Origin of the sequence: Achromobacter pulmonis (assembly GCF_902859765.1) — a bacterium.
Classification (GTDB): Bacteria; Pseudomonadota; Gammaproteobacteria; order Burkholderiales; family Burkholderiaceae_B; genus Achromobacter; species Achromobacter pulmonis.
In genome coordinates this window covers 1-44,227 of the sequence record NZ_CADIJV010000038.1, presented here as the reverse complement: position 1 = coordinate 44,227, position 44,227 = coordinate 1, and the positions used below count along the sequence as shown (strand labels likewise).

Sequence of the window (44,227 nt, the reverse complement as noted above, 5' to 3'; positions counted from 1 at the left end):
CATGATGTCCAAGCTCCGTTCCCTGATCGTGTGGTCCGTGGTCTTCACGCAGGTCTGGTCGCCGGTGCTGGCGCAGACGCTGCCGATCGCGGTGGACCGAAGCGTGCCGGGTGCCAAGCCCTTCGTGGGCGTCAGCAATGGCGTGCCCGTCATCAACATCGCGCCGCCTTCGGCCGGCGGCGTCTCGAACAACCGCTACACGCAATTCAACGTCGGCCCGTCCGGCGTGGTGCTCAACAACAGCGGCGGCGCCAGCCAGACGCAACTGGCCGGGCAAGTGGCGGGCAACCCGATGTTGGGCAATCGGCATGCGGGCACCATCCTCAACCAGGTGACCGCGCCGAATCCGTCGCAACTGCTCGGCACGCTGGAAGTGGCTGGTAATCGGGCGAACGTCATTGTCGCCAACCCGGCGGGCATTACGTGCAATGGCTGCGGGTTTCTGAACGCGGACCGCGCCACCCTGACCACCGGCACGCCGCGCGTCGGGCCAGATGGGGGCATCGGCTTTGATGTGGCGGGGGGCAGGCTTGGCATCGAAGGTCTAGGCCTGAACGGCATGAACCTGAGCCAGTTGGACCTGATCGCGCGCACGCTGGAGATCAACGCGGGCATCTGGGCGAACCGTCTGAGCGTGACGGCCGGCGCATCGCGGGTCGACTACGGCACGGGCGCCGTATCCGCGCAGGCGGGTGATGACCCTGCACCCGCCGTGGCGCTGGATACGGCCGCGCTGGGCGGCATGTACGCCAACAGCATCCGCCTGATCGGCACCGAGGCCGGCGTGGGGGTGAACATCGGCGGCAATCTTGCCGCGCTGACAGGCGACCTGCAAGTCAATGCCGCCGGCGATGTGCGCATTGCGCCACGCGCCACCGTGCAGGCGGCCGGCGATCTGCGGGTGGAGAGCGGCGGCGATCTGGCCGTGCAGGGCGCGGCGCAGGCGACAGGCGCGGCTGCGCTCGTCGCCACGCGCAACGTGACGATCCCGGGCGCGGTCGGCGCGGGCTCGTCGCTGAGTATCGCGGCGGGCGGCGATGCGGCGGTGGGCGCACAAGGCAGCCTGCGCACCCAGGGCGCCTTGCGCGTGGCCGCAGGCCGGGATCTTTCGCTGTCGGGAGGCCTGCTAACGTCCGGTCAGGACGCGCGCGCGCAATCGGGCCGCAATCTGACGGTGGCCGCTCAGGCGGCAATGCCGCCACCCGCCCGCGGCGGAGCCACCGAAAGCGGCGCTGGCGCGGACGCGGAGGCACGTGCGCAGCCGGGCAAGCCATCCGGCCCAGCCGCGCCCGGCGAGCCGCCCGGCGGCGTATCCACGGTGGACGGCGTGGTGTCCGCGCAAGATGGCGTCACGCTGCAAGCGGGCCGCGACCTGGTGCTGCCGCAACAGGTGCTGGTGTCGGGAACGCTGCTCACCGAGGCAGACGGGCGCGTGGCCTTGGCGGCCGGCACGCAATTGCAGTCGGCCGGCAACGTGACGATACGAGCGGGCCAGGACATGGCCCTGGGCGGAGCGGTCCTGACCGACGCGGCGCTGAGCCTGATCAGTGGCGGCGATCTGGTGCAGGGCGCGGCGGGCAGGCTGCAAGGCAAGCAGGTGCAGGCCAGTGCCGGCCGCGACCTGGCCTTGGGCGGCGCATGGGTGTCCGCAGCCGATGCTCAGGCGCGGGCCAAGCGCGATGTGCGCGTGGACGGAAAACTCAGCGCCGGTGGATCGTTGGATCTGGATGCGGGGCGTCATCTGCGGGTTGGCGCCGACGGGCAAGCAGACGCGTCGGGCCAGGCGCGCATGCACGCGGCCGGCGACCTCTCGCTGGCTGGCCTCGCGCAAAGCAATGCTGGCCTGATCTTGTCATCCGGCCGTGATCTGCAGGTCGATGGCGGCGCGTTGGCCGATGGCGGCTCCGTGTCCATGACCGCGGGCCAGGCGTTGACGCTAGGCGCCGCGAGCCGCGTGCAAGGTTGGGACCTCATCGCGCGCGCGGGCAGCGATGTGGACGCCCGAGGCGAAATGGGCGCACGGGGTGATATCGGGCTCCTGTCCGGCCGCGATCTGCGGCTTTCGGGCAAGAGCGCGGCCTCGGGCAATCTCGGCCTGCAGGCCAGGCGCGACCTGTTCACCGACGCCAATGGGCTTTGGGAGGCGAACGGCGGCGCAACGATCGCGGCCGGGCGCGATGCGGCATGGGCAGGCGCCCTGCGCGCCAATCGCGGCATCGCGCTGGATGCCGCGCGCCGACTGTCCGTCGACGGCCTCGTCACCACGGCCGAAGGCGGGCTGCTGAGCGCGGCGGGAGACGCGTTGTCCATCGGCGTGACGGGCCGCCTGGTTTCCAGGGATCGCATGGGGGTGACGGCGGGCGCGGACCTGGTGATCGATGGCGAACTCAGTTCGTTGGACGAACTGTCTGTGCAGGCGGCGCGCGATGCGCGGGCTGGCGGCAAGCTGCATGCCGCAACCTCGTTGCGCATGGCGGCCGGCGGCGACCTTGCCCTGCTGCGCGGCGCCAGCGCCCGCAGCGATGGCGAATTGGCGCTGCACGGCAGCCAGGATCTGGCGCTGGCCGGCATGGCGGCGGCGGACGGTGGCATGGTCTTGAACGCGGCGCGTGACCTGACGATGGCGGGCGAGGCATTCGCTTTCGGCGGGCGGTTACGCCTGGAGGTCGGCCAGAATGCGCGGTTGGAAGCGGGCAGCCACCTGCAAGGCCTGGGCGTGGACGCACGCGCTGGTGGCGACTTGAGCCAGGATGGCCAACTGGTGTCCTTCGCGGACGTCAATCTGGCTGCCGGCCATGACCTGAGCGCAGACGGCGCAGTCGTTGCCGATGGCAAGCTGGATCTGTCCGCTCAGGGCGACGCGCGGATTGGCGAGGCGGGGCGTCTGCAATCGGCAGGTCTGGCCACGCTGCGCGCGGACGGTGAAGTCGCCGTCGCCGGCGAGCTGCGTGGCGATGGCGGCGCGGCGGTCAATGCGGGCGGCACGCTGAATGTGCAGGGCTTGATCGCGTCGGCGCAAGGTGCGCTGACCATGAATGCCGAACAGGACCTGACGTTGGGCGCGAACGGCAGCGCCTTGGCGAGCGGCCCATTGAAGGCGCAGGCCGGCGGAGCGTTGGCCAGCGCGGGAATGTTGTCATCGCTAGCCGACCTGGCATTGGCGGCAAGCAGGAACCTGACCTTGCAGGGCCAGAGTCTCGCCACCGGCGACGTGCGCCTGAATGCGGGTGGCAGGCTCGTCAGCGCCTCCAGCGCGCAGACGCAGGCCAACGGCGCGTTGAGCGCGAACGGCGATTCGGCGATGCTGGCCGGCCAAGTCGTCGCTGGGGGCGTGGCCAATCTGCGCACGAACGGCGAACTGCTTCTGGACGGTAGCTTGCTGGCACCCGGAAGCGCGCTCTCGCTGGCCAGCGGCGGCGATCTGAAACTGGCCGCATCCAGCGCCATGAAGGCGGGCGGACTGCTGACCGCGCGAGCTGGCGGCGCGTTGCTTGCCGACGGCGCGATACAGGGCGACAGCGACATTCACCTGTCCGCCACGTCGGACGCGGTGCTGAACGGCAACACGGCCGCCAACGGCCTGTTGAACGTCACGGCGGGCAAGGGCCTGGGCGACCTGCGGGTCGGGCAAGACGCGCACCTGCGGGCGGCCACCACGTTGGACATGCGCGCAGGTCGCGACCTGACCGTCGCGGGGACGCTGGCTTCGGTCGCGGATCTGACGCTGGCCGCTGCGCGCGACATACGCGTGGATGGCGTGGCGGCCAGCGACGCGGGTTTGACGTTGACCGGGCGCGACATCACGGTGGGCGATCCGGGCCTGATCCAGGCGGCTGCCACCATGGCTGGCGTGGCCGACCGCTCGATGACGATCGCGGGCCGCGCGGTGGCGGGCCGCACGCAATCGCTGGGCGCGGGCGAGCGCCTGTCGGTCGCGGGCACGGTCGCGGCCTTGCAGGGCGATCTGTCTCTGGCCGCCACGCGCGGCGATGCCATCTTCGGCGCGGCATCGCGCCAACAGGCGGGCGGCTCGCTCATGTTGACGGCGGGCGGCGCATTGCAGATGTCGGGCAGCAGCAGCGCCGGCCAGGATCTGTCCTTGCGCGCCGGCACCGATGCCCTGCTCGATGGCGTGATCGCCACGCGACAAGGCATGCTCGCGGCCACCGCCGCACGCGACCTGCGGATAGCGGCGGGCGGCCGCCTGCAAGCAGGCGCCGGACTGGCCCTGGCGGCCGGCGACGTCCTGACGCATGAGGGTCTCGCCGTTGCGGGCGCACAGGCAGACCTGAGCGCCAATACCGCATTGGGCAATACCGGCTCGGTGCTCGCCGCCGGTGATCTGCGCGTTCGCGTTCCGGGTCTGCTGCACAACGCCGGCCGCCTTGTGGCCGGTGTCGACGCCGATGGCCGCTTGCGCCTGCCAGGCAGCCTTCAGGCCAACGCGGGCACGATCCAGCATCCCGGCGCCAGCCTGGCGGGCAAGGCCATGACGTTGTCCGCCAACGGATTGCAGTTGGAGGGAGGTGTGCTGTCGGCGGCGGGCCAGATGACGCTGGCATCCACGGGCGACATCGACACGGCGGGGGCCGCCCTGCACGCCGGGGCGCTGGATCTGTCGGCGATTCACCTGCGCAACCAGAACGGCAGGCTCACCGCCGAGGGCGAAGCCCGCGTCACACTGAGTGCAAGTCTGGACAACACCCACGGCACGCTCGCCGGCGGCGATCTGACCATCGCCACCCCGGGCGCGGTCGACAACCGCAGTGGCCTGATCCAGGCGGACGGCACGCTGGCGCTGTCAGCCGCAAGCCTGGACAACCGCGCAGCCACCGCGCCGGCCGCGCCGGCTCGTGGCTTGCTGGGCCGGGTGGTCGCCGTCGAGGCTGAAGGCATCAACAATCAGGGCGGCGCGATCAACGCCATCGAAGGCCTGTCGCTCAAGGCCCGTGACATTGACAACACCGCGGGCCGGATCGTCTCGCAAGGCGATGCCAGCATAGCGACCGACGTTCTGCAAAACGGCCAAGGCGAGCTGGCGGCGGGCCGGAACCTGGCGCTCGGCATCAAGGCCTCGCGGACTCTGGGCGCGCTGCGCGCGGGCGGCGATCTGTTGCTGGATTACGCCGGCTCGCTGAACCTGGATAGCGATATCACCGCGGGCCGTGACCTGACACTGAAGCTGGGCGGCGCGCTTGATAACCGGGCGCGCGTCAGTGCCGGACGCGACCTCGGCATCCGCGCCGAGTCGTTCGTGAACCATGAAACGGGCGAATGGATTGCCGGCCGTGGCAACACGATCGATGTCGCCAACGGGCTGGTCAATGACGGCCTGATCGATGGCAAGACCACCCGCATTGCGGCCGGCTTTGTAAATAACCGGGGCCGCATTTACGGCGATCAGGTATCGATCGGCGCCGGCAAACTGATCAACACGGTTGGAACCACGGGCGCGGCGGTGATCGCCTCGCGAGCGGACATGGATCTGGGCGTCGGCTCGCTCGTCAACGAGCAGGGCGCCCTGATCTACTCGGCGGCGGACGTGCGAGTGGGCGGCGCGCTGGACGCGGCGGGAGCCGCCACGGGCCAGGCCGCGCGGGTGCGCAACAGCGCGGCGACGATCGAGGCGGCAGGCCAGGCCAGCATCGCCGCGGCGCTGATCGAGAACTTGAACCCAAGCTATGCGAGCCGCACGGAGCAGGTCTCGTCCGAGCCGAAGTTCTATTTCCGGCAGGTCAATCAGGACCGGCAGGAGTTCGGGCCGTTGATGGACGGCAGCGAGTTCTTCTGGGTGTGCCATGAGTACCGGGGAATCTGCTCGCAGAATCCCGCGCAGGGCGTGGGCAAGCAGAACTGGCTGCTGCTATTGCCACCCAGCGAGAAGTACCCGGCCGCGCGCTATGGGCCACCCTTCGACTATGGCGTGCCGAACTGGTATGGAGACTGGGGCCTGGATCCGACGGCGACCACCTGGCCGATCGCGCCCTCCTACACCCCGGCGGAGCCGGGCTGCGCGGGCATAACCGACGATGACTGCGAGATCTCGCAAGACATCTTCGCGTATGCCCCGGATGCACGGATCTGGTCGGTCTTCGGGGTCACCCCGCCCGACGGCCCGCTGCCGCAATGGGACGAAACCGAACCGGCGGCATGCCGTAACGGCAACTCATCGGTTTGCGAAGCCTATGCCGCGCGCCGCGGCGCGTATGAGCAAGCCTACGCCGACTACAAGGCGCGGCACCTCGAACTGGACGCGCGCATCAAGGAATTCAATCGCGACGTGAACAGCCGCTGGCAACACGCGTTCATGTACTACCGCGTCAATGAGACGGTCGTCGAGACCCGGACGGTGTCGTCCGATCCCGGGCAGATCCTGTCTGGCGCCGCGATGACCTTGACCGGGACGGTCACCAACGACAAGAGCCGCATCGCCGCCGGCGGCGCGCTGTCCGTGGTCGGACCCGCCATCGACAACATCGGCGCCAGCGGCACGCGTACCGTGACGCGCGAAGGCGTCATGACCTTGAGCTTCGAGAAGCAGCGGCACGCGCGCAAATCCACGCGCTGGGAAAGCAGCAGCCCCTACGCCAGCACCTTGGCGGCCGAAGCGATTGACGTGCCGGTCGCCACCGCGACGGGCGGCGCCGCCCTGACGCTGTCGGGCGCCGCGCCGGCCGCGACCCCCATAGGCGCGCCGGAGCCGGTGCAGGTCGTCAGTGTCGATCTGCCGGGCGGCAAGGCCGTCCGCACCGTTTCCCATCCGGCCGGTATTCCCGACAACCAGCTCTTCGTGGTCAACAGGCAGCCGCAGGCGCCCTACCTGGTGGCGACCGACCCGCGCTTCACTGCCGGCCACGCCCACGTCTCCAGCGACTACCTGCTCGATCTGCTGCGGCAGCCCGGCACGCTGCCTGGGGTCTTGGCCGGCGAAACCGCGGGCGGTGGCGATCGCCGCGCCGGCGATCCCGTCCTGGTATCGCCACCCGCGCGCCAGAACGGCGATATGGCAGGCGCGGGGGACGCCTTGCCGGTGGCGCGCCTGGGCGGCTGGGACGACCTGATCCCGCCGGGCGCCAAGTTCCTCACGCCGGCGGGCCAGCCCCGGCGCCTGGGCGACGGATTCCATGAGCAAAAGGTGGTATCCGACCAGATTCTCGCCACCAGCGGCCAGCGCTTCCTGGAGAACTACAGCAATCAGGATGCGCAGTACAAGGCCTTGCTCGCGGCCGGCGCCCGCTTCGCGCAGGCGCACGGCATCAAGCTGGGCGCCAGGCTGACCGAAGCCCAGCAGCAGTTGCTCCTCACCGATCTGGTATGGCTGGTGGAACAGCCCGTGACCCTGGCCGATGGCAGCGTCCAGTCGGTGCTGGTGCCGCAGGTGTATCTCCTGGTCCGGAAAGACGACCTGAAGGGGGACGGCACGTTGATCGCCGGGCGCGACGTCGACATCACCGCCGAGGGCGATTTCGTCAACAGTGGCGCCGTCGCGGCGCGTCAAGCCACCGTGATTCGCGCCGGCAACATCGTCAACCAGGCCGGCGGCACCCTCCAGGCGGGCGGCACCATCGACCTGATCGCGCGCGAAGACCTGACCAATCTGGCATCGCTGATCAAGGGCGACAAGATTGGCCTGAGCGCCGGACGCGACATTGCGCTGACCTCGACTTCGGCGTCCGAACGCGCCAGCAATACCTGGGGCACCTATCTCACGGGCATGGCGCGGATCGACGCGGGCAGCCTGGATGTGCGGGCGGGGCGCGACCTGCGCCTGACCACGGCCCAAATCGCCGCCCGGGACCACGCGCGCCTGCAAGCCGGCCGCGACGTCAACATGGCCACCCTGACCGAGCGCAAGGGCGAGCGCCTCGAGCGCGACCCGCGCAACCGCTACGAACTGAGCACGGGCCGCGAGATCGGCGCGGCGCTTGCCGCCGGCGGCAGCCTGACCCTGGCGGCGGGCCGGGACATCAACGCGCGCGCGGCCGATGTCACCGCGGGCAAGCATCTGGCGGTGCAAGCCGGGCGCGACATCAACGCGACGGCCGGCGTGCGGACGCAGCACTCCTACATCGAGTCCTACAGCAAGCAGCACGGCTTCCTGTCCAGCCGTTCCAATCACATGGTCAACGCCATCACGACCGAGCGGGCGCAGGCCACGACTTTCACGGGCGACACGGCAACGCTGACGGCCGGCCGGGACGTAGTGGTCAGCGGCTCGAATCTGGGCGCGCAGCATGACCTGGCGGTGTCGGGCGCGCGGGATGTGAAGATCGCCGCCGGCGCCAACACCATGGACATCCGCCACTACGAGCAGGACAAGCAGTCCGGCATGGGCGCCATGGGCGGGCTGAGCTACGGCAGCCGCAAGCAAACCGACTCGCTCGATGGCAAGAACGTGTTCCATACCGCGAGCATGGTGGGCAGCGTTGAGGGCGACACGCTGATTCGCGCGAACCGCGCGCTGAACCTGACGGGCAGCAACATCGTGGCGCGCCAGGGCGATGTGGCGCTGATCGGGCGCGGCGTCAATATCGCCGCGGCGATCGACACCACGCGCGACAAGGAATACCACGAGGTCAAGCAGTCCGGCTTCAGCATCAACGCCAGGACACCCGTGATCGATGCGATGCAGACGGCGGGAAAAATGCACCAGGCCGCCGGCAAGACCGACAACAAGGTCATGCAGGGCCTGGCGCTGGCGACCACGGGCATGGCCGCGCTCAATGCCTACGACTCGGTGATGGCGGATCCCAAGAGCGCCGGCGGCGCAAGCCTGAGCATCGACCTGGGCGCCAGCAAGAGCCAGAGCGCCACGGACCGCGCGTCTGCATCGACGGCCGGCTCGACCGTGGCTGCCGGCAGGGATATCACGCTCCTGGCCCGGGGCGCTGGGGCCGCATCGGACATTGCGGTCGCGGGATCGCGCTTGTCGGCGGGCGGCAATGCCTTGCTTGAGGCCGAGGGAAGCATCCTGCTGCGGGCCGCGCAAAACACATACGAGCAGCGCACAAAGAACAAGAGTTCCAGCGCAAGCGTGGGTATCGGCGTGTCGGCTGATAGCGAGAACGGGGCTGGCGTCATGGTCAGCATCGGCGTCAGCGGCGCTCGCGGCCATGCCGATGGCCGGGATGCGAGTTGGGCCTACAGCAACGTGAGCGCTGGCAATGTGCTTGCGCTGCACTCCGGCGGCGACACGTCCTTGATCGGCGCGGCGGCACAGGCCGACCGGATCATGGCGTCGGTAGGCGGTGGCTTGCGCATCGAGACCTTGCAGGATGTCAGCACGTACGCCTCCAAGCAGCAGAGCGCCGGTGTCCAAGCCAAGATCTGCGTTTATGGCTACTGCAAGAGTTCCGTATCCGGCAACGTGGCGCAAGGCCGGATGGACAGCAACTTCAAGTCCGCCAGCGAACAGGCGGGACTGAAGGCCGGTGACGGCGGGTTCCAGTTGGATGTCGCGCGAAACACAACCTTGGTCGGCGCGGTGATATCCAGCAGCGAGCGTGCGGCGCTGGAAGGCCGAAACGCGCTCGCTACCGGCACGCTGGTGGTTCAGGACGTCAAGAACACGGCGCGGTACAAGGCCGATCAGATTGCGCTCAGCGGGGGCTATAGCTGGGGCGGCGACGGCGGGGGCGCACCCAAGAAAGACGACGCAGGCAAAACGGACGTAGGCGCGAACACCAACGGCCAGGCGGCGGGCGGCGCCGACAAGGCGCGGGACCCGGGCGACAAGAGCGGCGCGTCGGCAGGCCTGCCTGCTGTCCTAGGGGCGTCCGGCAATGCCAGCTCGACCACGCAAAGCGCGATCAGCGGCGGCAACGTCGTGATTCGCGATGAGGCCGCGCAGCAGGATCTGACGGGGATGACGGCGACGGAAACGGTCGCGGCCCTGAATCGCGCCACTTCGTCCGATACGTTGAACGCGCTTAAGCCGATCTTCGACAAGGAAAAGATCGAGGCGGGATTCGAGATTGCGTCGGAGGCGCAGAAGCAGGTCGGGCAGTTCCTGGAGACTCGGGCCAGGGAAGCCAAGGCGCTTGAAGATGCGCTGAAGAATGAGCCCGAAGGCCCGCGCCGAGATCAATTAAAGCAAGCTTTTGAGGATGCGAAGACGTGGGGGCCGGGTGGAGAAAGTCGTCGCTGGCTGACTGCGATCTTGGGGGCTGTGAGTGGCAATGTGACCGGCGCGGCGGGTGACGCGGTGACGGCCGTCGCGGTCAATTATCTGCAAGGGTTGGCCGCGTCCGAGGTGAAGAAGATTGTCTCGGCATTGGGCGAAGGTCCAAAGGCGGAGACGGCTCGCGCGGCCATGCACGCGATTGTGGGTTGCGCGGGCGCGGCGGGCAAAGGCGGCGATTGTGGTGCGGGTGCGCTGGGAGCTGGGTTGGGTTCTGTGCTCAACGCGCTACTAGATGAGGGTGGCGAGAAGCACGATCCGGTAGAAAAGGAACAACGCAGCAATCTGGTGCAGTCGTTGGTGGCAGGGATCTCGACGGCAGTGGGCGCCGATGCGGCGGTCGCCACCCATTCGGCGTTGTTGGAGACGGAGAACAACCATCTGACGGTCTTGCAGCACGAGGCGCGAATCCGCGAGTGGATGCAGTGCAAGGACGCTGCTTGCTGGGATGAGGTGAGGGCTCGATACGCCGACCTCAGCAAAAAGCAGCGTGCCGAACTAGTGAATTGTGAAGGCACTGAGTGCACGAAGAATGCGCAGAAGTTGGCAGACCTGGCCGCCAGCTACGACGCGCGAGCGAGCGAGCTGCTGGAGAAAGGCCGACTAGAAGGTAGCCTGAGTGCGGCGGATCGTGAGGAACTGAAGGCCGTCAAGGGCATGAGCCTGCTCATCCTGAGCGACCGTAATGAGGTTTTGCAGCGGGCGATCTTATCGGGCTCGGAAGAGGCGAAGAAAGAAGCGTGGCATAGCATTGCCACAGAAGGTGCGCTTGGCGCCGCTGCGGCAGCGGGAGCTATCCGGTCCAATAAGATATCCGGCAATACGAAAGCGCCAATTGGACAGAAGGAGAAAGGCAGTGCGTTGCCTGCCCCTGAGACCGTAACTGCTTCCAATGGATTGGTTTATAAATCCGGGCCAAAGCACACGCCAGGTCAAACAGCAAGCAGGCCCAACGCGGGATTAGAGCCAAGGAATTCTCTGGACTTGTTTGCCAATTCGGTGCAGGGAAAGAAGGGGCAGCGATTTGCAAAGGATGCGGAAGGGAATATTCATCGATTCTTTGATTCAAATGATGGAACTTGGCACTGGTCTGGCAGTACGGGAGATAAAAGGAATGGTCTAGGAAAAGATTACATTCCAATCGAAATAAGAAGGTTGTTCAATGTTCCTGGAAAGGGGAAGTAAATGATTTTTGGTAATCCCTATGAATTTGCTGTGTTGATTGAATATATCCCGGAATGGAGCACTGAAACCTTTAGGTACGGGTTATTCCATTTCATGCTGGATGGAAAAATGTTTCCGGAAGAGCTGGTTACTTCAACGCTAGGCGTCGATCTTCGTGATTTTTTGGAGGGCAGTGCGTTAGTTTCGCCGCCGGAAAATTGCGAAATCTTCAACATGAGTAAAGAAGAAGCCTTCAATTTAATGTTCGAGTTGGCATATCCGGACTATCATGACGATGTCGAAAATCTGGATGACATTGATAATATATTTCTATATAAGGCGTCAACGGTAAATATTGAAGATTTCAGGAGCAATGTTTTTTGTGTGGCATGCAACGATACTGTTCGAATAATCGGTGCGAAAATGGAGAGACTGCTGCCTGGCTCGGATGACCAAAATTTCTGGGAAAGGATTCCAAATCCCGAGGTGGTTGAGGTGTTTATGAGCGTTGATGCCGTTAAGGAGATTGTGAGGAAAGTCAGGGAATATGATTGGGCAATGCGAAAAAAGGGTTTGAAATTGATTTCTTCAACGATCCCGGGCGGGGCGGATTCTGCCTGATTTTTCTTAAATTAAGGATTTTCGTCCTATTCTGGGTAGGCCGCCTATGTGATCCCATATAGCCCAAGCCGAGTGCAGGGGCGAACGCATCGAGCAGGACACGCGCAACCGCTACGAACTCGTCCGCCAGATCAAGCAATTCAATCGACAAAGCGGGTGGTGTCAGCATCAAGCTCAGCCTGGGCGCCAGCAAGAGCCGCAGCACGACTGATCGCAATGCGTCCACGGCCTTCGGTTCGACGGCGGCCGCCGGGCATAATCTGACGATCATTGCCACGGGCGCGGGCCGGGATTCCGACATCAACCTGACCGGCTCAAACTTGTCCGCGGGCAACAGCGCACTGCTCAAGGCCGAAGACGGCATTCTGCTGCAGGCCGCGCGCAACACCACCGAGCAGAAGACGGTCAGCAAGAGCAGCAACGCCAGCATCGGCATCGGCTACACGACCGGCGGGCAACAGAATGGCTTCATGCTCGAACTGGGCGCGTCGCTCGGCCGTGGCAAGGCGCAAGGCGAGGACGAGAGCTGGACCCACAGCCGCGTCACGGCCGGCAACGTGCTGGCCATCCAGTCGGGCGGCGGCACCACGCTCAAGGGAGCGACGGGCCAGGCGCGTCAGGTCATCGCGTCGGTGGGCGGCGATCTGCTGCTCGAAAGCCTGCAGGACAGCAGCCAGTACGCCTCCAGCAACAAGAGCGCCGGCTTCGGCGTGAGCCTGTGCATCCCGCCCTACTGCGCGGGGTCGAGCAGCGTCTCGGCCAACGCCAGCACGGGCAAACTCAACAGCAACTTCTGGTCGATCACGGAACAGACAGGCTTGCGCGCGGGCGATGGCGGCTTCCAGATCGATGTCCAGAACAACACCAAGCTGATCGGCAGCGTCATCGCCAGCAGCGACCGTGCGATCGCCGGCGGCCTGAACCATCTTGGCACCGGCACGCTGGTCACCGAGGACATCGGCAACCGTGCCAAGTACAGCGGCAGCCAGTCGATAGGCGGGGGATTCGGCTTTGGCGGCGGCAAGGGCGCGGACACCGGGTTGGGGACCAGCAAGGACGGCGACGTGGCCGGCGGCGCGGGCAAGCAGCATGGCTCGTCCATCGCGACGGACGGCAACGGCTTCGGCATGGGCACGCCGGTGGTTGTGGCGGCCCGCGGCAGCGGCGGCTCGACGACGCAGAGCGCCATCAGCGCGGGCGCGATTGTGATCCGCGATGAGGCCGCGCAGCAGGACCTGACGGGGATGACGGCGGTCCAGACGGTTGCAGCGCTGAACCGGGATACGTCGTCGGATACGTTGAATGCGCTCCAGCCGATCTTCGACAAGGAGAAGATCGAGGCGGGGTTCGAGATTGCGTCGGAGGCTCAGAAGCAGGTCGGGCAGTTCCTGGAGACTCGGGCCAGGGAAGCGAAGGCGCTCGAGGAGGCGTTGAAGGGGGCGCCAGCGGGGCCGCGTAAAGACCAATTGCGTAGCCAATACGAAGCAGCGCAGAGATGGGGGCCGGGAGGCAGATACCGTGAAGCGCTGATGGCTGTGAGCTTGGCCACTGGCGCGAACGTGACGGGTAGCGCAAGCGGGTTCGTGCAAGCGGCGACCGTGAATTACTTGCAGAGCTTGAGCGCGACCAAGATCAAGGAAATCGCGCCGTTACTTGGCGGCGAAGGTTCTGCCGGACATGGCGCTGCATGCCTTGCTGGGATGCGCGGGGGCTGCGGCAAAAAGCACTGGATGCGGCGCCGCCGCCACCGGCGCTTCTGCGGGAATCGTCATCAGCCAGCTCATGGAGCAGGTGTCCGGCAAGCCATCAAGCAAGCTCGACCCCGTGGAGCGCGAGGCGCGCATCAACCTGGTGACCAGCGTGCTTGGCGGGCTGACGGCGGCGTTGGACCCGAATGCTGTGGCGGCGGTGAACGACGCAGCGCGGCTGGAGTTGGAGAACAACCTACTTGGATTGCCGTTGTCGGCAATAGGTGCAGGCTCGGCCGGCGGCGCGCTTGGGGGCTTGGGGCAGCGCGACTCCAATGGCGTGGCAAGCGCGAATGCAAACATTGCGCGGCATCTGACTCGAGCGTGGAACTGGCTATTCAAGAAGGACAGCGGACCGGAAGAGGCCAATGGGCCACTGGAGACACCGGCTGTGCCGCCGGGTGGCGATACGCGGTTGCCTGGCTATGCGGAAGATGGGCGGCATGCGCGGGGTACGCCGGGATATGAGGCGGATCAGGGGAGTCTGGGTACGCCGAGCTATGACGCGGATGGGAATGCGTATCTAGGTGGCAGCGTCACGCCGATGCCGGAGCCCCAGGGGCCGCAGATTATTTTGAATGAGGCTCAAAATAGTTCGTCTGCATTGCAAGGTGCGAAGGATCTGTTTTCGTCGAACACGCGAGGAACAGTTCGGAGTGGTAAATCCGTGTTCACGGAATTGCCAAACACGGGGAACGCCGCGATATTCTCAGGCGCAACGGACGCGCAAGTAAAACAGTATTTTATAGACCTTTCCGGTGTCTCGGAGATACCCGTTGCACGGATTATTCCGGGTAGAGGGAGAATTTATGTGGTAAAGACCCCGCAGGGCAACTTCACTCTTCGAGATTTCGGTACTTCATCCGAGTAAACGGGGCGTGCCTGGACTATTGATATTCCGGGTGAGGCCGTCGGCAAGACATATAATCCGGAAATCAAGTTTCTGAGGTAAAAATAATGGAGCATGAGAACGAAATCGTTCGGGATGCATTTGGACTGTGGATTTCGGGATTGTTTAGTGCCGTCTGCGGGTGGAATCCTAGTCGGTCTTTTCTAGAGCAAAAAGAAATTTTCTTTGTGCTTCTAGAAAAATTGCTTCGCGAGGGCGCGGTGATGTTCATCGCCCCAGATGTCGATTGCTATTTCTCAACCTCTAATCCTAGTTCGAGATATACCGTGGAGGATCCGGAAGCTCGATGGAATGCTCCTGTTCACGAAATCATGAGCTATGTACGCGGCAGATGGCCCAAAGAGGCTAAACAAAAAAATGACGTTGAGTTGACATATTATTTTTATGAATTGCCAGGTTTGATATGGGTAAGGGCTGATGGGGGGCTTTTCGCATCTTAAGTCCAAGGAAGGTGCTGAATGCACCTGCATTTCAGCAAGCGTCCTGCTGCAACCTATTGATTTGGTTGGTGTCGATTTTTCTGAAATAAAGAGCAGTAACCCAAGCTTGCCATCAGGAGTTAAGGTGCAAAAAAATTAGTTTAAATCTCCACTCCGGCGGGCTCTTCCTTTTTTATGCAAAAACACAGAAAAGCGATGTTCTCGTTTGGGGGGGGCACGGGGGCGGAAGATGTTAAAGGCAAGAGCTTTCCGTTGGGGACGATCGCGTCAGTGCTCCAAGAATTGCCTGGTGATATTTAGATTATGGCCGTGGCCGGGCGCGAATGGGCGTCGGATCAGCAATCCGAGGCGTATTTAGATCTGGCGTGGCGGAAAGAGCCGCTAGCGCAAACCGGGGAAGTACCATCACGGCAAAAGGCACGGTCATGCTGCCACGGGCGCGGGCTTGAAACTTGACCTCCAAACAACGCAGGCAGCCAATGAAGCTGCTGACGGCCTAAAGGCTACATGGTCAGCTGCCAAGCAATTACGTGACTAAGGGGCAGGCGTATTAGCAGGGCTGGCGGGTAGCGAAGGTGCGTCGGGCCTGGGCGCCGCGCCACCTAGAGTAACGAGGTGGAGGGTGGCGGCAGCAAGGAAGCCGGTAATGCGGTTCCATTGAGCAAGGCGGGGCGTTCCTTGTAATACCGTCCAAAAGGATGGTATTCCAGCTGCTTAGCCATTCGGTGCGATAACGGACCGGAATATCTGAGCGCGGCAATTGTCGAGTGGGCCGGGGCATGGAGCATAAAGCTCGAATACATCCAGCCGGGCAAGTCACAACAGAATGCCTACGTCGAACGGTTCAACAGGACCGTGCGCTACGAATGGCTGTCCCAATATCACTGGGACGATCTGCACCACGTACAGCGCGTCGCCACGCAGTGGATGTGGTCCTACTATCACGAGCGCCCAAATATGGCTCTGAGCGGATTTACCCTAAAACAGCGGTTAGCCATGGCCGCGTAGCGTTCCTACTTCTGGCAATAGCTAAAAATGGGGGATTACCTGCAACCGCCCCTTTTATTGCATGTCATTTAGAAAATTTTCAAAATGAATTGTCAATTTATCAAGATCTCGGTACGCCACGGGCCCAAAGAGCGGATACTCTTTCGAGAAAAACTCATAAACCGTAATGGAATCATTTTCCAGGGCTGTTCTCATCCTAATAACGTTCTCCGGCGCGATCAGCCAATTAGTTCCAGATAAACTCTCTCGAAAATGCGGCTCCAACCCCCATCGTACGTCTCCTTCATAAGTGGAAATCAGTTTCTTCAAAATCTCTATGACTTCTGGCCGTTCGCTTTGAAACCTAAAGGACAAATAAGGAGGAAAACTGGACCTATCTTCTATCTCAGCATGGTCCCTCACCCACACACGAGGATATCTTTGCTGATATTTTCGCCATACCAAAGGCCCAATTTTTTCGATGACATTTAGAAGCGCCCCTTCCCTATCGGATATTTCACTTGAATTCACTGAAGCCCCACTAGATTAGTCGTTATCGAAACGCCTGTCGGATTTATACCTCGCATGTGCATCTCCCAATCCCCCCCCCTTTGGGAATAAGGAGTAGTCGATAGCCTCGGGTCGCACACACATCGTGCGTCAGTGTAAACCTGATGGTAGAAATTATTAAATGTAAGGTCGTTATTTTCTTAGATATTTGATCTGCTCTGAGAAATCCGTACCAGTGAGTAATTGAGAAAGTAGCTTCCAACGCGAGAAGGAAGCGAGATGAAGAAGGCAAGGTACAGCGAAGAGCAGATCGTTCGGATACTACGCGAGGCGGATCGAGATCCTGTGGCCGAAGTGGCCAAGCGGCAAGGCGTGAGCGAGCAGAGCATCTATGGCTGGCGCAAGCGGTTCGGCGACTTTGGCGTGGATGAGGTGCGCCGGCTCAAGGAAGTCGAGTCCGAGAACGCGCGGCTGTGCAAGTTGCTGGTCGAGCGGGATTTGGAGATCGAGGCGATGAAGGAGGTCAATCGCCGAAAGTGATGAGCGTACAGGCTCGGCAAGAGCAGGCCCGCCTGGTCTGCTCGCTGGGAGTTTCTCCGCGGCGGGCCTGTACGCTGTATGAAGCGTCCCGCTCGGGGTTGCGTCACGCGCCGAGCAAGGCGAGCAGGGACGCGCCACTGGTGGCGAGGATGAAGGCACTTTCGGCCCAGTATCCCCGGTATGGTTATCGTCGGATCAGCATATTTCTGGCCCGGGAAGGGTACACGATGAGTATGTCCCGAGCGGGGCGATTGTGGAACGTGGAATTTTAACGGTAAGCTGCGCGACGAATGCCTGAACATGGAATGGTTCCGACACCGGACCGAGGCACGCATCGTGATCGAAGACTGGCGCCAGCATTACAACACCGTCAGGCCGTATTCCAGTCTGGGCTATTTGACACCACAGCGGGCCGCCCAGGTCGCTGCATCAGGATTACTAACCGAAGCTAAATTCCAAATCCCGGTGGTGTGAAAAATCCGAGCAGGTCAATGGCCGCGTAACGTTCCTAATTCTGGTAATCGCCTAAAAGGGGGGGATTACCGGGCGCGCCAATTGTGGCGGCTACTGCTTAGGGTAGTGGGGCGAACGGGGACCGTACAGAATGCCGCCGGGGGTACCGGCGCTGAGCAGCATGTTGTTCGCCATGCCCGCCACACCATAGCTGCGGTCCGAGAGCGTATTGACGACCTGGTCCACCACCGCCTGCACCAGCATGCCGATCAGGCCGCCGCTGCTGTTGCTGGCCTGCACCACCTCTTTGCTGCCATCCCACAGCTTGGCGCCCGTGCGCAGGTCCACCAGCGCGGCCTCGATCGAGACCGTGATCGAGCTGGACAGCACAGCATAGCTCGATCCGTATTTTTTGACGGTCATGTACAGCGCGGCATCCGCGCCGAAGATCTCGCGCAGGCGCGCAGCCGGCAATTCGTGGATTTCATCCGCATTGGTCAGGCCGTTCTGCTTGAAGGTCTCTTCCATGACGGCCACGGGGACAACGTAGTAGCCCGATTCCGCCAACGGCATAGTGGCCTGCGCCAGCACCGCCGCGCTCGCCGCGACATCCACCGAAGTGTTCAGCGGCGGCAGCACCAGGATTGATGCCGGCTGGCTTTCGCGGAAGGCGGCATAGTCCACATTGCGCTGCGGCCCGGCGCAACCCGCCAGCACCGCCACCAGCGCCAATACGACGATACGCATGATCTTGTTCATGTCAGGCTCCCTGCTTGGCGGCTTGTGCATCGGTGGACGTGGGCGCGGGCGCTGTGGACGGTTCGTGCGCGGGCGGCGCGGCCGGCGCGACGCCGTCCGCCGTTTTACTGGCATTGCGCAGCAGGAAATCCATGAACGGCTTGGATTCCGGGAAAGCCGCCTTTTCGCCTTCCAATTGTTCCAGGCCCTTGGCGCCTTCGCCCATCTTCAGGTACAGCATGCCCAGATGCGCGCGAAAGCCCGGCGGCAATTGCGCGTTGGTCGCCCGCACCGTCTCGATGTTCTTTTCCATCGCCAGGCTTTGCGCTGCGTAGTCGGCGCCATCCTCCTTGAGATAGGCGTAGACCGAGGGTTGATACGACTGCCAGCTGTACATGCTCTTGGGTTGCTGCGCGCACGCGCCCAGCAGTGTCGCCAGAGCGGCCACCGCCAAGATGCGGCCCGCGCGCACGCGCGCCTGCGGGCGAGCCTTCGCCAGATTGTTTGACATGGGGAGACCTATCAGGGTTGGGTGGGCTGCCAAGCACCTTGTTCGATGCCTTCGACCAGCCGATCGACGGCCTCGCGGATCGCCAGGTCCAGCACCTTGCCGTTCAGCGTGGAGTCGTAGCCGGCGGTGCCGCCAAAGCCGATCACCTCGCGGTTGGACAGGCTGTATTCGCCCGCGCCCGACGCCGAATAGACCACTTCGGAGGTCGTCACGTCGACCACATTGAGGTCGACCTTGGCGTAGGCCACCTGCTCCTTGCCGCGGCCGAGGATGCCGAACAGTTGCTGGTCGCCCGTCACCTTGCGGCCGAACGCCGTCACGTCGCCCGTGATGACGTACCGTGCTCCCTTGATCTGGCTGGCCTTCTTGTTGAACGCCGCTTCCTGGGCGATTTCCGACAGGTTGTCGCGGTCCATCACCTGGAACCGGCCGCTGCGCTGCAGGTGGCTGACCAGGATGGTCTTGGCCTGGCCGCCGAGGCGATCCACGCCGTCGGAGAACACGCCGCGCAGATAGTTGGTGCGGTTATCGAACTTGCCTACCGAAATCGGGCTGCGCACGCCCTGGTAGGGCTTGCTGGCGGCCGCGACTGCCGGCACCGCAACCGACTGGGAACGTTCCGTGGCGCAACCGGCAAGTATCAACGACAAGAGCGTTGCCGCACCGACTCGTATTTTGCTTTTCATCATGACCTATTCCAAGTGATCACAGCTTCGCCGAAGTCAATCAACTTTTTTAGCTTCGTGAGTGCTCCACGACAATAGGAACATTCCGAAAATTATCGCTAGCTGGGTACTACCTTGGATCGGTGGCACAAACTCTAGATTCATGCCGCAGGCGGCTGAAGCCTGGATCGGCGCGACTGCAATGGCGTGTCGAGCGCGGATGAAAACATTGCGCGGCATCTGACTCGAGCTTGGAACAGGCTATTCGAGAAGGACAGCGGACCGGAAGAGGCCAATGGGCCGCTGGAGACACCGGCTGTGCCGCCGGGCCCCTAGCCAAGCAACTCCAGCTCCTCACTCACTCGCCCGTCTGAAAACTCACCCGCCCCGGCCGCCCCGGCAGATTCAACGTCGCCGTCGCCGGCGGCGTCGTCGCCACGACCTGCCCGGCGCGCAGCACCATCAGGCGCGTGGCGCGCAGGCGCAGCGCTTCGACCGGGTCGCGGGCCTGCAGCAGCACCATGTCGGCGCGCTTGCCCACTTCCAGCCCGGTCTCGTCCAGGCCAAGAATCTTCGCCGGCGTGGCCGTGACGGCCTGGAAACAGGCGCGCATCGCATCCTGGCCGGTCATCTGCGCCACGTGCAGGCCCATGTGCGCCACTTCCAGCATGTCGCCTGAACCCAGGCTGTACCAGGGGTCCATCACGCAGTCGTGGCCGAACGCCACCGGCACGCCGGCGGCCAGCAGCTCGGGCACGCGCGTCATGCCGCGGCGCTTCGGATAGGTGTCGTGGCGGCCCTGCAGCGTGATGTTGATGAGCGGGTTGGCGATGGCGGACACGCCGGCCTCGCGCATCAGCGGGATCAGCTTGGACACGTAGTAGTTGTCCATCGAATGCATCGAGGTCAGGTGCGAACCCGTGACACGGCCTTGCAGGCCCAGGCGCTGCGTGTGATAGGCCAGCGTCTCGATATGGCGCGACAGCGGGTCGTCGCTTTCGTCGCAGTGCATGTCGACGCGCAGGCCGCGCTCGGCGGCCAGTTCGCACAGGATGCGCACGGATTCGGCGCCGTCCTGCATGGTGCGCTCGAAGTGCGGGATGCCGCCGACCACGTCCACGCCCATGTCCAGCGCGCGCTTCAGGTTGTCCAGCGCGCCCGGCGCGCGCAGCACGCCGTCCTGCGGGAAGGCGACCAGTTGCAGGTCCAGGTATGGCTTGACCTGCTCGCGCACGTGCAGCAGCGCTTCCACGGCCAGCAGGCGCGGGTCGCATACGTCGACGTGCGAGCGGATCGCCAGCAGGCCGCGCGCCACCGCCCAGTCGCAATAGGCCAGCGCGCGTTCGACCAGCGCTTCCTGCGTCAGCAGCGGCTTCAGTTCGCCCCACAGCGCGATGCCTTCGAGCAGCGTGCCCGACTGGTTCACGCGCGGCAGGCCGAATGACAGCGTCGAGTCCATGTGGAAGTGGGCGTCGACGAACGGCGAAGTCACCAACTGGCCGGCGGCGTCGATGGTCTGCGCGGCCTCGGCCTTTAGCGCCGGTTCGAGCGCAACGATGCGGCCCTGGCTCACGCCGATGTCGATGTGCTGGCGGCCGTCGGGCAGCGTGCAGTGCTTGAGGATCAGATCGAGCATAGTCAAACCTTGTGGATTACCGTTCGCCCTTGCGGTAGGGCTTCATCAGGGCCTGCGGGTAGGCGGCGCGGCGCGCCATCACCACCAGGGCCAGGATGGACAGAATATAGGGCAGCATCAGGTAGACCTGATAGGGCAGCTCGGGCAGGCCCGGCAACGCCGCCCCGCCCTGCTGCAGCCGCAGCTGCAGCGCGTCGAAGAAGGCGAAGATCAACGCGCCCAGCAGCGCCTTGCCGGGCCGCCACGAGGCGAACACCACCAGCGCCACGCAGACCCAGCCGCGGCCGTTGACCATGTTGAAGAAGAAGGCATTGAAGGCCGCCAGTGTCAGGAAGCTGCCGGCCACGCCCATCAGTGCCGAGCCGGCGACGATGGCGCCCATGCGCAGTTTGGTTACCGACAGGCCCTGGCCCTCGGCCGCCGCGGGGTTCTCGCCCACCATGCGGATCGCCAGGCCGACCGGCGTGCGGTTCAGCACCCAGGCCAGGATCGGCACCGCGGCCAGCGCCAGCAGCGTCATCGGCGTCTGCCCGGCCAGCACCGGGCCGATCAGCGGAATGCCGTCCAGGAATTTCATTTCGGCGAACGGCGTGATGGTGGGCGGCGTGTTCACGCTGGGGAAGGTGACGCGGTAGGCGAAGTAGCTCAGGCTGGTGGCCAGCAGCGTCACGCCCAGGCCCGAGACGTGCTGCGACAGGCCCAGTGGCACCGTCAGCACCGCGTGCAGCAAGCCGAACACCGCGCCCGCCAGCGCGGCCGCCAGCACGCCCACGTACAGCGGCGCGCCCAGGTATACCACCAGCCAGCCGGTGAAGGCGCCGGCGGCCATGATGCCTTCGATGCCCAGGTTCAGCACGCCGGCGCGCTCGCACAGCAGCACGCCCAGCGTGCCCAGGATCAGCGGCGTCGCCAGCCGCAACACCGCGACCCAGAAGGCCGCGGAACTCAACAGGTCCATCCATTCCATGGCGTGCTCCTCAAGCCCGGTTGCGGCGCAGGCGGTACTGCGCGAACAGCGTCGCGACCAGCATGGCGAGCAACGATGTGGCGACGATGACGTCGGCGATGTAGTTCGGCACCGCGATGGCGCGGCTCATGCTGTCCGCGCCCACCAGCATGCCGGCCACGAAGACGCTGGCCAGGATCACGCCGAGCGGATGCAGGCCCGCCAGCATGGCCACCACCACGCCGGTGTAGCCGTAGCCCGGCGACATGTCGAGCGTGACGTAGCTGGTGCGCCCGGCCACCTCGATGGCGCCGGCCAGCCCGGCCAGCGCGCCCGACAGCATGGCGGTGCCCAGCATCACGCGGTTCACCGGCAGGCCCAGAAAGCGCGAGGCGTGGGCGTTGGCGCCGACCGCGCGCATCTGGAAACCGAACACCGTATAGCGGTTCAGCAGCCACAGGCCCAGCGCCAGGCCGGCGGCCCACAGCAGGCCGGTGTGGGCGCGGGTGCGTTCGATCAGCTTGCCCAGTTCCAGGTCGGGATTGAGCGCCACCGATTGCGGCCAGCCCATGGCCATCGGGTCTTTCATGGGGCCGTCCAGCATCATCGACACGAATAGCAGCACGATGAAGTTGCCCAGCAGCGTGGTCACCACTTCGTCCACGCCCAGGCGCGTCTTGAGCAGGGCCGGGATCAGCAGCAGCAAGGCGCCGGCCAGCGCCGCCGCCAGCATCATGCCGCCGAACAGCACCGGCACGGGCAGGTCGAAGCCGGTGCCGTCATGCAGGCCGCCCACCGCCACCGCCGCCAGTGCGCCCAAGTACAGTTGGCCCTCGGCGCCGATGTTGTAGAAGCGCGCGCGAAAGGCCACGGCACAGGCCAGCCCGGTCAGCATCAGCGGCGTGGCGCGGGTCAGGGTTTCGGACAGCGCGAATTTGGAGCCGAACGCGCCTTCGAACAGCAGCGCGTAGGTGCGGCCCACCGGCGCGCCGGCCCAGGCCACCAGCAGCGTGCACACCGCCAGCGTAAAGAGGATGGCCGCGATCGGGGCCAGCGCCAGCGCGGCGCGGCTGGGCTCGGGGCGGCGTTCCAGGATCAGTTTCATTCGAGAAATGCTCAGTAGAGGGGGCACGATGTCAGGCGCGCGTGCCCGTCATGGCCAGGCCGACGCTGGCGGGCGTCCATTGCGCGACCGGCTTGTCGGCGACCAGCTTGCCGCCGCACAGCACGGCGATGCGGTCGGCCAGCGCGAAGATCTCCTCCAGGTCTTCCGACACCAGCAGGATGCCGGCGCCGCGGCGGCGCGCGGCCAGCAACTGTTCGCGCACGTAGGCGACCGCGCCGATATCCAGGCCCCAGGTGGGCTGGTCGGCGACGATGAAGCGCGGTTCGCGCGCCAGGGTGCGGCCCAGGATCAGCTTCTGCATGTTGCCGCCGGACAGGCTGCGGGTGCGCACGTCGAGCGAGGCGGCGCGCACGTCGAACTGCTTGGCCAGCGCCGCCGCGTAGGCGCGGCCGGCCTTGGCGCGGATCAGCCCGAAGCGCGAGAAGCGCGGGTCCTTCAGGTCTTCGACGATGGCGTTTTCCCACAGGGGGCTGTCGCCGATCATGCCTTCTCCGTGGCGGTCTTCGGGGATGCGGCCCACGTGCGCGGCGGTCCAGCCGGCCGGCGTGGTGGGCGCGGCCGCGTGTTCCGGCCCCAGGCGGATGGCGCCGTCGGACGGTTGCCGCAGGCCGGTCAGCACCGACACCAGCGCCTGCTGGCCGTTGCCGGCGACGCCGGCGATGGCGACGATTTCGTGCTTGTGCACCACCAGGTCCAGGTTGTCCAGGCGAGGCGCGCCGCCGCGTGGGTCGCGCACGGTGACCTGGGACAGCGTGACCACGGGGGCGGCCTGGCCGGCCGCCGCCATGGCCTCGGCGTGCGGCATGGCGACCTTGCGGCCCACCATCAGCTCGGCCAGTTCGGCCGGCGTGGTGGCGGCGGTGTCGCGCTCGGCCACCAGCTTGCCCTGGCGCAGCACCGCGACGCGGCGCGACACGGCCATGACTTCGTCCAGCTTGTGCGAAATGAAGATGACGGCCAGGCCCTCGTCGACGAAGCCGCGCAGCGTGGCGAACAGGTCCTGCACTTCCTGTGGCGTCAGGACGGCGGTGGGTTCGTCCAGGATCAGCACCTTGGCGCCACGGTACAGCGCCTTGAGGATTTCCACGCGCTGCTTCTCGCCGACCGACAGGCTGCCGACGCGCGCGTCCGGGTCCACCCCCAGGCCGAAGCGCTGGCCCAGCTCGACCAGCCGGCGGCGCGCCGGGCCGCGGCCCGAGGCCAGCTTCCACAGCGATTCGGTGCCGACCATGATGTTGTCCAGCACGGTCAGGTTGTCGGCCAGCGTGAAGTGCTGGTGCACCATGCCCACGCCCGCCGCCAGCGCGGCGTCGGGCCGGCCAGGAGGCAGCGGCTGGCCGAAGACTTCGATACTGCCGGCGTCGGCCATATAGTGGCCGAACAGGATCGACACCAGGGTCGATTTGCCGGCGCCGTTCTCGCCCAGCAGGGCCAGCACTTCGCCTTGCGCCAGCGTCAGCGAGACATCGTCATTGGCCGTCAGGCTGCCGAAGCGTTTGGTGATCCCTGCCAGCCGCAGGGCGAGAGGCGCTTGGTTCATCGTGCCGAGGACTTGGGTTCTTTGTCGTTGACCTGCACGCTGAAGCTGCCGTCCAGGATGGCCTTCTGCTTGGCCTGCACCTTGGCGATCAGGTCGGCGGGGATCTTGTTTTCGAAGGTGCCCAGCGGCGCCAGCGACGAACCCTTGTACTTCATCAGCGAGTACTGGCCGAAGTCGGCGGCCTTGAAGGTGCCGGCCTTGACCTGCTTGAGCGCCTCGTCGATGGTTGGCTCCATGCTCCACAGGGCCGAGGCCACTACGGTTTCGGGGTACTGCGGCTGGGTGTCGATGACGTTGCCGATGGCCAGTTTGCCGCGTTCCTTGGCGGCGTCCGACACGCCGAAGCGTTCGGCGTACAGGACGTCAGCGCCCTTGTCGATCATGGCGAAGGCGGCTTCCTTGGCCTTCGGGGGATCGAACCACGAGCCGATGAAGGTCACGGTGAATTCGGCCTTGGGATTGATTTCCTTGGCGCCCGCGATGAAGGCCTGCATCAAGCGGTTCACTTCGGGGATGGGGTAGCCGCCCACCAGGCCGATCTTGCCGGTCTTGCTCATGCCGCCGGCGATCATGCCGGTCAGGTAGGCCGGTTCCTGGATGTAGTTGTCGAACACCGAAAAGTTGGGCTGCTGCGGCTTGCCGGACGAACCCATCAGGAAGGCGGTCTGCGGGTAGTCCTTGGCCACCTTGCGGGCGGCGGCTTCCACCGCGAAGGCCTCGCCCACCACCAGCTTGTTGCCCTGCTCGGCGTACTGGCGCATGACGCGCTCGTAGTCGGCGTTGGTGACGTTTTCCGAGAACGTGTATTCGATTTCACCCCGGTCGCGCGCGGCGGTCAGCGCCTTGTGGATGCGCGATACCCATTGCTGTTCGACCGGCACCGTGTAGATGGCGGCGACCTTGGTCTTGGCGGGCGCCTGGGCCTGGGCGCCGGCCGACAGCAGCAGCGCGCCGGCGGCGGCGGCGGCCAGCTTCAGCAGGCCACGGCGGGCAATGCCGCCGGCGGCCGGGAGGGAAAGGGATTTCATGCGCAAGTCTCCTTCGCGGGGATGGAAAGGGAATGAGAGGGATGGCCGCGATGTCCGGGCGTCGCGGTGCGGCACGCGTGGGCGGGCGGGAACGAAGGCGTGGGATCGGTCATCGGATGGGGGGGCGCCGGGGCGGCGCGCCCCGTCCGAATGGCGGGTTCGCGGCCTGTCCTGGCCAAGCAAGTTGTATGCCATGGGGTGTCCCCGCGACAAGTCGGGGGAATCCGGATGGCCGGGCGCGATTATAGGCACCCTGGCGGGCAAGCGTGGCACCAGCACGGTGCGCACCGTTGCGGTGCGTGGACACTTTTGCGTATGGGACATAGGGTTGCGGTGCGCCGCCGGCCGCCGCCGTCTGTCCGGGCCGTGGGCATCCTGGCGGCGCCGGCCCGCGCCTGGTTTTGCCACGGGGGCATAATCGCTCCATCGGCCCGCGCCTTTGACGGGCCAGGGAGACAGGCATGAAGTTGTTGTTCTTGGGCGCCGGCGGAACCGGCGGCTATTTCGGCGGCCGCGCCGCCCAGGCGGGCGCGGACGTAACCTTCCTGGTGCGCGAGGCCCGCGCCGCGCGCCTGCGCCAGCAGGGACTGCGCATCGAAAGCCCGTTCGGCGACGCCACGCTGCAACCGCAACTGGTCACCGCCGACACGCTCAAAGGCTTCTACGACGTGGTGGTGCTCAGTTGCAAGGCCTATGACCTGCCAAGCGCCATCGACGCCATCCGCCCCGCCGTCGGCCCGGACACCGCGGTGCTACCCATCATGAACGGCGTGCTTCAGTACGACGTGCTGGACCGCGAATTCGAACCGCACCGCGTGCTGGGCGGCCTGTGCCAGATCAACGCCACGCTCGGCTCCGAAGGCCAGGTGGTGCACCTGGGCAAGCACGCCAGTATCGTCTTCGGCGAACGCGCCGGCCCGGCCCGCAGCGCCCGTTGCGAAGCGCTGGCCGAGGCCCTGGCCGGCGGCGAGTACGTCAGCCGCCTGAGCGAAGACATCTACCAGGACATCTGGGAAAAATACGTGTTCCTGACGACGCTGGCCGCCGCCACCTGCCTGATGCGCGGCACGGTCGGCCAGATCGCGTCCACCGACGACGGCGCCGACATCATGCGCGGCCTGCTGCGCGAATCGCAGGCGGTGGCCGCCGCCAGCGGCCACGCGGTCCGGCCCGAGGCCGACGCGAATGCGCTCAAGATCCTGACCGACCCGTCCCAGCCCATGACCGCCTCGATGTTCCGCGATCTGCGCCAGGGTTTGCCGGTCGAGGCCGACCACATCGTCGGCGACATGGTGCGGCGCGCGCGCATGCTGGGGGTGGACGCCACCACCCTGCGCACCGCCTACGCCCACCTGCAGGTCTACCAGGCGCAACGCGCCGCGGCCTGATGCCGTGACCGGAACCCATTGGTGCATGGATTGCAAAAAACTCTTCCGTGTCCGTGGGTTCCTGGATCCGATCCGGCCGAATAGTATGGCTTTGCCTGTGCTCCGGACCGCACAGCGCCGCGCGTCGCGGCCACCGTCCGGAGCCCACCTTCCAGGAGCAAGACCATGAAAATCGCATTGATCGGAATCACGGGCCGTGTCGGCTCGCGCGTGGCGGACGAACTGCTCAAGCGCGGCCACCAGGTCACGGGCATCGCCCGCAACCCGGGCGACGTCAATCCCCAGCCCGGCCTGACCGTCCAGCAGGGCGATGCCACCGACCCGCAGGCGCTCACACCGCTGCTCAAGGGCCATGATGCCGTCATCAGCGCCTCGCGCTTTGTCTCGACCGACGCCAAGCCGTTGCTGGCCGCCGTCAAGGACGCCGGCGTGCCGCGCCTGCTGGTGGTCGGTGGCGCGGGCAGCCTGGAAGTCGCGCCCGGCAAGATGCTGATCGACACCCCGGAATTTCCTGACGCCTACAAGCCCGAGGCCCGTGCCGGCGTGGTGTTCCTGGACACGCTGCGCCAGGAAAGCGTGCTGAACTGGACCTTCCTGTCGCCGTCGGCGCTGTTCGAGCCGGGCGAGCGCACCGGCGCCTTCCGCCTGGGCGACGACAGCCTGCTGGCCGATGCCGACGGCAAGAGCTGGATTTCGATGGAAGACTACGCCATCGCCCTGGCCGACGAGATCGAAGCGCCCAAGCACTCGCGCCGCCGCTTCACCGTCGGCTACTGAGCCGGTCCGCGTCGCTTTGCGGCGCAGGGCCGGCACGGCCCGCCCGCGCGGCGGGCGGCCGTGTCATTCTCAGGCGAAAGCCGTGGTCGCGGCAGGGGCGAATCGGCCGGTTTTGTTTGTAAACTGGCAAACCGCCAGCCGGCGGCCCTACCCTGAGTCGTTCGCATGAGCATGAAGTTGAAATCATTGGTCTTTTGCCTGTTGCTGGCCGCCAGCTGTGTGGCGCCGGCCCAGGCGGCCGCGCCGCAGTCCAACAAGGACATCGTGATGGCCTTCTTCCGCATGATGTTCCAGGACCGCGAGATCGACGAGGCGGCACGCCTGTACCTCGGCAAGCCCTACATCCAGCACAATCCCTACATGCGCGATGGCGTCGAGCCGATGCTGGACTTCTTTCCCCGGTACTTCGAACAGCACCCGCAGGCCAGCGTCGACATCAAGCGCGTCATCGCCGAGGGCGACCTGGTGATGATCCACAACTTGTGGAAGGAATCGCCGGAAGACCGCGGCCAGGCCGTGGTCGACATCTTCCGCGTCGAGAACGGCAAGATCGTCGAGCACTGGGACGTGAGCCAGGAAATCCCCGACAACCCCGCCAACCAGAACGGCATGTTCTGAGCCGCCCGCCCATGTCCGCCATCGAACCCGTCGACCTGCCCCGCGCCTACCTGCTGCTGAACCATGGCCCCACCGTGCTGGTCACCAGCGCCCACGGCGCCGAGCGCAACGTCATGGCCGCGGCCTGGGCCATGCCGTTGGATTTCAACCCACCCAAGATGCTGGTGGTGGTGGACAAGAACACCTACACCCGCGCCCTGATCGAGGCCTCCGGCGAATTCGCGCTGTGCATCCCGTCGCGCGCGCAGGCCCAGGCCACCCTGCAGGTCGGCTCGCATTCGGGCCGCGACGAAGACAAGTTCCAGGCCAGCGGCCTGACCACCTTCCCCGCCAGCAAGATCGGCGCGCCGCTGATCGAAGGCTGCCTCGGCTGGCTCGAATGCAAGGTGGTGCCCGAGCCGCACAACCAGCAGGCCTACGACCTGTTCATCGGCGAAGTGGTGGCGGCCTGGGCCGCGCCCGACGTGTTCTCCGGCAACCGCTGGCACTTCAACGACGACGCGCGCCGCTCGGTGCATTACGTCGCCGGCGGTTCGTTCTTCGCCACCGGCGAAGCGTTTGCCGTCTCCGACCCGGAGTAAGCCCATGCGCCGTGTCTACCTCGCCGGCTTCGACGTGTTCCTGCCCGACGCGGTGGCGCACGGCGAACGACTCAAGGCGCTGGCGGCCGCGCATGGCTTCGAAGGCCTCTACCCGCTGGACAACGCGCCGCCGGCCGGCCTGTCCGGCGTGGCGCTGGCGCAATGGATCTACCAGGCCAACGTGGCGATGATCCGGCGCGCCGACCTGGTGATGGCCAACCTCAACACATTCCGTGGCGCCGAACCCGACTCGGGCACGGCCTTCGAGGTCGGCTACGCCATCGCCCTGGGCAAGCCGGTGTGGGGCTATACGTCGCAGGCCGGCAGCGTGCGCGAGCAGGTCGCCGTGGGCGTGGCCGCCGACGATGCGGCGCGCGCGGTGGACGCGCAAGGCTTCACCGTCGAGGACTTCGGCTTGAACCTGAACCTGATGCTGGCGTGCAGCGCCCGCATCGTGGTGGGCGATGCCGCCGACTGCCTGGCGCGCATGGCGCGCGGCTAGCGCGCCGTCTTGCGGGTGCGGGCGGGCCGGGCCGTGGCGCGGGCCGGCGCCATGCCCAGATATCCCATCACCGCGTCCACCACCGCCTGTTCCAGCTGCCCGGCGCTGAATCCGGCCGGCGGCTCCAGCGCGGCCGCGTGCACCATGGATTCCATGATGCGCAGCACCACGTAGGTGGCCAGCTCGCGGTCGGGCTGCGCGATCTCGGCGCGATGCAGTTCCAGCAGGTGGCGCATGCGCCGGTGGATGTCCTGGTCGGCGCGGCTGTGGTCGCGCGGCGGGTCGAACAACGGGAATTCCCGCTCCAGCACGCGGTGCAACGCCGGCTCCAGCAGGTGCGCGCGCAGCGAGGCGGCGACGATGGCCGCGACCCGCTCGCGCAGCGTGGCCGCGGGGTTGCCGTCCAGCACCTGGTCGATCAGCGCCAGCATCTGCTGGTCGTGGCGGTCGTGCAGCGCCGCGATCAGCGCGTTCTTGTTGGGGAAGTACTGGTACAGCGAGCCGATGCTGACGCCGGCGGTCTCGGCGATCCGGTTGGTGTTGGTGCCGGCGTAGCCGTGCTCGGCCAGAACGCGAGCTGTCGCCTGCAAAATGGCGTCCACGGTTTGCTGTGAACGCTGCTGGCGCGGCGATTTACGGGGCTGCGGAATGGATGTCATGGGCGGCGGGGAAAGCGAGTTTCAAACCTGAGTACGGGCTCATAAAATTTCGATACGCAATGCAATTGCGTCGAGCACCGGCGGATTATGCCATCGCTGATTACAGCGAGCCGGCCGCTCGGCGCCGCTTTTCCCCCTCTTCAAGGAATCCTCATGTCGAGTGCATCGAAGGCCGCGGCGCTGCCCGCGGCCGGCGGGGCCGCGCGCCCCGTATTCATGCAGATATTGCCCCTGGCGCTGGCGGTGTTCGTTGGCTTCTTTATGGTTGGCCTGCCAATGCCGGTGCTGCCGCTCTACGTCGATGGCGTGCTGGCGCAGGGCGCGCTGGTGGTGGGTATCGTGGCCGGCCTGCAATTTGCCTCGGCGCTGCTGTCGCGTGCCTACGCCGGCGCGCTGGCCGACCGTCGCGGCGCCCGGCGCGCCGTGGTCAGCGGCTTTTTGCTGGGCTCGGTCGCCGGCCTGCTCTACCTGCTGGCCGACGACCTGGCGCGGCAGCAACCGCGCGCGGCGCTGGCCGCGCTGATGGCGGGCCGCGCCATCATGGGCTGCGCCGAGAGCCTGATTGTCACCGGCGCGCTCAGCTGGGGCGTGGGCCGCGTCGGGCCGCAGCACGCTGGCCGGGTCATGGCCTGGATCGGCGTGGCGATCTACGCCGCCTTCGGGCTGGGCGCGCCCGCCGGCATGCAGCTGTACGGCGCGGCCGGTTTTGGCGGCATTGCCTGGGCCACGGTGTTTATCCCCGTGGTGGCGTTGGCGCTGGTGCTGCCGCAACGCGGCGCGCCCGCGGCCGGCGGTGTGCGCACGCCGTTCTACCGGGTGCTGGGCCTGGTGGTGCTGCCCGGCCTGGGCCTGGCGTTGACCAGCGTCGGCTTTGGCGTCATCACCGCTTTCATCAGCCTGTTGTTCGCCGAGCGCGGCTGGAATGGCGCGGCCTGGATGTTCAGCCTGTTCGGGGTGGGCTTCATCGTGGCGCGGCTGTTCTTCGCGGGCCTGCCGGACAAGCTGGGCGGGGCGCGCGTGGCGCTGGTGTGCGTGCTGATCGAGGCGGCCGGCCAATGGCTGATCTGGATGGGCCCGACGCCGGCATGGGCGTTCGGCGGCGCGCTGTTGAGCGGCGCGGGCTACTCGCTGGCGTTCCCGGCGTTCGGCGTGGAAGCGGTGCGGCGCGTGCCGTCGGCCAGCCGGGGCGCGGCAATGGGGGCGTATGTGGCGTTCCTGGATGTGGCGCTGGGCATCGCCAGCCCCGTTGCCGGCTGGTTGGCGGGCATGCAGGGCTATGGCGCGGTCTATGCGCTGGGCGGCGGGTGCGCGCTGGGCGCGATGCTGGTGGCGATGGCGCTGCGTGGCCGCGCCGCCGCCGCATAGGCTGCGCCCAGCGCAGGGCCGCCGCGTGGGGCGATCTGATTGACGGTTACGGCGCCCGCCGCGGCGGGCGCCGTTTGCGTTCAGACGGTGGCGGCCATTTCCAGCACTTCGTCGTCCACCGGCGCTGCCTGGCCGTCGCGCAGCTGCTGCAGGTGGTCGGCCAGTTCGGCGATGGTCAGGGCGACCAGGCCATGTTGGGCGGCATAACGTTCGAGCGCGGCGCCGCGCATCATGGTGCCGTCGGCGTTCATCAGTTCGCACAACACGCCGGCCGGACGCAGGCCGGCCAGGGTGGCCAGGTCGACCGAGCCTTCGGTGTGGCCGCGGCGGGTCAGTACGCCGCCGGCCTGGGCCCGCAGCGGGAAGACGTGGCCGGGGCTGACGATGTCGTCGGCCTGGGCGGTGGGCGCGATGGCGGCGCGGATGGTGGTGACGCGGTCCACGGCCGACACGCCGGTGCTGACGCCTTCGCGCGCCTCGATCGAGACGGTGAAAGCGGTGGCGAAGCGGCTTTGGTTGCGCTGGACCATGGGGGCCAGGTCCAGGCGGTCGAGCACTTCGCCGGGCAGGCACAGGCAGACGATGCCGCTGCCGTCGCGGATCAGCTGGGCCATGACGGGCACGGTCAGCTTGTCGGCGGCGACGATGAGGTCGGCCTCGTTTTCACGGTCGAAGTCATCCATGAGGATGACGGGACGGCCCAGGCGCAGGTGATGCAGGGCGCGTTGCAGGCGCACGGCGAAGGGCTGGGCGGCCAGGCTGGGGGACTGCGGGGTAAGGGTAACGTTGGACATTGAAACGCTCTCGCGAAAAAGTGGGCGAAAAACGTTTCAGGGCTCATCGACAGCCGAACGCAAACCGTCTGCCCAGGCGTTTGGCGCCCGGACAGGGGGTCATGTGACGGCACATCTTCTCTCATCCGGACTGTGACCGTCGGCCCTGGCATCTCACCAGATCTGCTGACCCCGGTGTCCGTGATGGACGCCGGGCGCTCGCGGGCTCGCCAAATTGCTTGGCATACCGCCGGTGGGGAATTTCGCCCCGCCCTGAAGACGTACTGCTTGTTTGTCGTGTTAACGACATCGGGGATTTTACGCCTGTCTTGGGAATGGGGCGGAATATGCTTATTCGGGGTGGGGGTTTGTTGGCGTCTGGGTGGGGTTCTTGGGACGCCGGGGGGAGCGGGGCTAGGGGGGCTGGATATCGGGTGTCGGGCGAGCGCAGCCAGCGTGGCTGCGCGGTTGGCGCCCTCGCCGCTCGATTACCTCGCGGCTTCGGTTTGCGCTTCAGCCTTTTTCTTTTTCTTCTTCTCCGGCAGGGCCAGCATGGTGCCGCGGCACGGCGGGGTGCCGCAGAGGCATTTGTAGCCTTCTTTCAGGGCCTTGGTGATGCGGCCGTCCAGGACCAGGCCGTAGTCGTACGACAGTTCGGTGCCGCGCGGGATGTCTTGCAGGGCGACGATGTAGACGCGCTTGCCGTGCTTGCCTTCCTGGGCTTCGCAGTTGGGCTCGCAGGAATGGTTGATCCAGCGGGCGTCATTGCCGTTGTCGCCGCCGTCGATGACGCGGCCGGAGCTCAGGGCGAAGAAGAAAGTGTGGAAGGGATCGTCGGGGTTGGTGGGGTGGCGGCGATCGGCTTCCTTGGCGCTGATGCGGGCGCCGCCGTATTCGATGATGCGGGTGCCCGCGGGAATCTTGCGGGCGGCGAAGACGCCGTTGCCGTGCAGCTTGGAGCGGCGCACGACGTACCAGGGCTTGATGGGGGTGTCTTCGGTGGTCATTGATTGGCGGCAGTGGGGCGGTGAGACGAAACAGAATTATATCGGCGCGCTCATGACACGATGACAGGCGTATAGTGAGCGCCGCCTTGTTTTTTTCCGTACCCGCACCATGATTGTCCGTCCGCGGCCTTCCGCGCTGGCTCTGTTCTTTGTCTTGCGCGGTTCGATCATCCCGCGCATCTTCAGCCGCATCCTGGTGATCACCGTATTGTCGTGCGTGGTGGTGTGGATGTATCACCGGCACGGGTTCTCGCCCGCGCATCTGTCGGCGGTGCCGTTTTCCCTTTTCGGGCTGGCGCTGTCGGTGTTCATGGGGTTTCGCAACAACGTCTGCTATGACCGCTGGTGGGAAGCGCGCAAGCAATGGGGCGACCTGATCGTGCAGGCGCGCAGCCTGGCGCGCGAAAGCGCGGTGCTGCTGGCGGCCAGTACCGCCAATCCGGTGCAGGAGCGGCTGGTGCGGCGCTGCATCGGCTTCGGTTATGCGCTGGCGGCGCGGCTGCGCGACCAGGACATGCTGGCGGCGGTGCAGCCGTGGGTACAGCCGGACGAGCTGGAGACACTGGCTGGCAACCGCAACGTGCCTGACGCGTTGCTGCTGGCGATCAACCGCGACCTGGCGGCCTGCCTGCGGCGCGGCGAACTGACCGACATCCTGTACCAGGCGCTGACCCAGCGGGTGGCGCAATGCGCGGCGATCCAGGCGGCCTGCGAACGCATCAAGTACACGCCGACGCCCTTCGCCTATTCGCTGCTGCTGCATCGCACCGCCTGGCTGTTCTGCCTGCTGCTGCCGTTCGGGCTGGTGGGCACGCTGGAATACATGATGCCAGTGGCGGTCACCATCATCGCCTACACCTTCTTCGGGCTGGACGCGCTGGGCGACGAACTGGAAGATCCGTTCGGCCTGGAGGAAAACGACCTGCCGCTGTCGGCGCTGGCGCGGGTGATCGAGATTGACCTGCTGGACGGGCTGGGCGTGCGGCCGCTGCCCGAACCGGCGCAGCCGGTCGATTGCGTGCTGCGCTGACATCGCCGCGGCCGTCGCGTATTCACGGACGCGGGATGCGTTGCCTGGGCCGGCCCTGCCTGCTGCCCGCTCAGCCCGCCGGCCCGTTCAGCGGCAGCATGGTTTCCTTCAGGCGCCGCAGCACGAAACAGGATTTGCTGTGGCGGATGCCGGGGATGCGGTACAGCTGCTCGCGCAGCAGCCGCTCGTAGTCGCGGGTGTCGCGCACGGCGATGCGGATGTAGTAGTCGTAGTCACCCGACACCAGGAAGGCTTCCAGCACTTCCGGGATCTGCGCCAGCGCGCGCCCGAATTCATAAAGCGTTTCCTCGCTGTGGCTTTCCAGGGTCACGTGGACGATGACCGTGTCCATGAAGCCCAGGCTGGCCGGGTCGATGTCGACCGTGTAGCCGCGGATGACGCCGGCCGCCTCCATGCGCTTGATCCGGTTCCAGCAGGGCGTGGACGACAGGCCGACCGCCGCGCCGATGTCGTTGAGGCTGGCGCGGGCGTTCTCCTGCAGCACGCGCAGAATCGCCAAATCAAACTTGTCCAGGTTCATTTTCTTTGTTTCCTCCTATCCAAAGATAAATTTACTGCGTTTGCCGGCAATTTGCGGAAAAGAAGATAAATATTCTCCCGGATTCCCAATAAGATGGATAGCATGAACGATCGCCTGCACCCCTCCGCCGTCGCCGCGCTTGCCGCGCCTGAAACTCCCCCCGCGAATGGGGCCAGGATTCTGCTGGAAACGCTGATTGCGCACGGCGTGGACACCGTGTTCGGCTATCCCGGCGGCGCCGTGCTGCCGCTGTACGACGCACTCTATGCCGAGCCGCGCCTGCGCCATGTGCTGGTGCGCCATGAACAGGCCGCGGTGCATGCCGCCGAGGGCTACGCCCGCACTACCGGCCGCACCGGCGTGGTGTTCGTGACTTCCGGGCCGGGCATGGCCAACACCACCTCGGGCCTGCTGGACGCCATGTGCGATTCGATCCCGGTGCTGTGCATCAGCGGTCAGGTCGCCACCAGCGCCATCGGCACCGACGCCTTCCAGGAATGCGATGCCATCGGCATTTCGCGCTCCGTGACCAAGTGGAACACCCAGGTGCGTGCGGTGGACGATGTCGCCAGCGTCACCGCCCGCGCCTTCGAACTGACGCGCCAGGGCCGCCCCGGCCCGGTGCTGCTGGACTTTCCCAAGGACGTGCAACTGGCGGTGCCACGTGACGCCGACGACGATGCGCCTTATGCGCCCTCGCAGCAACGTCTGGCGGCGCTGCGCGCGCGGCGCCAGTCGGGCAAGTTGGCGCCCAAGCTGCCGCAGTCGGCGGTGCGCCGCGCCGCCGCGCTGATCGCGCAGGCCAAGCGCCCCATCTTCTACGGCGGCGGCGGCCTGGTGAACGCCGGCCCCGAGGCCTGCGCCGCCTTCACCGAGCTGGTGCGCGCCACCGGCGCGCCCTGCACCCTGACGCTGATGGGCCTGGGGGCGTTCCCCGCCTCCGATCCGCAGTTCGTCGGCATGCTGGGCATGCACGGCACGGTCGAGGCCAACCTGGCCATGCACAACGCCGACCTGGTGGTGTGCATCGGCGCCCGTTTCGACGACCGCATCACCGGCAAGCTGTCCGAGTTCTGCCCGCATGCGCGCAAGATCCACATCGACATCGACCCGGCTTCCATCAACAAGGTGGTGCGGGTGGACGTGGCCCTGGTGGGCGACTGCCTGCCGCTGGTGCGCGCCCTGCACGCCGAACTGGGCGGGCCGCTCGACGCGGCGCGGCTGGCGCCGTGGTGGGCGCGGGTGCAGGCCTGGCGCGCGCAGGACTGCCTGGGCTACACCCCGGCGGCCGACGCCATCCTGCCGCAGCACCTGATGTCGCGCCTGAACGCGGCGCTGGCCGGGCGCGACGCCATCGTCTCGACCGACGTCGGCCAGCACCAGATGTGGGCGGCGCAGTACCTGCGCTTCGACCAGCCGTACCGCTGGCTCACCTCGGGTGGCGCCGGCACCATGGGCTACGGCGTGCCCGCCGCCATCGGCGCGCAGGTCGCGCATCCGGACAAGACCGTGGTGTGCGTCAGCGGCGATGCCTCGGTGCTGATGAACATCCAGGAACTGTCCACCGCCATGCAGCACCAGACGCCGGTCAAGGTCGTGCTGTGCAACAACGGCTACATGGGCATGGTGCGCCAGTGGCAGGAACTGATCCACGGCGGCCGCTACAGCCACAGCTACAACGCCTCGCTGCCCGACTTCGTAGCGCTGGCGCGGGCCTTTGGCTGGGGCGCGGCGCGGGTCGAGGACCCGGCGCAACTGGATGTGGCGCTGGCCGAATGCCTGGCGCACGACGGCCCCTACTTCCTCGATGTGGCAGTGACGGCGCAGGAGAACTGCTTTCCCATGATGCCGGCCGGCCATGGCCATCACAAGATGATGCTGGCCGAGGGCGTCTGGTACCAGGACGAGACGACCTGATCGCCCGCTAGAACTGGATCGACAGGCCGCCGTCCACCACCAGCACGTGGCCGTTCACATACGAGGCCGCCTTGGACGCCAGGAACACCGCCGCGCCGGCGATCTCTTCCGGGTCGCCCCAGCGCCCGGTGGGGTTGCGCGCCGCGATGCGCGGTCCGACAGCCGGGTCGGCCACCATGCCGGCATTGGTCTCGGTGGCGAAGGTGCCCGGCGCGATCGCGTTGCTGGTGATGCCGCGCCCGCCGAATTCCGCCGCCAGCGCCCGCACCATGCCGGTCAGCCCCTGCTTGGCGGCCGGATAGACCGCGTCGCCGGCGCGCGCCAGTTCCCCCACCACCGAGGTGATGGCGATCAGCCGGCCGCCGCCCTGGCGCACCATGCGTTCGGTGGCGTGCTTGGCCAGCAGGATGCCGGCCACCATGTCGGTGTCGATCAGTTCGCGGATCTCGGCGGCGCTGGTGGCGGCCAGCGTCTTGCGGTTGCGCGCGCCGACGTTGTTCACCAGGATGTCCAGGCGGCCGTGCTCGGCGTCGATGCGCGCGAACGCCCGCGCCATGGCCGCGTCGTCGCTGACGTCGAAGGCCAGCGCGTGCGCGTCCAGGCCGTCGCCCCGCAGCGCGGCGGCGGCGCTGGCGGCGGCCGGTTCGTTGCGGCCGTTGATCAGCACGCGCGCGCCGCTGCCGGCCAGCGCGCGGGCGATACAGAAGCCCAGCCCGCGGGCCGAGCCGGTCACCAGCGCGACCTGGCCGCTCAGGTCGAAGTTGCGCAGGTAGGGCAAGGAAGTCGTCATGGTCGGGCTCGGTTCATTCGCGGAATTCGGGCGCCCAGTGCAGCAGCCGCCGTTCCAGCCAAGTCACGCAGTACACCAGCGCGATGCCGACGATGGACAGCAGCGTGACCGCGGCGAACATGTCGGTGGCGTTCAGTGTAGCCAGCGCGGTGATCATCAGGTAGCCCATGCCGGTGGTGGAACCGACGAACTCGGCCAGCACCACGCCGATCAGCGCGAAGCTGATGGCGTTGGGCAGCGCGGCGAAGGTCCAGGCCGCCGCGGTCGGGATACGCACGCGCCACAGGATCTGGCGCGGCGAGCCGCCCAGCGTGCGGCAGAAGTCGACCAGCTCGCGCTCGACGCTGCGCCCGCCCTTGTAGGTGTTGAAGAACACCAGGAAGAACACCACGAACCACGAGGTCACGACTTTCGAGGCCAGCCCCAGGCCGAAGAACATGGTGATGAGCGGCACGAAAGCGATGCGCGGCATCGAGTTGAAGGCCACGATGAACGGGTTGAACACGTCCGCCAGGAAGCGGCTGCGGCTCAGGGTCATGCCCACCAGGAAGCCGCTGCCCACGCCCACCAGCAGCCCGATCAGCGTGGCCTGCAACGTCAGCCACAGATGCGGCCAGACCGAGCGCGGTCCGGGCTGCAGCCATTCCCACAGCCGCACCGCCACGCGCGAAGGCTGGCTGATGAAGAACGGATCGAACAGCGTGTTCTGCGTGAACCACGGGATGCGCGTCAGCGTTTCCCAGGCGCCCAGGATGAGGGCCAGGATCAGGACCTGCCACAGCGTGATGCGTACGCGCCGCAAGGCGCTGGCGCGGCGGTCCAGCCGCAACTGATCCTGCAGGCTATCGGTGAATTCGGGAGCGGTCATGGCGGAATCAGGCGGCGGCGCGGAACTGCTGGCCCAGCACGCTCCAGAGGCTTTGCACATGGGCAACGAACTGCGGCGTTTCGCGCAGGGTGAAGACGTCGCGCGGATGCGGGATGGCGATGCGCTCGTCCAGCAGTACGCGGCTGGGCGGGCCGGACAGCACCACCACGCGGTCCGACAGCAGGATGGCCTCGTCCAGGTCGTGCGTGACCAGCACCACGGTCTGGCCCAGCTTGCGCCAGATCTCCATCAGCTCGCGGTGCAGGTGGGTCTTGGTGTGCGTGTCCAGCGCGCCGAATGGCTCGTCCAGCAGCAGGATGCGCGGCTCCACCGCCAGGCTCATCAGCAGCGCCACGCGCCGCCGCATGCCGCCCGACAGTTGGTGCGGAAAGGCGTCGGCGAAGGCCGTCAGGTGGCCCAGTTCCAGCAGCTCGGCCACGCGGCTGGCGATGCGCGCGGCCGGCACGCCCTGGAACTTCAGGCCCAGCGCCACGTTCTTTTTCACGCTGAACCAGGGCAGCAGCGTGTCCTTCTGAAAGATGTAGCCCAGCGCCGGCGGCACCTGGCCGTCGACCACCTGGCCGTCCACCACGATGCGGCCAGTGGTGGGCGGCAGGAAGCCGGCGATCATGTTCAGCAGCGTGCTCTTGCCGCAGCCCGAGGGGCCGACGATGGACACGAACTCGCCCGCCGCGATCTCCAGGCTGACCTCGCCCACCGCGTGGGTGGTGCCCTGGCGCGTCTGGTAGGCCTTGCCTACCCGGTCCAGCGTGATCATCAAAGGCCCCGGGCGCGGCGCACGAAGCCCATGTCGACGCACTTGGCGTAGGGCACGGTCTTGATCTCGTCGTTCGAGAACTGGCGGCCGTCGCCCATGATCGCGGTCATGCGATCGTAGGCGTCCTGGGTGATGAGGTTGTCCTTCAGGAACACCGTGTCCTTGTACACCCCGAGCGTCTTCTCGATGGCGGCGCGCGGGAAGGCGTTCAGATAATCGTCGTAGATCGTGTCGGCGATCTCGGCGGCGCTATGGGCCGTGATGAAATCCTGCGCCCGCACCAGCCCGGTGACGAAGGCCTGCACCGTCTCGGGCCGCTTCTGGATAGTGTCCTGCAGTGTCAGCGCGGCGATGCCCGGCACGTCGCCGCCCATGAACTCGTTCCACGAGGCTTCGGTGGTGGCGTCGAAGATCGGCACGCCCCAGCCTTCCTGTTTGGCTTGTTCCATCATCGACATGGTGGCCATGCTGGCGGCCACCGAGCCGGTCTTGAGCGCGCCCAGCATGGTGGCCAGGTCGCCCAGGGGGCGGATGTCGACCTTGTCGGCCACGCCGGCCTTCTGCATCAGGTACAGCGCCATCAGCCAGGTGCTGGACTGCGGCTGGGTCGCGCCCACGCGCTTGCCGGCCAGGTCCTTGAGCGACGTGATCTTGCCGCTGTCGAAGTCCTCGCGCCGCACGATGACGTTGGCGTAGGTCAGCTTGCGGTCGAAGCCGAACACCAGCGTGGCCGGCTTGCCAGCCAGCGTCAGGGCCGGCGCGGCGGTGGCGGCGGTGGCGCCGAAGGCGATCTGGCCGGCCGCCAGCAGCTGGTTGGTGCGCGGGCCGCTTTGCGAATTCAGGTACTCGACCTCCAGGCCGGCTTCGCCGAAATAGCCCTTCTTGAGCGCCACGTAGCCGGCCGCGAAAAACGGATCGATGCTGCCCTGCCCGTAGACCACGCGGCCCAGCTTGGGCTGGGCGAAGGCGACACGGCCGCCGATCAAGGTCACGCCGGCCAGCGCCCCGGTGGCGGCCAGCACGCGGCGGCGGGTGGTGAAGTGGGGGCTGGTGCTCATGTCGTCCTCGGTCTTGATCGGGTTGTGATTGTTTGGCGTCAACAATACCGCAGCGGCGCTTGCCGTCCAACAATGGAAAACGCCCGGTTGCCCGGGCGTTCTCGTCGTGCCACGCCAGTGTAGACCGTGGCGGCTCAGGCCGCGGTCTTCTTGGGCGCGGCTTTCTTCACGGCCTTCTTGGCGGTGGTCTTGGTTGCCGCTTTGGTCGCCGTCTTGGTGGCCGTTTTCGTTGCGGTCTTTTTCACCGCGGCTTTCTTGGCCGGCGCTTTCTTGGCCGCCGTCTTGGTCGCGCTGGCGGCGGTCTTGGCGGGGGCGCGGCCACGGCCGGGCTTCTCGGGACGCGGCTCGAACTCGAAGCCGATCTTGCCGTCGGGCTGGCGCACCAGGAAGGCCTTGAACTTGCGGTTGGTGCGGCTGGAGACAAAGCCGTCGAGCAGGTCGGTGCGGCCGTCGGTCAGCAGCTTTTCCATCTGCTCGCGCGAGATTTCCTGCTGCAGGATGACCTTGCCGGAGCGGAAGTCGCAACTCTTCTCAGGGCCGACCGACTTCTCGCAGACATAGCTCATGCCGTGCTCGAACACGCGCGACTGGCACTTGGGGCAGTTGCCCACCGGCGTGTGGCCGGAGAAGTCCACCGCCTCGTTGTCGTCCTCGTCGTTCTGGCCGAAGTCGAATTCCAGCTTGTACTCGTCGCTGATGCGCAGGATGGCGGCGAACGGCCGGCCCATCTTGCTGATGAAACCCTGCAGCGGGCCGATCTCGCGCTTGGCCAGCAGTTCCTCGACTTCCGGCAGCTCGAAGGTGCGTCCGCCCGGGTGCTTGCCGATCGAGAAGTCGCAGTGGGTGCAGGCAAAGCGGCGGTAGTTCTCCTTGACCACCGCGCCGCACTTGGGGCACGGCGTCTGCAGCGTGGCGTAGTCGCCGGGCACCGTGTCGCGCTCGTATTCCTTGGCGCGCTTGACGATCACCTGCGTCATCTGGGCGATCTCGCGCATGAAGGCCTGGCGGTCCAGCGCGCCCTGCTCGATCTGCTTGAGCTTGTGTTCCCATTCGCCGGTCAGTTCGGGCGAGGTCAGTTCCGACACGTCCAGGCCCGACAGCAGCGTCATCAGCTGGCGCGCCTTGGCGGTCGGCACCAGGTCGCGGCCCTCGCGGCGCAGGTACAGCTCGTTGAGCAGGCCTTCGATAATGGCCGCGCGCGTGGCTGGCGTGCCCAGGCCGCGCTCGGACATGGCCTCGCGCAGTTCCTCGTCGTCCACCAGCTTGCCGGCGCCTTCCATGGCCGACAGCAGCGTGCCTTCGTTAAAGCGCGCCGGCGGCTTGGTGGTCAGGCCCACGGCTTCGACGTCCTCGGTGCGCACGGTCTCGCCGTCGCCCACCGGCACCAGGTTGGCGTCCTCGCCCTGGGCTTCCTTGCCGTACACGGCCAGCCAGCCCGGGTTGACCAGCACCTTGCCGTCGGTGCGGAAGCGATGCCCCTGCACTTCGGTCATGCGGGTGGTGACGCGATATTCGGCGGCCGGGAAGAACACCGCCAGGAAGCGCTTGAGCACCAGGTCGTAGAGCTTGGCCTCGGCCTCGCTCAGGTCGTGCGGGATCTGCAGCGTCGGGATGATCGCAAAGTGATCCGACACCTTCTTGTTGTCGAAGATGCGGCGGTTCGGCTTGACCCATTGCTGGCTGACCACGGTGCCGGCATGGCGCGACAGCCCGCCGACGGCGTTCGAGCCGCCCTGGGCCAGCGCGCGCATGGTTTCCTGCACCGTGCCGATGTAGTCCTCGGGCAGATAGCGCGAATCGGTACGCGGATAGGTCAGCGCCTTGTGACGTTCGTACAGGGTCTGGGCCAGCGCCAGGGTGGTCTTGGCCGAGAAGCCAAAGCGGCCGTTGGCCTCGCGTTGCAGCGAGGTCAGGTCGTACAGGGCCGGCGACATCTGGGTCGACGGCTTGGATTCCTCGGTGACGCTGCCCGGCTGTTCGCGGCAGGCGGCCACCACGCTCTGGGCGGCGGCCTGCGACCACAGGCGCGATTCGCGCTTCTCGGGGTCGCGCTCGTCCTTTTTGAAGTCCGGATCGATCCAGCGGCCCTCGTACAGGCCGGCGGCCGCCACGAAGGTGGCGCGCACTTCCCAGTAGTCGCGCGGCACGAAGCGGCGGATGCGTTCCTCGCGCTCGGCCACGATGGCCAGCGTGGGCGTCTGCACCCGGCCCACCGGCGTCTTGAAGAAGCCGCCGTCCTTGCTGTTGAAGGCGGTCATGGCGCGCGTGCCATTGATGCCCACCAGCCAGTCGGCCTCGGCGCGCGAACGGGCGGCGGCCTCCAGCGGCTTGAGCTGGGCGTCGTCGCGCAGATTGGCGAAGGCCTCGCGGATGGCGGCCTGCGTCATGGATTGCAGCCACAGGCGCTGGATCGGCTTTTTCACCCCGGCGTACTGGATGATGTAGCGGAAGATCAGCTCGCCCTCGCGTCCCGCGTCACAGGCGTTGATGATGGCATCGACGTCCTTGCGCTTGGCCAGCCGCACCAGCAGCTTGAGGCGCTCGGCCGATTTCTTGTCGGTCGGGCCCAGTTCGAATTCAGGCGGAATTACGGGCAGGTGCGTGAAGCTCCACTTCCCCTTGACCGGATCGTTGGGCGCGACCAAGCTAAGCAAATGGCCGATGCTCGACGCCAGCACGTAACGTTCGCTTTCAAAATAGTCGCCCTCGCGCGCGAAGCCTCCCAAGGCGCGTGATATATCAAGGGCCACCGAGGGCTTCTCGGCAATAATCAGCGTTTTATTCATGTGTATCCAGTGGCGGCAGACCCGCCGTAGTAGCGCGGATAATAAGATCGGAGTTTCGCGATATGCAAGTCGGCATTGAACGGCAAGTGGGATCGGAACTTCACGCATGGCGCCAATTCCTGGCACGCAGCACCCTTTGGCTGGGGGTGCTGCTGCTCGGCAGCGCCGCCATTTGCTGGGTCGCCGCGAACTGGCAGGACATGACCAAAGTGCAGCGCTTTGCCGGCGCGCAGGGCTTGCTGGCCCTGTGCGCGCTGGCCGCGGCGTGGGCCGGGTTGCGCCTGCGCGGCACCCCCGGCGTACGCCGCAGCATCCCCGGCGCGCTGCTGGCCCTGGCCGGCATCCTGCTGGGCGCGCTGCTCGCGTTATTAGGTCAAACTTACCAGACTGGCGCCGATACCTGGGAATTGTTCGCCTGGTGGGCGCTTCTGCTGCTGCCCTGGGCGCTGGCCGCGGCCAGCCAGGCGGTCTGGCTGCTGTGGGCGCTGGTGACCAACGTCGCCCTGGTCCTGTGGCTGGGTGAGCACGCCCTCAGTTGGTGGCTGATCCTCGGCGGCCCCGAGGTCGCCAGCCTGATCGTGGCCGCCTGGAACCTGCTGCTGTTGCTGGGCTGGGAACTGGCCGCGCACCGCTGGCGCGCCAGCACCTTGGTCGGACCGCGGGTCCTGGCGGCGCTGGTGATCAGCGCGCTGGTGACGGCACTGGTGTTCGGCCCGATGGTGACGGTGCTGGTGATCGGCAACGGCATGGCGGGCGGCCTGGGTTCCATCAACGGCCTGGCCTGGATCGCGGTGACGCTGGGCCTGGGTTTCTATTACCAGCGCGGCCGCCGCGACTTGGTCATCCTGGCCATGCTGGTGGCTGGCGTCATCTGCGTGTCGCTGCGCATCGTTGGCGAATGGCTGCTGCGACTGGAGCCCGGCGTCTGGGCGGCCCTGCCCCTGGCGGCGCTGCTGATGGCCGAAGGCGTATGGGCCGCGCGCTGGCTGCGTGGGCTGGCCCAGCCGGCGCGGGCCGCCGCCGCTGCCGCGCCCGCCGATGCCGAG

Annotated in this window: 31 protein-coding genes, 2 pseudogenes and 1 riboswitch; of the genes and pseudogenes, 16 read left to right on the top strand and 17 right to left on the bottom strand. The window is 66.4% G+C overall.

All coding sequences use genetic code 11. The features are described from left to right. Positions 1-37: 37 nt before the first annotated feature. The 7 genes and pseudogenes from HV701_RS23440 to HV701_RS27050 form a co-directional block, all read left to right on the top strand. The gene (locus HV701_RS23440) at positions 38-11,365 is read left to right on the top strand and encodes a two-partner secretion domain-containing protein (protein ID WP_217467985.1); all 11,328 of its coding nucleotides are present in this window, start codon (positions 38-40) and stop codon (positions 11,363-11,365) included. Beyond that, the gene (locus tag HV701_RS23435; protein ID WP_175135399.1) at positions 11,366-11,965 is read left to right on the top strand and encodes an immunity 42 family protein; all 600 of its coding nucleotides are present in this window, start codon (positions 11,366-11,368) and stop codon (positions 11,963-11,965) included. Positions 11,966-12,108: 143 nt separating this feature from the next. After that, a complete protein-coding gene (locus HV701_RS23430) occupies positions 12,109-14,181 on the top strand; it encodes a hemagglutinin repeat-containing protein (RefSeq protein WP_175135403.1) in 2,073 nt (690 codons plus the stop codon). Between the two features lie 489 nt (positions 14,182-14,670). Beyond that, entirely contained in the window at positions 14,671-15,063 is a 393-nt protein-coding gene (locus tag HV701_RS23425) for a hypothetical protein (RefSeq protein WP_175135398.1), read from the top strand. A gap of 717 nt (positions 15,064-15,780) precedes the next feature. After that, positions 15,781-16,071 (top strand): annotated as a pseudogene (locus HV701_RS23420) (integrase core domain-containing protein); the annotation flags it as partial. Between the two features lie 768 nt (positions 16,072-16,839). After that, on the top strand, positions 16,840-17,100 hold the full coding sequence (locus HV701_RS27055; protein WP_420809615.1) for a transposase: 261 nt from the start codon (positions 16,840-16,842) through the stop codon (positions 17,098-17,100). Positions 17,101-17,364: 264 nt separating this feature from the next. Next, a pseudogene (locus tag HV701_RS27050) lies at positions 17,365-17,505 on the top strand (integrase core domain-containing protein); the annotation flags it as partial. Positions 17,506-17,664: 159 nt separating this feature from the next. Here the strand turns inward: HV701_RS27050 and HV701_RS23410 are convergent. From HV701_RS23410 to HV701_RS23375, 8 genes are all read right to left on the bottom strand, one after another. Further along, positions 17,665-18,312 carry a DUF799 domain-containing protein gene (locus HV701_RS23410; protein WP_175135397.1) on the bottom strand — a complete coding sequence of 216 codons (648 nt, stop codon included), beginning with the start codon at positions 18,310-18,312 and terminating at the stop codon, positions 17,665-17,667. Position 18,313: 1 nt separating this feature from the next. Next, complete coding sequence (locus HV701_RS23405; protein WP_175135396.1) at positions 18,314-18,802, bottom strand: DUF4810 domain-containing protein; 489 nt, start codon at positions 18,800-18,802, stop codon at positions 18,314-18,316. Between the two features lie 11 nt (positions 18,803-18,813). Next, positions 18,814-19,488 (bottom strand): CsgG/HfaB family protein, encoded by a 675-nt coding sequence (locus HV701_RS23400; protein WP_175135401.1) that lies wholly within the window; start codon positions 19,486-19,488, stop codon positions 18,814-18,816. 337 nt (positions 19,489-19,825) lie between these two features. Then, positions 19,826-21,103, bottom strand: a complete 1,278-nt coding sequence (locus HV701_RS23395) for an amidohydrolase family protein (RefSeq protein WP_175135395.1) — start codon at positions 21,101-21,103, stop codon at positions 19,826-19,828. Between the two features lie 16 nt (positions 21,104-21,119). Further along, positions 21,120-22,070: an ABC transporter permease gene (locus tag HV701_RS23390; protein WP_054418758.1), complete on the bottom strand. Its 951-nt coding sequence runs from the start codon at positions 22,068-22,070 to the stop codon at positions 21,120-21,122. Between the two features lie 10 nt (positions 22,071-22,080). Continuing rightward, the gene (locus tag HV701_RS23385; protein ID WP_175135394.1) at positions 22,081-23,154 is read right to left on the bottom strand and encodes an ABC transporter permease; all 1,074 of its coding nucleotides are present in this window, start codon (positions 23,152-23,154) and stop codon (positions 22,081-22,083) included. A gap of 31 nt (positions 23,155-23,185) precedes the next feature. After that, positions 23,186-24,715 (bottom strand): ABC transporter ATP-binding protein, encoded by a 1,530-nt coding sequence (locus tag HV701_RS23380; protein WP_175135393.1) that lies wholly within the window; start codon positions 24,713-24,715, stop codon positions 23,186-23,188. Further along, a complete protein-coding gene (locus HV701_RS23375) occupies positions 24,712-25,743 on the bottom strand; it encodes a BMP family protein (protein WP_175135392.1) in 1,032 nt (343 codons plus the stop codon). The genes HV701_RS23380 and HV701_RS23375 overlap by 4 nt, the downstream gene beginning before the upstream one ends. A gap of 461 nt (positions 25,744-26,204) precedes the next feature. Between HV701_RS23375 and panE the strand changes: the two genes are divergently transcribed. From panE to HV701_RS23350, 5 genes are all read left to right on the top strand, one after another. Next, positions 26,205-27,131: a 2-dehydropantoate 2-reductase gene (gene panE / locus HV701_RS23370; RefSeq protein WP_175135391.1), complete on the top strand. Its 927-nt coding sequence runs from the start codon at positions 26,205-26,207 to the stop codon at positions 27,129-27,131. A gap of 165 nt (positions 27,132-27,296) precedes the next feature. Further along, positions 27,297-27,908: an NAD(P)-dependent oxidoreductase gene (locus HV701_RS23365; RefSeq protein WP_175135390.1), complete on the top strand. Its 612-nt coding sequence runs from the start codon at positions 27,297-27,299 to the stop codon at positions 27,906-27,908. Positions 27,909-28,073: 165 nt separating this feature from the next. After that, positions 28,074-28,526, top strand: a complete 453-nt coding sequence (locus tag HV701_RS23360; RefSeq protein ID WP_175135389.1) for a nuclear transport factor 2 family protein — start codon at positions 28,074-28,076, stop codon at positions 28,524-28,526. Between the two features lie 11 nt (positions 28,527-28,537). Further along, positions 28,538-29,107, top strand: a complete 570-nt coding sequence (locus HV701_RS23355; RefSeq protein ID WP_175135388.1) for a flavin reductase family protein — start codon at positions 28,538-28,540, stop codon at positions 29,105-29,107. A gap of 4 nt (positions 29,108-29,111) precedes the next feature. Beyond that, complete coding sequence (locus HV701_RS23350; RefSeq protein WP_175135387.1) at positions 29,112-29,609, top strand: nucleoside 2-deoxyribosyltransferase; 498 nt, start codon at positions 29,112-29,114, stop codon at positions 29,607-29,609. Here HV701_RS23350 and HV701_RS23345 read toward each other — a convergent pair. Next, positions 29,606-30,268 (bottom strand): TetR/AcrR family transcriptional regulator, encoded by a 663-nt coding sequence (locus tag HV701_RS23345; protein ID WP_175135386.1) that lies wholly within the window; start codon positions 30,266-30,268, stop codon positions 29,606-29,608. The two genes, HV701_RS23350 and HV701_RS23345, sit on opposite strands and share 4 nt — an antisense overlap. 153 nt (positions 30,269-30,421) lie before the next feature. On the opposite strand from HV701_RS23345, the gene HV701_RS23340 reads away from it, so the two are divergent. Further along, complete coding sequence (locus HV701_RS23340) at positions 30,422-31,633, top strand: MFS transporter (RefSeq protein WP_175135385.1); 1,212 nt, start codon at positions 30,422-30,424, stop codon at positions 31,631-31,633. 80 nt (positions 31,634-31,713) lie between these two features. Here the strand turns inward: HV701_RS23340 and ribB are convergent, their stop codons facing one another. Beyond that, entirely contained in the window at positions 31,714-32,427 is a 714-nt protein-coding gene (gene ribB, locus HV701_RS23335; protein ID WP_175135384.1) for a 3,4-dihydroxy-2-butanone-4-phosphate synthase, read from the bottom strand. Between the two features lie 109 nt (positions 32,428-32,536). Then, positions 32,537-32,691, bottom strand: a riboswitch (FMN riboswitch). A 203-nt stretch (positions 32,692-32,894) separates the two neighbouring features. After that, the gene (locus HV701_RS23330; protein WP_175135383.1) at positions 32,895-33,413 is read right to left on the bottom strand and encodes an SET domain-containing protein; all 519 of its coding nucleotides are present in this window, start codon (positions 33,411-33,413) and stop codon (positions 32,895-32,897) included. Between the two features lie 109 nt (positions 33,414-33,522). On the opposite strand from HV701_RS23330, the gene HV701_RS23325 reads away from it, so the two are divergent. Then, positions 33,523-34,443, top strand: coding sequence for a bestrophin family protein (locus HV701_RS23325; RefSeq protein WP_175135382.1), 921 nt, complete (start codon positions 33,523-33,525; stop codon positions 34,441-34,443). A gap of 70 nt (positions 34,444-34,513) precedes the next feature. Here HV701_RS23325 and HV701_RS23320 read toward each other — a convergent pair whose 3' ends face one another. Further along, positions 34,514-34,984 carry an Lrp/AsnC family transcriptional regulator gene (locus HV701_RS23320; RefSeq protein ID WP_175135381.1) on the bottom strand — a complete coding sequence of 157 codons (471 nt, stop codon included), beginning with the start codon at positions 34,982-34,984 and terminating at the stop codon, positions 34,514-34,516. 93 nt (positions 34,985-35,077) lie between these two features. Here HV701_RS23320 and ilvB point away from each other — a divergent pair, with 93 nt between their 5' ends. Then, on the top strand, positions 35,078-36,901 hold the full coding sequence (gene ilvB / locus HV701_RS23315) for a biosynthetic-type acetolactate synthase large subunit (RefSeq protein ID WP_175135380.1): 1,824 nt from the start codon (positions 35,078-35,080) through the stop codon (positions 36,899-36,901). Positions 36,902-36,908: 7 nt separating this feature from the next. Here the strand turns inward: ilvB and HV701_RS23310 are convergent, their stop codons facing one another. The 5 genes from HV701_RS23310 to HV701_RS23290 form a co-directional block, all read right to left on the bottom strand. Then, positions 36,909-37,691, bottom strand: coding sequence for an SDR family oxidoreductase (locus tag HV701_RS23310; RefSeq protein WP_175135379.1), 783 nt, complete (start codon positions 37,689-37,691; stop codon positions 36,909-36,911). Between the two features lie 13 nt (positions 37,692-37,704). Beyond that, positions 37,705-38,559 carry an ABC transporter permease gene (locus HV701_RS23305; RefSeq protein ID WP_175135378.1) on the bottom strand — a complete coding sequence of 285 codons (855 nt, stop codon included), beginning with the start codon at positions 38,557-38,559 and terminating at the stop codon, positions 37,705-37,707. Between the two features lie 7 nt (positions 38,560-38,566). Further along, positions 38,567-39,337, bottom strand: a complete 771-nt coding sequence (locus HV701_RS23300) for an ABC transporter ATP-binding protein (RefSeq protein WP_175135377.1) — start codon at positions 39,335-39,337, stop codon at positions 38,567-38,569. After that, positions 39,337-40,395, bottom strand: a complete 1,059-nt coding sequence (locus HV701_RS23295) for an ABC transporter substrate-binding protein (protein WP_175135376.1) — start codon at positions 40,393-40,395, stop codon at positions 39,337-39,339. The genes HV701_RS23300 and HV701_RS23295 overlap by 1 nt, the downstream gene beginning before the upstream one ends. A 134-nt stretch (positions 40,396-40,529) precedes the next feature. Further along, positions 40,530-43,181, bottom strand: coding sequence for a DNA topoisomerase III (locus tag HV701_RS23290; protein WP_175135375.1), 2,652 nt, complete (start codon positions 43,179-43,181; stop codon positions 40,530-40,532). 62 nt (positions 43,182-43,243) lie between these two features. Here HV701_RS23290 and HV701_RS23285 point away from each other — a divergent pair. Then, on the top strand, positions 43,244-44,227 hold a 984-nt coding region (locus HV701_RS23285; RefSeq protein ID WP_175135374.1), incomplete at its 3' end, for a DUF2157 domain-containing protein.

What these genes read in the sequence shown, in the direction of transcription:
- HV701_RS23380 (WP_175135393.1), bottom strand. Translation starts at nt 24,715, where the DNA reads ATGAACCAAGCGCCTCTCGCCCTGCGGCTGGCAGGGATCACCAAACGC.
- HV701_RS23345 (WP_175135386.1), bottom strand. Translation starts at nt 30,268, where the DNA reads ATGACATCCATTCCGCAGCCCCGTAAATCGCCGCGCCAGCAGCGTTCA.
- HV701_RS23400 (WP_175135401.1), bottom strand. Translation starts at nt 19,488, where the DNA reads ATGAAAAGCAAAATACGAGTCGGTGCGGCAACGCTCTTGTCGTTGATA.
- HV701_RS23375 (WP_175135392.1), bottom strand. Translation starts at nt 25,743, where the DNA reads ATGAAATCCCTTTCCCTCCCGGCCGCCGGCGGCATTGCCCGCCGTGGC.
- HV701_RS23425 (WP_175135398.1), top strand. Translation starts at nt 14,671, where the DNA reads ATGGAGCATGAGAACGAAATCGTTCGGGATGCATTTGGACTGTGGATT.
- HV701_RS23310 (WP_175135379.1), bottom strand. Translation starts at nt 37,691, where the DNA reads ATGACGACTTCCTTGCCCTACCTGCGCAACTTCGACCTGAGCGGCCAG.
- HV701_RS23385 (WP_175135394.1), bottom strand. Translation starts at nt 23,154, where the DNA reads ATGAAACTGATCCTGGAACGCCGCCCCGAGCCCAGCCGCGCCGCGCTG.
- HV701_RS23290 (WP_175135375.1), bottom strand. Translation starts at nt 43,181, where the DNA reads ATGAATAAAACGCTGATTATTGCCGAGAAGCCCTCGGTGGCCCTTGAT.
- HV701_RS23300 (WP_175135377.1), bottom strand. Translation starts at nt 39,337, where the DNA reads ATGATCACGCTGGACCGGGTAGGCAAGGCCTACCAGACGCGCCAGGGC.
- HV701_RS23395 (WP_175135395.1), bottom strand. Translation starts at nt 21,103, where the DNA reads ATGCTCGATCTGATCCTCAAGCACTGCACGCTGCCCGACGGCCGCCAG.
- HV701_RS23355 (WP_175135388.1), top strand. Translation starts at nt 28,538, where the DNA reads ATGTCCGCCATCGAACCCGTCGACCTGCCCCGCGCCTACCTGCTGCTG.
- HV701_RS23365 (WP_175135390.1), top strand. Translation starts at nt 27,297, where the DNA reads ATGAAAATCGCATTGATCGGAATCACGGGCCGTGTCGGCTCGCGCGTG.
- HV701_RS23330 (WP_175135383.1), bottom strand. Translation starts at nt 33,413, where the DNA reads ATGACCACCGAAGACACCCCCATCAAGCCCTGGTACGTCGTGCGCCGC.
- HV701_RS23350 (WP_175135387.1), top strand. Translation starts at nt 29,112, where the DNA reads ATGCGCCGTGTCTACCTCGCCGGCTTCGACGTGTTCCTGCCCGACGCG.
- HV701_RS27055 (WP_420809615.1), top strand. Translation starts at nt 16,840, where the DNA reads ATGAAGAAGGCAAGGTACAGCGAAGAGCAGATCGTTCGGATACTACGC.
- HV701_RS23390 (WP_054418758.1), bottom strand. Translation starts at nt 22,070, where the DNA reads ATGGAATGGATGGACCTGTTGAGTTCCGCGGCCTTCTGGGTCGCGGTG.
- HV701_RS23325 (WP_175135382.1), top strand. Translation starts at nt 33,523, where the DNA reads ATGATTGTCCGTCCGCGGCCTTCCGCGCTGGCTCTGTTCTTTGTCTTG.
- HV701_RS23320 (WP_175135381.1), bottom strand. Translation starts at nt 34,984, where the DNA reads ATGAACCTGGACAAGTTTGATTTGGCGATTCTGCGCGTGCTGCAGGAG.
- HV701_RS23435 (WP_175135399.1), top strand. Translation starts at nt 11,366, where the DNA reads ATGATTTTTGGTAATCCCTATGAATTTGCTGTGTTGATTGAATATATC.
- HV701_RS23340 (WP_175135385.1), top strand. Translation starts at nt 30,422, where the DNA reads ATGTCGAGTGCATCGAAGGCCGCGGCGCTGCCCGCGGCCGGCGGGGCC.
- HV701_RS23360 (WP_175135389.1), top strand. Translation starts at nt 28,074, where the DNA reads ATGAGCATGAAGTTGAAATCATTGGTCTTTTGCCTGTTGCTGGCCGCC.
- HV701_RS23305 (WP_175135378.1), bottom strand. Translation starts at nt 38,559, where the DNA reads ATGACCGCTCCCGAATTCACCGATAGCCTGCAGGATCAGTTGCGGCTG.
- ribB (WP_175135384.1), bottom strand. Translation starts at nt 32,427, where the DNA reads ATGTCCAACGTTACCCTTACCCCGCAGTCCCCCAGCCTGGCCGCCCAG.
- HV701_RS23295 (WP_175135376.1), bottom strand. Translation starts at nt 40,395, where the DNA reads ATGAGCACCAGCCCCCACTTCACCACCCGCCGCCGCGTGCTGGCCGCC.
- HV701_RS23410 (WP_175135397.1), bottom strand. Translation starts at nt 18,312, where the DNA reads ATGAACAAGATCATGCGTATCGTCGTATTGGCGCTGGTGGCGGTGCTG.
- panE (WP_175135391.1), top strand. Translation starts at nt 26,205, where the DNA reads ATGAAGTTGTTGTTCTTGGGCGCCGGCGGAACCGGCGGCTATTTCGGC.
- ilvB (WP_175135380.1), top strand. Translation starts at nt 35,078, where the DNA reads ATGGATAGCATGAACGATCGCCTGCACCCCTCCGCCGTCGCCGCGCTT.
- HV701_RS23405 (WP_175135396.1), bottom strand. Translation starts at nt 18,802, where the DNA reads ATGTCAAACAATCTGGCGAAGGCTCGCCCGCAGGCGCGCGTGCGCGCG.